Source organism: Kocuria sp. WRN011, from assembly GCF_002295155.1.
Taxonomy (GTDB): domain Bacteria; phylum Actinomycetota; class Actinomycetes; order Actinomycetales; family Micrococcaceae; genus Kocuria; species Kocuria carniphila.
In genome coordinates, this window is record NZ_NSGI01000002.1 from 288,357 (window position 1) to 346,027 (window position 57,671).

The 57,671-nt window shown below is 64.8% G+C and carries 42 protein-coding genes, 2 pseudogenes and 1 riboswitch (1 of these 45 only partly in view); of the genes and pseudogenes, 16 read left to right on the forward strand and 28 right to left on the reverse strand.

Annotated elements, in window-relative coordinates:
- Positions 1-1,307: the final stretch of an HAD-IC family P-type ATPase gene (locus tag CKW39_RS04065; RefSeq protein ID WP_254049267.1), read on the forward strand. It extends 1,420 nt beyond the left edge of the window; 1,307 of the gene's 2,727 nt are visible here — the last part of the coding sequence; its start codon lies off the left edge, out of view; it ends in the stop codon at positions 1,305-1,307.
- A 130-nt stretch (positions 1,308-1,437) separates the two neighbouring features.
- Here CKW39_RS04065 and CKW39_RS04070 read toward each other — a convergent pair whose 3' ends face one another.
- The 6 genes from CKW39_RS04070 to CKW39_RS04095 all read right to left on the reverse strand — a co-directional run bounded on the left by CKW39_RS04070 (position 1,438) and on the right by CKW39_RS04095 (position 8,140).
- A complete protein-coding gene (locus CKW39_RS04070; protein WP_095796869.1) occupies positions 1,438-1,992 on the reverse strand; it encodes a DUF501 domain-containing protein in 555 nt (184 codons plus the stop codon).
- 86 nt (positions 1,993-2,078) lie between these two features.
- Positions 2,079-2,669 (reverse strand): septum formation initiator family protein, encoded by a 591-nt coding sequence (locus CKW39_RS04075; RefSeq protein WP_095796870.1) that lies wholly within the window; start codon positions 2,667-2,669, stop codon positions 2,079-2,081.
- Positions 2,670-2,857: 188 nt separating this feature from the next.
- The gene (gene eno / locus CKW39_RS04080) at positions 2,858-4,141 is read right to left on the reverse strand and encodes a phosphopyruvate hydratase (protein WP_095796871.1); all 1,284 of its coding nucleotides are present in this window, start codon (positions 4,139-4,141) and stop codon (positions 2,858-2,860) included.
- A 76-nt stretch (positions 4,142-4,217) separates the two neighbouring features.
- Complete coding sequence (locus CKW39_RS04085; protein ID WP_095796872.1) at positions 4,218-4,988, reverse strand: MazG nucleotide pyrophosphohydrolase domain-containing protein; 771 nt, start codon at positions 4,986-4,988, stop codon at positions 4,218-4,220.
- Positions 4,985-6,124 (reverse strand): adenosine deaminase, encoded by a 1,140-nt coding sequence (locus CKW39_RS04090; RefSeq protein WP_095796873.1) that lies wholly within the window; start codon positions 6,122-6,124, stop codon positions 4,985-4,987. Before CKW39_RS04090 ends, CKW39_RS04085 begins: the two co-directional genes overlap by 4 nt.
- Before the next feature lie 3 nt (positions 6,125-6,127).
- A complete protein-coding gene (locus CKW39_RS04095) occupies positions 6,128-8,140 on the reverse strand; it encodes a hypothetical protein (RefSeq protein WP_095796874.1) in 2,013 nt (670 codons plus the stop codon).
- Positions 8,141-8,616: 476 nt separating this feature from the next.
- Here CKW39_RS04095 and CKW39_RS04100 point away from each other — a divergent pair, with 476 nt between their 5' ends.
- Positions 8,617-10,425 (forward strand): cholesterol oxidase substrate-binding domain-containing protein, encoded by a 1,809-nt coding sequence (locus CKW39_RS04100; RefSeq protein WP_095796875.1) that lies wholly within the window; start codon positions 8,617-8,619, stop codon positions 10,423-10,425.
- Positions 10,426-10,613: 188 nt separating this feature from the next.
- On the opposite strand, the gene CKW39_RS04105 is transcribed toward CKW39_RS04100, so the two are convergent.
- The 7 genes from CKW39_RS04105 to CKW39_RS04135 form a co-directional block, all read right to left on the reverse strand.
- Positions 10,614-11,006 carry a cytidine deaminase gene (locus tag CKW39_RS04105; protein WP_095796876.1) on the reverse strand — a complete coding sequence of 131 codons (393 nt, stop codon included), beginning with the start codon at positions 11,004-11,006 and terminating at the stop codon, positions 10,614-10,616.
- 2 nt (positions 11,007-11,008) lie between these two features.
- Positions 11,009-12,319: an ABC transporter permease gene (locus CKW39_RS04110; RefSeq protein ID WP_173674274.1), complete on the reverse strand. Its 1,311-nt coding sequence runs from the start codon at positions 12,317-12,319 to the stop codon at positions 11,009-11,011.
- Positions 12,316-13,524 (reverse strand): ABC transporter permease, encoded by a 1,209-nt coding sequence (locus CKW39_RS04115; RefSeq protein ID WP_095796877.1) that lies wholly within the window; start codon positions 13,522-13,524, stop codon positions 12,316-12,318. Before CKW39_RS04115 ends, CKW39_RS04110 begins: the two co-directional genes overlap by 4 nt.
- Entirely contained in the window at positions 13,521-15,089 is a 1,569-nt protein-coding gene (locus CKW39_RS04120; protein WP_095796878.1) for an ABC transporter ATP-binding protein, read from the reverse strand. The genes CKW39_RS04115 and CKW39_RS04120 overlap by 4 nt, the downstream gene beginning before the upstream one ends.
- Before the next feature lie 31 nt (positions 15,090-15,120).
- The gene (locus tag CKW39_RS04125) at positions 15,121-16,212 is read right to left on the reverse strand and encodes a BMP family protein (protein ID WP_095796879.1); all 1,092 of its coding nucleotides are present in this window, start codon (positions 16,210-16,212) and stop codon (positions 15,121-15,123) included.
- A gap of 98 nt (positions 16,213-16,310) precedes the next feature.
- Positions 16,311-17,564 (reverse strand): amidohydrolase, encoded by a 1,254-nt coding sequence (locus CKW39_RS04130; RefSeq protein WP_095796880.1) that lies wholly within the window; start codon positions 17,562-17,564, stop codon positions 16,311-16,313.
- A gap of 64 nt (positions 17,565-17,628) precedes the next feature.
- Entirely contained in the window at positions 17,629-18,744 is a 1,116-nt protein-coding gene (locus tag CKW39_RS04135) for a mannose-1-phosphate guanylyltransferase (protein ID WP_095796881.1), read from the reverse strand.
- Positions 18,745-19,073: 329 nt separating this feature from the next.
- Here CKW39_RS04135 and sdhC point away from each other — a divergent pair, with 329 nt between their 5' ends.
- From sdhC to CKW39_RS04155, 4 genes are all read left to right on the forward strand, one after another.
- On the forward strand, positions 19,074-19,451 hold the full coding sequence (gene sdhC / locus CKW39_RS04140; protein ID WP_016996138.1) for a succinate dehydrogenase, cytochrome b556 subunit: 378 nt from the start codon (positions 19,074-19,076) through the stop codon (positions 19,449-19,451).
- Between the two features lie 4 nt (positions 19,452-19,455).
- Positions 19,456-19,941: a succinate dehydrogenase hydrophobic membrane anchor subunit gene (locus tag CKW39_RS04145; protein WP_095796882.1), complete on the forward strand. Its 486-nt coding sequence runs from the start codon at positions 19,456-19,458 to the stop codon at positions 19,939-19,941.
- Positions 19,942-20,045: 104 nt separating this feature from the next.
- Positions 20,046-21,797, forward strand: a complete 1,752-nt coding sequence (gene sdhA / locus CKW39_RS04150) for a succinate dehydrogenase flavoprotein subunit (RefSeq protein WP_095796883.1) — start codon at positions 20,046-20,048, stop codon at positions 21,795-21,797.
- Positions 21,797-22,573, forward strand: coding sequence for a succinate dehydrogenase iron-sulfur subunit (locus CKW39_RS04155; protein ID WP_095796884.1), 777 nt, complete (start codon positions 21,797-21,799; stop codon positions 22,571-22,573). Before sdhA ends, CKW39_RS04155 begins: the two co-directional genes overlap by 1 nt.
- 202 nt (positions 22,574-22,775) lie before the next feature.
- On the opposite strand, the gene CKW39_RS04160 is transcribed toward CKW39_RS04155, so the two are convergent.
- From CKW39_RS04160 to CKW39_RS04180, 5 genes are all read right to left on the reverse strand, one after another.
- Complete coding sequence (locus tag CKW39_RS04160; protein WP_238663091.1) at positions 22,776-23,951, reverse strand: YihY/virulence factor BrkB family protein; 1,176 nt, start codon at positions 23,949-23,951, stop codon at positions 22,776-22,778.
- Positions 23,952-23,967: 16 nt separating this feature from the next.
- Positions 23,968-24,525, reverse strand: a complete 558-nt coding sequence (locus CKW39_RS04165) for a 2'-5' RNA ligase family protein (protein WP_095796886.1) — start codon at positions 24,523-24,525, stop codon at positions 23,968-23,970.
- Between the two features lie 51 nt (positions 24,526-24,576).
- On the reverse strand, positions 24,577-25,605 hold the full coding sequence (trpS, locus tag CKW39_RS04170; RefSeq protein ID WP_095797001.1) for a tryptophan--tRNA ligase: 1,029 nt from the start codon (positions 25,603-25,605) through the stop codon (positions 24,577-24,579).
- A gap of 111 nt (positions 25,606-25,716) precedes the next feature.
- Positions 25,717-26,556: an exodeoxyribonuclease III gene (locus CKW39_RS04175; protein WP_095796887.1), complete on the reverse strand. Its 840-nt coding sequence runs from the start codon at positions 26,554-26,556 to the stop codon at positions 25,717-25,719.
- 72 nt (positions 26,557-26,628) lie between these two features.
- Complete coding sequence (locus tag CKW39_RS04180; RefSeq protein WP_254049268.1) at positions 26,629-27,162, reverse strand: hypothetical protein; 534 nt, start codon at positions 27,160-27,162, stop codon at positions 26,629-26,631.
- A gap of 205 nt (positions 27,163-27,367) precedes the next feature.
- Here CKW39_RS04180 and CKW39_RS04185 point away from each other — a divergent pair.
- Positions 27,368-28,741 (forward strand): annotated as a pseudogene (locus tag CKW39_RS04185) (MFS transporter).
- A 108-nt stretch (positions 28,742-28,849) separates the two neighbouring features.
- On the opposite strand, the gene CKW39_RS04190 reads toward CKW39_RS04185, so the two are convergent.
- Both CKW39_RS04190 and glyA read right to left on the reverse strand, forming a co-directional pair.
- Positions 28,850-29,740 carry a bifunctional methylenetetrahydrofolate dehydrogenase/methenyltetrahydrofolate cyclohydrolase gene (locus CKW39_RS04190; protein WP_095796889.1) on the reverse strand — a complete coding sequence of 297 codons (891 nt, stop codon included), beginning with the start codon at positions 29,738-29,740 and terminating at the stop codon, positions 28,850-28,852.
- A 2-nt stretch (positions 29,741-29,742) separates the two neighbouring features.
- Entirely contained in the window at positions 29,743-31,029 is a 1,287-nt protein-coding gene (gene glyA, locus CKW39_RS04195; protein WP_095796890.1) for a serine hydroxymethyltransferase, read from the reverse strand.
- A gap of 282 nt (positions 31,030-31,311) precedes the next feature.
- Here glyA and CKW39_RS04200 point away from each other — a divergent pair, with 282 nt between their 5' ends.
- Both CKW39_RS04200 and CKW39_RS04205 read left to right on the forward strand, forming a co-directional pair.
- Entirely contained in the window at positions 31,312-34,665 is a 3,354-nt protein-coding gene (locus CKW39_RS04200; RefSeq protein WP_095796891.1) for a beta-phosphoglucomutase family hydrolase, read from the forward strand.
- 40 nt (positions 34,666-34,705) lie between these two features.
- A complete protein-coding gene (locus CKW39_RS04205) occupies positions 34,706-35,257 on the forward strand; it encodes a gamma carbonic anhydrase family protein (protein ID WP_095796892.1) in 552 nt (183 codons plus the stop codon).
- Positions 35,258-35,351: 94 nt separating this feature from the next.
- Here the strand turns inward: CKW39_RS04205 and CKW39_RS04210 are convergent, their stop codons facing one another.
- Positions 35,352-35,729, reverse strand: a complete 378-nt coding sequence (locus tag CKW39_RS04210; protein ID WP_095796893.1) for a hypothetical protein — start codon at positions 35,727-35,729, stop codon at positions 35,352-35,354.
- Positions 35,730-35,979: 250 nt separating this feature from the next.
- Here CKW39_RS04210 and CKW39_RS04215 point away from each other — a divergent pair, with 250 nt between their 5' ends.
- Positions 35,980-37,203, forward strand: a complete 1,224-nt coding sequence (locus CKW39_RS04215) for a substrate-binding domain-containing protein (RefSeq protein ID WP_158222904.1) — start codon at positions 35,980-35,982, stop codon at positions 37,201-37,203.
- Positions 37,204-37,221: 18 nt separating this feature from the next.
- On the forward strand, positions 37,222-37,626 hold the full coding sequence (locus CKW39_RS04220; RefSeq protein WP_095796895.1) for a VWA domain-containing protein: 405 nt from the start codon (positions 37,222-37,224) through the stop codon (positions 37,624-37,626).
- Between the two features lie 99 nt (positions 37,627-37,725).
- Here the strand turns inward: CKW39_RS04220 and purH are convergent, their stop codons facing one another.
- From purH to CKW39_RS04240, 3 genes are all read right to left on the reverse strand, one after another.
- Positions 37,726-39,336 (reverse strand): bifunctional phosphoribosylaminoimidazolecarboxamide formyltransferase/IMP cyclohydrolase, encoded by a 1,611-nt coding sequence (purH, locus tag CKW39_RS04225; protein WP_095796896.1) that lies wholly within the window; start codon positions 39,334-39,336, stop codon positions 37,726-37,728.
- A 54-nt stretch (positions 39,337-39,390) separates the two neighbouring features.
- Entirely contained in the window at positions 39,391-39,984 is a 594-nt protein-coding gene (purN, locus tag CKW39_RS04230) for a phosphoribosylglycinamide formyltransferase (protein ID WP_095797002.1), read from the reverse strand.
- Positions 39,985-40,428: 444 nt separating this feature from the next.
- Entirely contained in the window at positions 40,429-42,408 is a 1,980-nt protein-coding gene (locus CKW39_RS04240; protein ID WP_216823145.1) for a DUF6350 family protein, read from the reverse strand.
- 102 nt (positions 42,409-42,510) lie between these two features.
- Between CKW39_RS04240 and CKW39_RS04245 the strand changes: the two genes are divergently transcribed.
- Both CKW39_RS04245 and CKW39_RS04250 read left to right on the forward strand, forming a co-directional pair.
- On the forward strand, positions 42,511-43,665 hold the full coding sequence (locus CKW39_RS04245) for a glycosyltransferase family 1 protein (RefSeq protein ID WP_095796898.1): 1,155 nt from the start codon (positions 42,511-42,513) through the stop codon (positions 43,663-43,665).
- Between the two features lie 96 nt (positions 43,666-43,761).
- Positions 43,762-43,903, forward strand: a riboswitch (SAM riboswitch).
- Between the two features lie 20 nt (positions 43,904-43,923).
- Positions 43,924-44,220, forward strand: a complete 297-nt coding sequence (locus CKW39_RS04250) for a hypothetical protein (protein ID WP_095796899.1) — start codon at positions 43,924-43,926, stop codon at positions 44,218-44,220.
- A gap of 60 nt (positions 44,221-44,280) precedes the next feature.
- On the opposite strand, the gene CKW39_RS04255 is transcribed toward CKW39_RS04250, so the two are convergent.
- The 4 genes from CKW39_RS04255 to CKW39_RS04270 all read right to left on the reverse strand — a co-directional run bounded on the left by CKW39_RS04255 (position 44,281) and on the right by CKW39_RS04270 (position 52,886).
- Positions 44,281-45,882: a GMC family oxidoreductase gene (locus tag CKW39_RS04255; protein WP_095796900.1), complete on the reverse strand. Its 1,602-nt coding sequence runs from the start codon at positions 45,880-45,882 to the stop codon at positions 44,281-44,283.
- 40 nt (positions 45,883-45,922) lie between these two features.
- Entirely contained in the window at positions 45,923-47,416 is a 1,494-nt protein-coding gene (locus CKW39_RS04260; RefSeq protein WP_095796901.1) for an aldehyde dehydrogenase family protein, read from the reverse strand.
- Positions 47,413-49,575, reverse strand: a complete 2,163-nt coding sequence (betT, locus tag CKW39_RS04265; RefSeq protein ID WP_095796902.1) for a choline BCCT transporter BetT — start codon at positions 49,573-49,575, stop codon at positions 47,413-47,415. The genes CKW39_RS04260 and betT overlap by 4 nt, the downstream gene beginning before the upstream one ends.
- 173 nt (positions 49,576-49,748) lie before the next feature.
- Positions 49,749-52,886: a hypothetical protein gene (locus tag CKW39_RS04270; RefSeq protein ID WP_095796903.1), complete on the reverse strand. Its 3,138-nt coding sequence runs from the start codon at positions 52,884-52,886 to the stop codon at positions 49,749-49,751.
- A 151-nt stretch (positions 52,887-53,037) separates the two neighbouring features.
- Between CKW39_RS04270 and CKW39_RS04275 the strand changes: the two genes are divergently transcribed.
- The 3 genes and pseudogenes from CKW39_RS04275 to CKW39_RS15685 all read left to right on the forward strand — a co-directional run.
- Complete coding sequence (locus tag CKW39_RS04275) at positions 53,038-56,031, forward strand: DEAD/DEAH box helicase (protein WP_095796904.1); 2,994 nt, start codon at positions 53,038-53,040, stop codon at positions 56,029-56,031.
- A 156-nt stretch (positions 56,032-56,187) separates the two neighbouring features.
- Complete coding sequence (locus CKW39_RS04280) at positions 56,188-56,733, forward strand: hypothetical protein (RefSeq protein ID WP_129700378.1); 546 nt, start codon at positions 56,188-56,190, stop codon at positions 56,731-56,733.
- A gap of 189 nt (positions 56,734-56,922) precedes the next feature.
- Positions 56,923-57,660 (forward strand): annotated as a pseudogene (locus CKW39_RS15685) (benzoate/H(+) symporter BenE family transporter); the annotation flags it as partial.
- Positions 57,661-57,671: the final 11 nt, after the last annotated feature.

Here is a 57,671-nt window from a genome sequence, read left to right on the forward strand (position 1 = left end):
GCTCAACCCAGTTGCCGGACGCGCACGGCGCCACGGACTTCGACCCGGACGAGTGGGAACGCGCCAACACGGATCTGGCGTCCCAGGGGCTGCGAGTGCTGGCTGCCGCGCGCAAGACCATGGCCGCGGGCACCGCCACCCTGTCTCACGAGGACCTCGACGAGGGGCTCGAATTCGTTGGGCTCGTGGGGCTGGTCGACCCGCCGCGTGAAGAAGCCATCACGGCCGTGGCGTCGTGTCACGGGGCCGGGATCAACGTGAAGATGATCACCGGTGACCACGCGGAAACCGCCCGTGCCATCAGCCGCGAACTGGGCCTGTCCACCAATGACGACCCCGTGGTGGTGACCGGCGCCGAGGTCGAGGCCATGACCAAGGAGGAACTGGTCGAGCGCGTCACGGACGTGGATGTCTTTGCGCGCACGAGCCCCGAGCACAAGATCCGCATTGTGGACGCCCTGCAGGCCCGCCGCGAGGTCGTGGCGATGACCGGCGACGGCGTCAACGATGCCCCCGCCCTCACCCGTGCCAACGTGGGTATCGCCATGGGCATCAAGGGCACCGAGGCCACCAAGGAAGCCGCGGACATCGTGCTCGCGGACGACAACTTCGCCACGATCGAAGGTGCGGTCCACGAAGGCCGACGGATCTACGACAACATCCGCAAATCCGTGGTGTTCCTGCTCCCCACGAGCATCGGCATGGGCCTGGTGGTCCTGGCCTCCGTACTCCTGGGCGCAGAACCGCCGTTGCGGCCCACGCAGATCTTGTGGGTCAACCTGGTCACCGCGATCACGTTGTCCATCACCTTGGCCTACGAGCCTGCCGAGCCGGGCATCATGCAACGCCGTCCCCGCGACCGGGATGCCAATCTGCTGCCCGTGTCCTTGTGGCTACGTGTGGTGTGGGTGGCATTCTTCATCGGCGCGGCCGCGCTGCTGTCCTACCGGGTCATGAGCGAATCGGGCGCCTCGGACGCCGTGGCCAGCACCACGGCGGTGTCCGTGCTGGTCCTTGGCCAGATCTTCGTGCTGTTCAACTCGCGCTTCCTGCACCTGTCCAGCTTGCACCCGCGCGCCATCACCGGGAACAAGGCCACGTGGATCTCCACGGGCATCCTGCTGGCGGTGCAGCTGGTCTTCACCTACGCGCCGTTCATGAACGCGTGGTTCGGTTCTGCGCCGCTGGGCTGGGTGGAATGGGGCTTCGCGCTGCTCAACGGCGTGGTGATCTTCTTGCTGGTCGAGCTGATCAAGGCCGTGCAGAACCGCGGCGGTCGTGGTGCACCCAGGTCGGTGCAGCGCTAGCGGTCCGGTTTCGGCGGCCCTGCGATAGCCAGTCTTGACAGTACGACGCCCGCCTCACGGATGATCCGTGAGGCGGGCGTCGTTGTCTGCGTCATCTGCGGTGCACGCAGGACGTGTGCGGTTGGCGCAATCAGTCCGCGGTGCGCCACTCCGGGTCGCATGCGCAACGGTCCGTGGTCCAGGTGTCCGCGATGAGTCCCAGGGTCTCGTCGCCCAGCGGGTTCACGCCCGGGCCGGCGGCCAGGCTGTGACCCACCAGGACGTGCAGGCACTTCACGCGGGTGGGCATGCCGCCTGCGGAGATGCCTTCGATCTCGGACACCTCACCGATTCCGGCCTTCTCGCCAATCCGACGCCGCTCCCCCAGGTAATGCTCGTGGGCCGCCTGGTACTGCTCCGCCAGCTCGGTGTCCTCCTTGATCCGGTCCGACATGCCGTACATGCTGCCCTCGGCCTCGAGCCGGGACACCGCAGAGGTGATGACGGGGTGCGTCAGGTAGAACACCGTGGGGAACGGAGTGCCGTTGGCCAACCGGGGTGCGGTGGCAACAACCAGCGGGTTACCGCACACACAACGCACGGCGATTTCCACCACGTCACGCGCCGGACGGCCGAGCTGGTGTCCCACCACCGTGAGATCCTGCTGGGTCACGGAGGGGTCATGGGTCGGCTGAGCTTCAGTCACTTGCGTACTACTTTCCGGCGCGCTGCTGGGCCAGTTCGTCGAGGGAGACGGATTCAATCGGAACACGATCCGTCAGGAGAGAAAGGTTACTGCTCGGGCTCCACAGGGGCGATTTCCGGCTCGCTGCGGGGGAACGCCGAATCCACCACGGACTGCCACAGGCCATCAGCCCAGGCAGGTTTACCCGCTTCGACCTGTTCCGCGGAGGACTCCGCGGCCTGACGTCCCGTTTGTTCCGCTCCGAGCACCAGGTAGGCCCGTTCACCGGGCATCACGTAGAACATGCGCTCACGGGCCTGCTGCTCCACGTACGCGTCGTCACCCCAGCGCTCCTCTTGCAGCTTGAGCTGTTGCTGCTCCTGCTCCTTGACCGCAATGGATTCTTCGAGAGCGGCGATCTGGGCCCGCTGGTCGAAGAAGATCTTGGCGGTGGGAGCGGCCAGGAACAAAATCAGGGTGGCCACCACGATCAAGGCAATGAGTCGACCGTTGAACGAGTGCGCGGGTGTGGGTGCGGTGACCGTGGACGATCCGCCGCCCGAGTGACCGGGGCGCCCTGCTCCTTGGGTGCCGGTTCGCGGGCTTGAGGTGGCTCGGCCCTCGGACGCCGAAGGCTTCCCGTCCGTGCCCTTCTTCTTCCCGGAGAACCGAGGAATCCTGGGCCTGGGGCCAACCATGCACACCTCCCGCGCTCCACGGTGGTCTCGGCATGAGACGCACCCTCATCAATCCTGCGGATCATTCTAGCGACCCGAACGTGGTCGTTTCCCGCACGCAACCTGGTGCGCGTCCCCACACGCCACCGCCCGGTCCCCCGCAAGGGGAACCGGGCGGTTCGTTCACCCAACTGCGTGGGCGGTGTGTCTTACTTGGCCGAGAAGCGCGGGAACGCGGAAGCGCCGGCGTAGCGAGCGGCGTCGCCGAGTTCTTCCTCGATGCGCAGCAACTGGTTGTACTTGGCCACGCGCTCGGAGCGAGCCGGAGCACCGGTCTTGATCTGGCCGGCGTTCACCGCCACGGAGATGTCCGCGATGGTGGTGTCCTCGGTTTCACCGGAGCGGTGCGAGACCATGCAGCGGTAGCCGTTGCGCTGTGCGAGCTCCATGGCGTCGAAGGTCTCGGTGAGGGAACCGATCTGGTTGACCTTCACGAGCAGCGCGTTGGCCACGCCGCCCTCGATGCCGCGAGCCAGACGCTCCGGGTTGGTCACGAACAGGTCGTCACCGACCAGCTGCACCTTGTCGCCGATGGCGCGGGTCAGGGTGGTCCAGCCTTCCCAGTCGTCCTCGTCCAACGGATCCTCGATGGAGACCAGCGGGTACTTCTTGACCAGGTCCGCGTAGTAGTCGGACATGTCCTTGGCGGAACGCTTCTTGCCCTCGAAGGAGTACTTGCCCTTCTCGAAGAACTCGGAGGAGGCCACGTCCAGCGCGAGAGCGATGTCCGAACCGGCCTTGTAACCGGCCTTCTTGATGGCCTCGAGGATCAGGTCCAGTGCCTCGGCGTTGGACTTGAGGTTCGGTGCGAAACCGCCCTCGTCACCCAGGCCGGTGGACAGGCCGCGCTCCTTGAGCACGGACTTGAGCGAGTGGTACACCTCAACGCCCCAGCGCAGGGCTTCTGCGAAGGCGGGAGCGCCGATCGGAGCGATCATGAACTCCTGGATGTCCACGTTGGAGTCAGCGTGGGAGCCGCCGTTGAGGATGTTCATCATGGGTACCGGCAGCACGTGCGCGTTGGGGCCGCCCAGGTACTTGTAGAGCGGCAGGTCCGCGGAGCTGGCGGCGGCGCGGGCCACGGCCATGGATGCGCCCAGGATGGCGTTGGCGCCGAGCTTGGACTTGTTGTCGGTGCCATCCAGGTCGAGCATTGCCTGGTCCACAGCGCGCTGGTCGGAGGCGTCCAGGCCCACGATGGCCTGTTCCAGGTCCTCGTCCACGGCGTTGACGGCGTCCAGAACGCCCTTGCCCAGGTAGACCTTCTTGTCTCCGTCACGGCGTTCGGCTGCTTCGAATTCACCCGTGGATGCTCCCGAGGGAACTGCCGCGCGGCCAAAGCTGCCGTCCTCGAGCAGTGCCTCGACCTCAACCGTGGGGTTGCCACGCGAGTCCAGAATCTGACGGGCTTGCAAAGCAATGATCATTGCCATGGATAATCTCCTTGCTGGTCGTTGACCTATCGGGCGGTGCCCTGTCTTCAGCCTACCGATCTCGGTCGGTTCCGGGCTAAATGGGCCGGTTATTCGTGTGGATGTAACGTCGCACGGCCCCGCGCAGGGCGCGTTCCGCGTCCAGTCCCTCCGCCGACGCCGCTCGCACCTGTTCCAGCAGGCGATCACCGAATTCGGCTTCGGCGCGTTCCAGGTCCGCGGTGTCCTTGGTCTCCGACGGTTCCGGCTTATTTTCGACGCCGTGCCTGCGAGCCTTCGACAAGGCCTTCTCCGCGAGCGCAAGCGCCGGGAGTGCGGGCGGAATACCGTCGAACACGTTGGTGCGGTGTGGCTTCTCGGAGCGTTTGACGGCGTCCCAGCGGGCGGACAGTTCCTCGTTGCTGGCGCCGGACTGACCGTCCGCGGTGGAAGCCGCCGAGTCAGCCCCGTCCTGGTCGCCGAATACCAACGGGTGCCTGCGCACGAGCTTGTCGGTCACGGATGCGATGATGTCGGTGACGTCGAAGGCCTCGTCACCGGAATGTTCCTGGCCGATGCGCGCGTGGAAGACGACCTGCAACAGGATGTCACCGAGTTCCTCGACGAGTTCTGCCCGGGCGGCCGCGGTGCTGTCCGTCGTAGCGTTCGCCGAGGTGTTCGGGGACTCGACCGCTTCGACCACCTCGTACGCTTCCTCCACCAGGTAGCGCAGCAGGGACTCGTGGGTCTGGGCGCCGTCCCACTCGCAACCGCCCGGGGACCGCAAACGGTTCATTACGCTCACGAGTTCTTCGAACCGCTCCCCCGTTCCTGTCGGGACGGCTTGCGCGATGTCTCGGGAACTCACGCGGAGGCCTCCTCGATCCGCTCGGCCAACCAGTCCTGGTAGGCGCGGGGCACGAACGCCGCGCGCGCCGCGTTGAGCTGGATGTCCGCCAGATCCTGGTTGGACCAACCGGCCTCCGAGAGCAACAGGGACATCTCGTGGGACACGGAGGTGGCACTCATCAACCGGTTGTCCGGGGACAGCGTGACCGTGAACCCCGACCGGTGCAGCTGGGTGATCGGGTGATCCTTGATGGACTCACCCCAGTGGCTGATCGCACCGGTCTGCAGGTTGGAGCACGGGCACACCTCGAGGGCAATGTGGCGGTCGCGCACCCACCGGGACAGCGGTCCGGTGGCTTCCGGGTCGTCCTCGAGCAGGCGGACACCGTGGCCGATGCGCAGGGCGCGCCCGGAAACCAGCGCATCCCGGATGGACTCCGCGCCGTCCGCCTCACCGGCGTGCAGCGTGACGGGCACCAAGTTCTCGGTCAGCAGGTGCAGTGCTTGCCGGTGATCCGAGGCGGGAAAGCCCTTCTCGGGACCGGCCAGGTCGAACGCGACCACCGATCCGGGTGCGGGTTCACCGGGGACGTCACCGGGCGACGTCGTACCGGCCGCCGCACGCACTCGATCGACCACCAACTGCGCAATCTCACCGGACTTGTCCAGGTGACGCATTGCGCACAGGATCTGCACGGCGGATATATGACCGCCCGAGGCTTTGACCTCGGCCACGCCACGCGCCAGACCGTCTTGGACGGCGTCCACGGCCTGCTCGAGCGTGAGGCCACCGACCAGATGCTGCTCGGGTGCCCAGCGGACCTCGGTGTGGATGAGACCGTCGGCCGCGCAGTCGAGTACGTACTCCTCGGCCACGCGCGCCAGGGCCTCTGCCGTCTGCATGACCGCAGTGGTGTGCTCGAACGTGGTCAGGTAGCGCTCCAGGCTGCCGGAATTCGCGCTGTCCTCGAACCACCGGCCGAGAGCCACGGGATCCGTCTCCGGCAGTTCATGGTTGATCTCTCGTGCGAGCTCCACGATGGTGGCCGGACGCAGGGCGCCGTCCAAGTGGTCGTGGAGACACACTGCTGGGATAGGCCCGAGGGCCCCGTCCATAGCGCGGACGGAGCCCTCGGTGGAGGTTGACTGCCTCATGAATCAGTAGTTCCAATCCTGCAGAGCGTCGTTCATGTGCTGGGGAATGTTGGAGCCGGTGCGCGGGAACATGCGCAGCTCCTCCAGGTAGTTCTGACCTGGCAGGCGCTGCTCGTAGCGCACAAAGGCTTCCTCGTCCGAGTAGTCGAAGGAGACCTCCGGGGGAACGCCCGGGCGGAAGCGGAACATCATGGCCAGCGGAGCGCCGGAGCCCTCCACATAGGAATCGTCCTTGAGCTCCTGAACCTTCAGGAGGTTCTCGGGAACCAGATCAAAGGTGCCGCGCTGATCCCAGAAACCGTTCAACCGAACGTGGGTCAGGGCGTCGTAGTAGGTGCCCAGGGCACGAACACGAATGAGCACGGTCGAGACGTCGCGAGCCGTACCACCCTCGCCGAACAGGTGGCGCTGCGCCTCGTTCAAGCGCGACTGCACATCCGACAGGGTCAACACCAGGTTGCCGGTAGCCGGCGAATCACCGCTGGGCTGCTCGCTGGGTGCGGTGTAGGACGGCGCCACGTCCGTGCTCTGCGCCATCTGCGGAGCGTCCGAGGGATCGGCGTCCGCAGCCAGTGCCGCGGCGCCCGCACCGGTCGGAGCCACCGGGGACTCGGGCTCGCTGAAGCCACCGAACTCGGACTCATCCACGTGCTCGGGCAGGTCGCCGCGGTCATTACGGTCATCACGATCATCGCGCAGCGAATCGCGCTGATCATCCGCGTGGGTCTCGGCTTCGCGGCCGTCGAGCACCGAATCCCGGGCATCGCGATCTGCCGACTCGCCGTAGGCGGCGTCCGAATCAGCCCGCTGGGAATCCTCGGCCAGCAGGGTGTCGTTGCGCTCACCGTTCTGCGCGGCGGCTGCCCGGAAGGAATCCTCGGGGTGGGACTGGTCGCGATCTGACTGGTCGTCCGCTGTAATCACGATGGGATCGGGATCGCCCTTGGTCACGATCTGGCCGTTCGCCACCGGAGAAGCATCGGTGCCATCGACCACGCGCACGGACTCGATATCCGTTTCGGAACGGTCCTGGATTCCGTCGCGATCCGAGACGGAGGCCTCCGTGTAACGCTCGTCTGAGACCTCGGTGCTGCCAACGTTGTCGGTATCGCGAGCGTCGGTTCCGGTGCGCACATCGTCTGCGCGATCGGAGTCCGCGGTCCGCCGGTCGTTGTCATCGCGGTTCAAGCCCGAAGCCACACCGGCTCCGGCAGCCGCACCCAAACCCGCGCCGGCAAGGCCAGCGCCCGCCGACGACGTCGAATCGCCATGCGTGCGTCCCTCATCGGCGCGTACGTCGGTGGTGCGCGCGTCACCGGTGCGCACGTCGTCTGCGCGGTCGGTGCCGTGGCCGGACAGCGCGCGGCCCTGCACGTAGCTCTCCTTGCGGGACTGGCCGCTCGGGAATGCGTAATCAACGGTGACCATACGCTGGCCGTTCTGCTCCGGAGTCACGGTCAGGTCCAACTGACGCCACGGGCCAACGGGGGTGTTCATGGCCTGGGTGTACAGGTCCGCAACATCGTCGAACAGGGGGGATCCCTGATCCACGGTGCCGTTCTCCACCTCGTCCTGGGCCTCGCCGTGAGCCTGGCGGGTCTGGTGAGTCATCACGTTGCCGGACTGCACCAAGGTCAGGCGAGCGCGATCCGCGCCACGGGACAGCAGGATGTCGACCAGATTGCGCAGCGGCCCGGACTCCGGCAACTGCTGCGTGTCGGTTCCGTGCGCCTCGGTGCCCTGCGGGGTGTTCGCGCCCCGAGCGGCGTCGTTGCCGTGCACTTCATGATCGACGGCGCGAGCGTTCGAACCCTCGCCCACGTTGCGGTCGTTCACCTGGCTCTGTTGCGAGGCGTTGGCTTCGACAGCTCCGCGACCCGGCTCGTCTGCATTCTGGGTGCCCTGCGCGCGGAGATCACTATCCTTGGCGCGCGGATCATTAGCGGGGGCCCCGGGTGATGGCTGCGGGGTGCTGGGGGTGCTGCTTTTACTGCGGAACAAGTCTCTCAAACCCACGTGTAATTTCCTTCCGGACCGTCGCTTACTCTTCTGCCAAAGTATAGGGCCGCGTGCCGAGCGCCCGGTGGGAATTCAGCTCCCGGGTGTTCATGAGAAGTCATTTCCCCGGTGCACATCCTGTGGGCCAAACCGCCCACAGGTATTAGCGTTCGTCCCCTAAAGTTCCCACCTGTCTGACCGATAGCCTACTGACCCGCCTTGGCAAAATAAGAGACATACCGGATAACCGGTCATTGAGTAGCACTGGGGAACAAGGGGTCGCGGGGCGATGGCGGGCTGCCGTCGCACAGCGTTGATCGGGCTGGATCGACGCGACGCGTGTTCGCCGGTGCCCAATTTGCTCGCGCTCGGGGGCTCTCATGCGGTCTTTGCGCGCGTAGGAGTTCACCATGCCCGCACACAGACTGTCCACGTCACAAGGAATTTCGCGATCTGCACGGTCGCTATGGCGTTTCTTCACTCCTCGATCAACCATGGCAACCACCGGGGACCGTGCGCCGCTGGGGACTCCGCGTCACCGCGCATCCACATCCGAGGGCACCATCGTGGAGCACGAGGGCATCAACCGACGCACCGCCCTCGCGGCCGCCGCGATCGCTGGCAGCGGGTGGACCCTGTCGGCCATGCTGAGCCCCGCGGAAGCCGCCGTGCGCGTCCCCGGCAGCCCTGCTCCGGTTCTGCCCGCGGGGATGACGCCCTGGCTCGAGGTGTTCGTCAATTGGTCCGGAGAAACTCGCACCTCACCCTTGTGGACCGTTGCACCCACATCTGCAGACCAGGTCGCTGAACTGGCACGATGGGCCTCCTCCAATGACTGGAGGTTGCGGGCCCGCGGATACCAGCACAACTGGTCTCCGTTGAGTGTCGAGTCGGGTAGTACGCAGGAGTCCCGTGTCCTCATGGTCGACACCGTCAAGCATCTGACTGCGATCACGGTCGATCCCACCGCGATGACCGTGACCGCTCAGGGCGGAGCCTCGCTCGAGGCGGTCCTCAACGCCGCCAACAACCGCGGTTTGAGCATCATGCACCACCCCGCTCCCGGTGACGTCACCATCGGCGGCGCGTTGGCCATCGCGGGGCACGGAACCGCGGTGCCCGCTTCAGGCGAAACACGCCCCGCCGGAGCAACCTTCGGATCTTTGTCCAATCTGGTGGTGTCCATGGACGCGGTCGTCTGGGACGAAACCAGCGGTGACTACGCCGTGAAACGGTTCGAACGCACCGACCCGGACATCGGCCCTTTGCTGACCAACCTGGGACGCACCATCGTGACCTCGGTTCAGTTGCGCGTGGCCAAACTGAGCAACATGCGTTGCCGCAGTTACATCACCATTCCCACCTGGGAATTGTTCGCCAAGCCGGGATCGTGGGGACGGTCGGTGGACTCGTACCTTCGCTCGTGCGGCCGGGTGGAAGTCATCCTGTTCCCGTTCACCTCGTTCCCGTGGGTGAAGACCTGGGAGTTCAGTCGCTACAAGCCGCTGCTGTCCCGAGGGACTTCATCCCCTTACAACTACGTATTCTCGGACAACATCCCGCAGCAGATCTCGGATCTCTTCAAGAAGATTCAGACCGGCACTCCGGCAATCGCCACTCAACTGGGGCCTGCTCAGCAGAAGATCACGGCGACCTCACTCACCACGTCATTCGTTTCCGACCTGTGGGGCGCGCCCAAGAACCTGCAGTTGTACGTTCGGCCCAACACCCCCAAGGTGACCGCCAACGGGTACGCGATCCACTGCCGCCGGGCGGATGTTCAGCGGGTGCTGTACGAGTTCCACAACTACTACAAGGCCAGCGTGAACGAATACGCCAAGCGCTGGCGCTACCCCGTCAACGGCCCGCTGGAAATTCGCGTCACGGGCGTGGACAATCCCGCTGACGTGGAGATCCCGGGGGCCATCACGCCCACGCTCTCCCCCTCCCGGCAATTCGCTGATCACCCGGAATGGGACACCGTGGTGTGGCTGGACATCCTCACCTTCCCGGGCACCCCGTACTCCCTGCAGTTCTTCCAGGAGTGCGAACAGTGGGTCATCAACAACTACGCTTCCTACGCCGGTGTGCGGATGGAATGGTCCAAGGGCTGGGGCTACTCGGCAGACGGCGCGTGGCAGAACCAGGACATCCTGCAGAACCAGGTGCCCCACTCGTACAGCCAGGGGCAGCCAGCGGACCAGGGATGGGACTCCGCGGTGCGCATTCTGGAGAAATTGGATCCGTCCCGGATCTACGCCGCTCCCCTGCACGACCGCCTCATGCCGCCGAACGGCGGCTAAGCGAAGACCTCCCGCTGTCCGATTGCCCCGGGAAACCGGCCCCGCCGGACCGCCCGAACAACATCCAGTACAGCCGGCCCACAAACGGCCTGAACGACACCAAAAACAAGAGTGTCCTTTGAACAACGAACGACCCCCGGATCATCAGTGATGATCCGGGGGTCGTTCGTCATGAGAAGTTGGAAACCTTACTCCAGGTGCTGCGGCCCGAACGCGTCCGGGAGGACCTGGTCCATGCTGCGGACACCGCTCACGGTCAGCAGCTCCATTCCGGGTGCGCGGTGTTCGTAGAGCAGCTGACGGCATCGACCGCACGGCATGAGAACGTCACCCTGAGCATCCACGCACACGAACGCCGCGAGCTTTCCGCCACCGGACATGTACAGGGCGGAGACCAGCGAGCACTCGGCACACAGCGTGACGCCGTACGAGGCGTTCTCGATGTTCGCGCCGGTAACCACCCGGCCGTCGTCCACGAGAGCCGCGGCACCCACCGGAAAGTTCGAGTAGGGCGAGTACGAGTGTTGGAGCGCATCGGTGGCGGCTTGTTGCAGGCTGCGCCAGGCGGCGTCGTCAATCATGGTTACTCCTTCACGTAAGGTTCGCCGGACGCGGCGGGACCGCGGGAGGCCCCCACCAGGCCGGCGACGGCCAGGATGGTCACGATGTAGGGCAGCATGGCCAGGAACTGGCTGGGAACGGACGTACCCAGGAACGACAGGATCGATTCCAAGTTGGACGCGAAGCCGAACAGCAGCGACGCGAGCAGCGCACCCACGGGGTTCCAACGGCCGAAGATCAGGGCAGCCAGTGCGATATAGCCCGCGCCCGAGGTCATGTCGCGGGTGAATGCCGAGACCGACACGAGCGTGTAGAACGCACCGCCCAAGCCGGCCACGGCACCACCCATGAGCACGTTGCGCACGCGCAGTGCATTGACGGACACGCCCAGGGTGTCGGCGGCCTTGGGGTGCTCACCCACGGCGCGGGTGCGCAGACCCCAGCGGGTGCGGTACAGCGCGTACCAGACGATCGCCACGGTCACGTACATGATGTAGCCGATGATCGACTGGTCGAAGAAGACCGGGCCGATCACGGGAATTTCGGACAGCACGGGGATGGTGATGTGCGGGAGACGTGCCGGGGAGTTGAAGTCCGCCGCGTTGGGTTGCAACACGGTGGCAAAGATGAAGCCCGTGAGACCCGAGACCAGAACGTTGAGCACCACGCCCACGATGACCTGGTTCACGCGGTACTTGATCGAGAAGATCGCCAACACCAAGGACACCAGCATGGAGCCGATCACGGCAGCCAGCAGACCCACCCACACGTTGTTGGCCACCGTTGCGGCCACTGCGGCGGAGAACGCGCCGAACAGCAGCTGCGCCTCGATCGCGATGTTCACCACGCCGGAGCGCTCGCACAACAGGCCGCCCAGGGAACCGAAAATCAGCGGTGTGGCCAGGGCCACCGAACCGGCGAGCAATGCGGTCACCGAGATGCTCGGGGTCTGCGCGGTACCCACGATCCACACCAGGAAACCCGTGACGAAGAAGAAGCCGGCCAGGATCAACGCCCAGCGCGGCAAGCTGCGCGCCCGGACCGCGGCGAACACTGCGAGCGCGGCGAGCGCAACGGTGACCACCCAGCCGTAGGCCGTGACCGGTACGGACAGATTGGGCAGCTGGATGGCGTCCCCGGAGTCGGAGAGTCGGAACTCCACGGACCCGTCGGCGGCGTTGAGGGCAAAGAGGATCAGGGCCACCAGCGCCAGGATCGCCAACCCGATGGCCGGCCGGAAGGTGCGAACACCCACCGTCCGGTTCGCGGCGGCGGTGGACAGTTCCTCCTGGGGCGCGTTCGAGGACTCGGGGGCCGGGGTCGTGGTGCTCACGCTGCCACCTCCTTGCGACGGGACTTGAGTTTCAGCAGCGGGGGGAGTGCTACGAACAGCACGATCAGGGACTGCACGACCAGAACGATGTCAATGTTGGTGCCGGTGGCCGTCTGCATGGTCACGCCACCGGCGCGGAAGGCTCCGTAGAGAATGCCCGCGAAGAACGTGCCCCACGGCTTGGATCGACCCAGCAGGGCCACGGTGATGGCGTCGAAACCGAAGGACGCCGCGATACCCACTGTGAGCGAGTGTTCGGTTCCGGCGATCTGCGCGGTACCGGCCAAGCCCGCCAGCATTCCAGCAATTAGCATGACCACCACGAACCCCTTGGTCACGGAGATGCCCGCGGTGCGTGCGGCGCGCGGATTGGCGCCCACGGCGCGCAGTTCGAAACCGATGGTCGAGCGGTTCAGCAGCCACGCGACGGCCACGGTCGCCACGACCGCCACCACAAAGCCCCAGTGCAACCGGAAGCTGTCCCCGAGAAGTTTCGGGAACATCGCCGTCTCGGCAATGGGCGGGCTGATGGGGTTGGACGAACCCTCGCGCTGGAAGGTCGACAGGGTCAGCAACCAGGACACCAGGTTGATCGCGATGTAGTTGAGCATGATGGTCAGGATGACCTCGTGCGCGCCGGTTCGTGCCTTGATCAGGCCGACGACGCCGCCCCAAATAGCACCTCCCAGCGCACCGGCCACGATGACCACCAGTAGGTGCAGGCCCACGGGCAACTGCCACGCGAAGCCCACGTAACCGGCCAGAGTGGCGCCGATCAGGATCTGACCCTGCGCACCGATGTTGAACAGGCCGGTGCGGAAGGCCAATGCGACACCCAGACCCGCGAGGATCAGCGGGGTCGCCACGGTCAGCGTCTCGGTCAGCGGATACAACTTGCCGGTCAGGCCGCTGCCATCGGGGTTGTACACCGCGCCGTGGAACATGGCGACGTACGCGCTGGAGGCGGCGTCCCACATGGCGGTCAGGGTATCCCCCGGACGAGCGAAGAAGTACCCGGCGGATTCGCGCACCGTTTCATCGGTAGCTGCGATCAGCAGGCCTCCCAGAAGAAGTGCGGCCAGAACTGCCAGTACCGACTGCAGCGTGGAGCCCAGCAGGGAACGGCGGAAGTCATCCGGATTCAGTTCGACCGGAGAAGGTGCTGAGACCTGGTTCGATTCCGGAGAGGTGGTCGTGGCGCTCATGCCGTGTGCGTCCCCTCGTGTTGTTGCTGGTCATGGCTGTCGTCCCAGGGTGCGGGCGGCAGAACCTCGTCTGCCGTCTCACCGGCCATCATGCGGCCCAAGGTTTCCCTCGGAGTGTCCGCGGGCACGATACCCATGAGCCTGCCGTGGAAGAACACGGCGATCCGGTCCGCGAGCGCGTACACCTCGTCCAGTTCTGTGGACACGATGATCACGGGGACGCCCTTGTCGCGTTCGGCCACGATGCGTTTGTGAATGAATTCAATGGAACCCACGTCCACGCCGCGCGTGGGCTGGGAGGCGACGAACAGCTTGAGGGGGCGCGACAGCTCCCGGGCGATGACGACTTTCTGTTGGTTACCGCCGGACAGCGTGGACACCGGGGCGTCCACGGATCCGGTGCGGATGTCGTAGCTGTCCACGGCCTGCTGCGCGTTCTCACGCATCGCGCCGAGTTTCAGGGACGGGCCCGACGCGAATTCACGGTCTTTGTAGCGGTCCAGGACGAGGTTCTCGGACACCGAGAACGGGGCCACGAGACCCTCGGTCGAGCGGTCCTCGGGAACGAACCCGACGCCGGCCGACAGCACCTCGCGTACGCCCCGCCCGGCCAGTTCCTGTCCCTCGAGCTTGATGGAACCGGACACATGGTCGGCCAGCCCCACGAGGGCCTCGGTCAATTCCGTCTGACCGTTGCCCTGCACACCCGCGACAGCCAGGATCTCTCCCGGTGCTACGGCGAAGGAGACGTTGTCGACCAACACCACGCCGTTCTCCCCCACCACCGTGAGGTCGGTGACCTCGAGAGCGGAGCCGATCGCGTTCGAGGGTTCCTTGTCCACGGTCAGTGAGACGTCACGACCCACCATGAGTGCGGCGAGTTCATCGGTGGATGTATCCGGGCCGACCTGACCCTCGACCTTGCCACGGCGGATCACGGTGATCACATCCGAGACGGCCTTGACCTCGCGCAACTTGTGGGAAATGAACACGATGGACGTGCCGTTGTCGCGCAGCTGCCGCATGATGTTGAGAAGTTCATCGGTTTCCTTGGGCGTGAGCACCGCGGTGGGCTCATCGAGAATGAGCACTTCCGCCTCGCGTACCAGGGCCTTGATGATTTCCACGCGCTGCTGAACTCCCACGGGAAGATCCTCGACGATCGCGTCCGGGTCCACCTGGAACCCGTACCGATCGGAAATCTCGCGGATCCTGTTTCGGGTGGTGTTCAGGTCCAAGCCGACGCCCTTGGTGGCCTCGTTACCGAGTGCCACGTTCTCGGCCACGGTGAACACCGGGACCAACATGAAGTGCTGGTGCACCATGCCGATCCCGGCGGCCATGGCCTCACCGGGCCCGGAGAACGTCACGGGCTCACCGTCGATCTCGATGCTGCCCGAGGTGGGTTCGTACAACCCGTACAGCACGTTCATGAGGGTGGACTTGCCCGCGCCGTTCTCCCCGAGCAGGCAGTGGATCTGATGCGGCTCAACCGTCAGATTCACGTTCTGGTTGGCCGTGAAACCGCCGAATTTCTTGGTGATGTCACGTAGCTCTAACTTCACAGATTCACTCCTGCCCGGGGGCGGTGACTACTTACGCCTGGGGCGCGTTCTCGGATTCGACCTTGACCTTGCCGTCAATGATGTCCTGCTTCAGCTGCTGAACTTCCTTGTCGAGTTCTTCGCTCACGGAGTCATGCTGATCGTGGTACGGGGCAAGGCCCACACCTTCATTCGCCAGCGTGCCCACGTACAGGCTGTTGTCGAAGTTACCGTCGACCGCCTGGGTCACCACGTCCTCCACCGAGGTGGACATTTCCTTGAGCACGGAGGTCAGGACGTATTCCTTGCCGGTGTCCAGGGTCTCGTAGCCGTCGGTATCGGGCCAGATCAGACGCACGTTGTCGCCACCGTTGTTCGCCTCGCTCACGGCGTCCAATGTGCCCTGGGCTGCCTGGCCGGCCACGGGCAGAACCACATCTGCGCCGTCACCGATGAGGTTCTGGGTGATGGTCTTGGCGCGCGATGAATCCTGGAACGACGTCAGGAACGTGCCGTTCTGGGACTCCTTGTTCCACCCCAGCACCTCCACGTTCTCGTCCTTCTGCTCGTTGTAGTAGTTCACGCCGTCAGCAAAGCCGTCCATGAACACGGTGACGGTGGGAATGTCCATGCCGCCGTAGGTCGCGACCTTTCCGGTCTCGGAAGCACCCGCGGCCAGGTAACCGGCGAGGAACGCGGCCTCAGCCGTGTTGTACACGATGGGCTTGACGTTGTCGGCCTCGATGGACTGGTCGTCGACGATCGCGAAGTTCTTGTCCGGGTTCGCCTCCGCAACCTTCTTGGTGGTGTCAGCGAGCAAGAAGCCCACGGACACGGTCAGGTCGCAGCCCTCCTGGGCCATGGAAGTCAGGTTCGGCTCGAATTCGGTCTCGGACTGGGACTCGGCTTGGTTCATGTCGATTTCCAGCTTGTCCTTGACGGCCTGCAAGCCCTCGAAGGATGCCTGGTTGAACGAGCGGTCCTGGAAGCCACCGTCGTCGGAGACGATGCAGCCCTTGAAATCCTTGGCTTGCGAGTTGCCGCCGTTGGATTCTTCGGGTGCCTGGCCGCAACCGGCGAGAACCAGGCCGGCCGCGCCGGTCAGTGCAATGGCGCTCAACGCGCGCGAGTAACGAGGGGTCATCGTTGTCCTCCGGTGATACGAGAGAAGAGACTCTCTGGGTGGGGAGGCTACTTAGTTACTCCCCAGAAACTTTAGAGAGTCTCAGTGTAGCCACGGGATTACTCGACGAGTGCCGAGTCCGTTGTGTCGTGGAGTTCTCGCACGCGCAGGCGAATGGCTCGCAGCGCAGTGGAGGCCATCACTTGAACTCCGCAGCTGATGGCTTCTTCCTGCGGAGCGTAGTCGGATTGATGCAGGTCGTAGGTGGGACCGCCGCGAGCACGGGTTCCCAGACGCATCATGGCCCCGGGGACGTGCTGCAGGAACCAGGCGAAGTCTTCACCGCCCATGGACTGTTCCACGAGCATCACGCTGTCCTCACCGAGTTCCGCGCGCGCTGCGATCTCCAACAGCGTGGTTTCAGTTTCACCGTTGACCACCGGAGGTACACCGCGGATGTGCTCGAGCTCCACCGTGACTCCGTACGGGGCGGCCACCTGCTCGACCACCTCGTCCAGCAAGCCGCCCGCTTGGTGCCAGGCCTCTGCGTCGAGGCAGCGCATGGTCCCGGCCATGAAACCGGAGACGGGAATGGCATTCGGCGCCACGCCGGCATGGAACTGACCCCACACCACGGCCACGCCGGAGCGCACGTCGATCCGGCGCGAGAGCACGGCCGGCACATTCACGGCGATCTGACTCATCGCGTAGACGAGGTCTTCGGTCAGGTGCGGACGTGACGTGTGGCCACCGCGGCCGGACAGTTCGATCCGCACGGTGTCCGAGGCAGAGGTGATGGCCCCGATGCGCGTTCCCACGTGGCCGACGTCCACCTTGGGCTCGCAGTGCAGCGCGAACATGCGCGGCACCCCTTCCAGCACGTTCTGATCGATGATGGTCAACGCACCGCCGGGAAGCTTTTCCTCAGCGGGTTGGAACACCACGCGCACGGTTCCGGCGAACGGTGAGGATCGGTGCAGGTCAGAGAGCACCTGGGCCACGCCCACCATGATGGTCGTGTGGACATCGTGACCGCACGCGTGCATCACGCCGTCATTCACGGAGGCGTACGGAAGGCCGGTGTTCTCCTGGATGGGGAGTGCGTCGATGTCCGCGCGCAGGCCCACCATGACGGGACCGCGCCCCACATCCACGTAGCAACCGGTTGCGGAGAAGCGCACGGGGTTCAACCCGACCGCCTCGAGCGCGGTGACAATGCGATCGGTGGTCCGGTACTCCTCGTACGAGAGCTCCGGATGCTTGTGGATGTCGCGCCGGAACGCAATCAGCCCGGGAAGGTAATGGGACAGCAATGGCCCGATGGCCGGGGGGAGGCCGATGTCATCGGCGGACGGCAGCGGAAGATCCAACATGGGTTTCAGCGTACCGCCGTGAGACCCGATCTGGGCTGAGCAGCGCCGTCGACTGTGTCATGGACTACAGGACGTCCGTGTCGCCGTTCTTCTTCAGGGAGTTCACGGCGTCCTTGACGCGCTGGGCGTGTTCGGCCGTGGTGACCAGAAGTGCGTCCGGGGTGTCCACCACCACGATGTCCTGCACACCGATCAGGGCGATCAGTCGGCCGGTGTCCGAGACCACGATGCCCGAGGACTCATCAGAGAGCACACGATTGTTCTTGCCCAGGATCGCAACGTCCGAGTCCCCGCTGGGGTCCACCTGGTTCAAGCGGTTGATCGCGGCGAAGTCTCCCACGTCTTCCCACGTGAAATCGCCGGGCACCATGGCGACGTCGCCGGCGGCCGCTGCGGGTTCAGCCACGGCGTAGTCGATGGCCGTCTTGGTCAGGGTGGGCCACACTTCGTCCACCACCGCATCGCGGCGGTCGGTGTCCCACGCATCCGCAATGACGTTCAGCCCGTCCGCGAGCTCCGGTTCGCTCTGTCGCAGGTACTGCAGCATGAGCCCCACCGGCGCCACGAACATCCCCGCGTTCCACGTGTAGTTGCCGCTGGCCACGTACTCACGCGCCGTGTCCTTGTCCGGCTTCTCCACGAAATGTTCCACGGTGAGTGCATGCGGTGCCTGCTCGAGGCCCAGCGACTCCCCCGCCTTGATGTATCCGAAGCCGGTGGCCGGAGAGGACGGCGTGATGCCAATCGTCACAATGCGACCGGTGGCTGCTGCTTCCACCGCCTCTTTAACGACCGCTTGGAACGTCTCGGCCGGCTCAACCACGTGGTCGGCCGCGAACGAACCGATGATGGCGTCCGGGTCGCGGCGGGCGATCAGCGTGCACGCGAGACCGATGGCCGCGGCGGAATCCTTGGGAGATGGCTCGAGCACCAGGTCATCACCGGTCAACTCTGGCAGTTGCTCCTGGACTGCCCCGGCGTGGCTTCGCCCGGTCACGACCATCACCGGTCCTGCGGACAGTCCCGCGAGTCGGTCGTAGGTTGCGCGCAATAAAGAGGAGCCGGATCCGGTGAGGTCCAGCAGGAACTTGGGAGCATCCGCTCGCGAGAGCGGCCACAACCGCGAACCCACACCACCGGCGGGGATGAACGGATGGAATCGTTGTAATGGCGAAGTCACGAGCGCCAGTTTACGGCCCGCCCGGCGCGCTCAGGGACATCCCCCGTGATCACACACGTGGCCTGTGTTGTGGACGGTCTGATTTCAACCCCGCACTGACGGTTAATTCGAGCACACAAACGTGCCGTAATTGTGCGGGATTACGCCCCGGTGCGGTTAGCGACACGTTGTCAGGAACTCACCCGCAGGCTGGTATCTTTGGATCGAAATAGCGCATCATCCATGACAGAGCCAGCCAGGGCTCCGCTTAAGCCGTGTAGCAGCGCGAATCCCGTTTTTTTAGTTCAAACCAGTGCGCACGACGACGAGCGACACAGGGAGGTTATTCCGTGGCGAACTCATCCAGGGGCACCCTTTACCGCGGCCAGTACGGCATGTGGTCTTGGGTTGCCCACCGTATTACAGGCGTGGCCATCTTCTTCTTCTTGTTGGTCCACGTCCTTGACACCGCGTTGGTCCGGGTATCGCCCGAGGCCTACAACGCGGTGATGGCAACCTACAAGAACCCCATCATGGGCCTTGGCGAGGCGGGGCTCGTAGCAGCCATCGTCTACCACGCCTTCAACGGCCTGCGGATCATCCTGATCGACTTCTGGAAGGGCGGCACCAAGAATCAAAAGGGCCTGCTCTGGGGCGTCATCGCTCTGTGGGTCATCGTCATGATTCCGTTCCTCATCCGCCACCTGTCGATCGTATTCGGAGGCTGATTCCGTGAGCACACCTCTCAAGACCAAAATCCAGGTCCCCCGTAGCCGGGACCTCGAGGTGAACGGCGTCAAGTACAACCGTTCCGGTGCCTCCCGCAGCAACTTCGAGATGCTCGCGTGGTTGTTCATGCGCTTGTCCGGCATTGTGCTGGTCGTCCTGGTGTTCGGTCACCTGTTCGTAAACCTGATGGTCGGCGAAGGCGTTCACGCCATCGACTTCGGTTTCGTGGGTGGCAAGTGGGCCAATCCGTTCTGGCAGGTCTGGGACCTGGTCATGCTTTGGCTGGCCATGCTCCACGGCACCAACGGCGTGCGCACCATCATCGACGACTACGCCGAGCGTAACGTCACCCGTTTCTGGCTGAAGGTCCTGCTGTTCTTGGCATCGGGCTTCGTCATCCTGCTGGGCACCCTGGTGATCTTCACCTTCGATCCCTGCCCCGCCGGTGCCGATCCGGAGCTGCTCGCTTCCTTCTGCCACACCGTGTGATAACTCGGGCGGCGGAGCCTCAGGGCTTCGCCGCTTGATCTATTGATCACCCGGAACGGGCACGTTCACTTCACTTACTCATCCACATAGAAAGAGCATCTGGTATGCAGGTTCACAAGTACGATGTGGTTATCGTCGGCGCCGGTGGCGCCGGCATGCGCGCCGCCATTGAATCCGGCCAGCGCGCCCGCACTGCCGTACTGACCAAGCTCTACCCCACCCGGTCACACACCGGCGCAGCCCAGGGTGGCATGTGCGCGGCTCTGGCCAATGTCGAAGAAGACAACTGGGAATGGCACACGTTCGACACCGTTAAGGGTGGCGACTACCTCGTCGATCAGGACGCAGCCGAGGTCATGGCCAAGGAGGCCATTGACGCGGTTCTCGACCTCGAAAAAATGGGCTTGCCGTTCAACCGCACGCCCGAGGGCAAGATCGACCAGCGTCGCTTCGGCGGTCACACCCGCGACCACGGCAAGAACCCCGTTCGCCGTGCGTGCTACGCCGCTGACCGTACCGGTCACATGATTTTGCAGACGCTCTACCAGAACTGCATCAAGCACAACGTGGAGTTCTACAACGAGTACTACGTGCTCGACCTGATCATGGTGGACACCCCGGAGGGTCGTCGCCCCGCAGGCGTGGTCTCCTACGACCTCGCCACCGGCGAACTGCACGTGTTCCAGGCCAAGTCCGTGATCTTCGCTTCCGGCGGCGCGGGCAAGGTCTTCAAGACCACATCCAACGCCCACACCCTGACCGGTGACGGCATGGCCATCGCGTTCCGCGCGGGCCTTCCCCTGGAGGACATGGAGTTCGTCCAGTTCCACCCGACCGGCCTGGCGGGTCTCGGCATTCTGGTGTCCGAGGCAGCCCGTGGTGAGGGTGGCATTCTGCGTAACTCTGATGGTGAGCGCTTCATGGAGCGTTACGCGCCCACCATTAAGGACCTCGCACCCCGTGACATCGTGGCCCGTTCCATGGCCAACGAGGTCCGCGAGGGTCGCGGTTGCGGTCCGCACAAGGACTACGTCCTGTTGGACCTCACCCACCTGGAGCCGGCTCACATCGACGCCAAGCTTCCGGACATCACCGAGTTCGCTCGCACGTACCTGGGTGTGGAGCCCTACACCGAGCCCGTTCCCGTGTTCCCCACCGCGCACTACTGCATGGGTGGCATCCCCACGGACATCAAGGGCGAGGTTTTCCAGGACTCCGAGACCACCATTCCCGGCCTGTACGCCGCCGGTGAGGTGGCATGCGTGTCCGTTCACGGCTCCAACCGCTTGGGCACCAACTCGCTGCTGGACATCAACGTGTTCGGTAAGCGCGCCGGTATCTACGCCGCCGAGTACGCTCGCGACGCAGAGTTCCTGCCGATCCCGGACAACGCCGCCGAGCGCACCGAAGCACTGCTCGACAACGCACGCAGTGGCCACGGCAGCGAGAAGGTCGGCGCCATCCGCAAGGATCTGCAGGACACGATGGACCTGAACATGCAGGTGTTCCGTACCGCGGAAACCATTGAGCAGTGCCTTGCTGACATTGCTGCCTTGGAAGAGCGTTACGCCAATATCTCCATCCAGGACCAGGGCAAGCGTTTCAACCTGGACCTGCTCGAAGCCGTTGAGCTGGGCTTCCTGTTGCAGTTGGCCAAGGTCATGTCCGTGGCCGCCCTGCACCGCGAGGAATCGCGCGGCGGTCACTTCCGCGAGGACTTCCCCGACCGTGATGACGAGAAGTTCATGCTTCACTCCATGGTCTACGAAGATCCCTCCTCGCCCACGGCCGGTATCCGCCAGGAGACCAAGCCCGTGATCTTTACCCGTTACGAGCCGATGGAGCGTAAGTACTAATGTCCACTGCAGTAACTGAGAACGAGAACCAGGACGTTCAGCAGGAATCATCCTCTGAAGCGATCCCCACCTATGACGTCACCCTGAAGGTGCGTCGCTACGATCCCGAGTTCAGCGAGGACGCCCACTGGGACGAGTGGCAGCTGACCATGTACGGCACCGACCGCGTGTTGGATGCCTTGCACAAGGTCAAGTGGGAGTTGGACGGCTCGCTGTCCTTCCGCCGCTCGTGCGCTCACGGCGTGTGCGGTTCCGATGCCATGCGCATCAACGGCCGCAACCGTCTCGCGTGCAAGACCCTGCTGAAGGACCTGGATCTCGACAAGCCGATCATGGTGGAGCCCATCAAGGGTCTTCCGTGCGAGAAGGACCTCATCGTGGACATGGAGCCCTTCTTCCAGTCCTACCGTGAGATCATGCCGTTCCTGGTGAACGACGACCACGAGCCCACGTACGAGCGTTACCAGTCCCAAGAGGACCGCGAGCGCTTCGATGACACCACCAAGTGCATCTTGTGCGCGGCGTGCACCTCGTCCTGCCCGATCTTCTGGACCGACGGCCAGTACTTCGGCCCCGCAGCGATCGTGAACGCACACCGCTTCATCTTCGACTCGCGTGACCAGGCCGGCGACATGCGTCTGGAGATCCTCAACGACAAGGAAGGCGTGTGGCGTTGCCGCACCACCTTCAACTGCACCGAAGCGTGCCCCCGTGGCATTCAGGTGACCAAGGCCATTGCCGAGGTCAAGAAGGCGGTCTTCGCCAGCGCACTGTAAGCAACGGTCAGTGAAGTGGCCCGGATCCATTCGGATCCGGGCCACTTTGCTCTGTGCACTATCCCTGGGTCCAATCGTGCCCTTCTCCCCTGGGCCAGGTCACAGTTCCAGTGCGCTACACCGAACGGGTTCGGCTTCTGCGGTAAACGCGCGCCGGGACGACGGAGCGCCCGAGACCGGAGCATTCGGGTGGGGGGAATACCTACGAGTTCGAGCGGAACGCGCTGCTGCCCTCGCGCCCCGCGAGGCTCTCGGCGGCGTCGTCGGCAGTGTCTCCGCCCGGCGTCGTGCCGTACGGCTCCAGGCCCCGCGAGGCGGTCGGCAGGGACGACGCCGCCACGACGGTCACCGCGCGTGTCTCCCGTTCGGGTTGTGCTCGCGCGCCGCGAATGTCGGCCTGCACCACGGCCCCCGCGGCCGCCGCGAGCAGCAGGATCTGCCCGTACAGGTTGAACCACAGCAGCACACCGACCAGCACCGCGAAGGAGAAGAGATAGGGGTTGTTGGTGGTGCGCGCGATGATCTCGCCGCCGGCAAAGCGCAACAGTTGCGAACCGATTGCGCCCACCAGAACCGTCACCAGCAGCGCCTTGCGGTGCAGTTTGAGCTGCGAGACCCCTCGGACCAGGGTGAAGCTCATGAGCAGGTCGACCAGGAATCCCAAGGCGATGGCGATCACGACGTTGAGGCCGCTGTCCAGCCACTCCTGCGGTTCGATCCACCCCGTACTTTCCAGCCATCGCATCACGGACTCCACGGCGCCGGAGGCGAACACGCTGATGGCGGCCGACGACAACAGCAGAACGCCGATCACGGCCAACCACGCCAGATCGCGCGGCACGGCGGCTATGGGAATCCCCGGAGCCGGGGGTAGTTCGAACATGCGACGGGTGGCCAGGCGGATTCCCGCGATCCACCGCCACGCGGTGAACACCAGGACACCGGCCGCAATGCCCGAGGCCACGGTGAACGGCGCCGTGTTCTGCAGGAGACTCAGGGGTATCACTCCCCCTTGACCGTCACCCACGTCCAGCAGACCGGGAACCGCCTGACCAATGCTCTGCACGAGTGACTGTTGCAGGGCGGAGTCCCTACCCAGGAACATCCCGAGCAGCGAGAACCCGATGACCAGCAAGGCCGTGGACGCGAAGAGCAGCTGATAGGCCAACCCTGCCGCCATGAGCGGGCCACCGTGAAACATGTAATGCGTGATGATCCGAGCGGGGAAAAGTGACATGAGCCGCGCGAAGGCCCAGCCCACCAGGGCGCCCAGTCGCTGACCCAGCGGCGCGCCGTCGTCCGCGAGTTGCTGCCGTACCCGGGCAAGTCTCCGGTGTTCTGCGGTGAGACCCCGCCGGTCGGTGATCGGGGGGACCACCGGCGGCGGAGCGTTGTCAGGCGCGGCCATCGCCGGCGAACGCAATGCGTTCGCGCACGTGCCATTGGCCGTTCTCGTCGCCCTCGTAGAGGTCGATGTGGTCCACCAGGAACGAGGCCCGATAGGTGCGCAGCATCTGCTGGGCTCGGTCCAGGTGCTCGTCAGGAACGGCCTGGGCCAGTGTGACGTGCGGGTGGAACTCGAAGGGCGAGGCGGATACCAGTTCGGCATCGTTGAGACGGTTGTGCAGCGCCACGCAGTCGTCATAGCCCTTGTCGATGCGCAGGAACACCACGGGAGTGACGGGCCGGAAGGTGCCGGTCCCGTTGATTTCGACGTGGAAGGGCTTCCAACCGCTCACCACGGTGCGCACGTGATCCACCAGTTCTTCCCAACGGTCCTCACGCGCGGCGATCATGAGCGTGATGTGCGCGGGAACGCTACCGGCCACGGGGTCGCCGAAGGAGGCACGCCAGTCCTGGAGCTCCTTGCCCATGGGCTCGGGCAACTCGATGACCACACCCGCGTAAACCTGCCCCGGCTTGACCGTGGGTGAACTGTGTTGGTTTTGCACTGGGCCTCCTCGTCTCACGCGAGTTTCAGCCTAGTCGAGGCCATCATGGGATCACACACCCGGCAGGAAGCCCATGCGGTCGTAGACCGTCTTGATGGTTTCCGAGGTCATCTCCCGTGCCTTGTGCGCACCGCGGGCGAGGAGTCGGTCCAACTCGGCCGGGTCGTCCAGCAGTTGCTGGGCACGCTGCTGAATGGGGTCGAGGGTCTCGGTGACTACCTCGGCCAGTCCGACCTTCAAGTGGCCGTACATCTTGCCTTCGTACTGCGCCACGATGGACTCGATCGGTTCTCCGGTGAGCGAGGAGTAGATGGTCAGCAGGTTCGCAATACCCGGCTGCGCCTCACGGTCGAAACGGATCACGTTGCCGTCATCGGTCACGGCCGACTTGATCTTCTTGGCGTTCTTCTTGGCCGGGTCCAACAGGCGCACCAGGCCGTTCTCGGAGGCTGCGGACTTGGACATCTTGGCCATGGGGTTCTGTAGGTCGTAGACCTTGGCCGAGTTGGTCAGGATCTTGGCGTCCGGCACCACGAAGGTCTCGCCGAAGCGCGCGTTGAAGCGCTGGGCCAGGTTGCGTGTGAGTTCCAGGTGCTGGCGCTGGTCCTCCCCCACCGGCACCTGATTGGCCTGATAAATCAGGATGTCCGCGGCCATCAGCACCGGGTAGGTGAACAGCCCCACGGTGGTGTTGTCCGCGCCCTGCTTGAGAGACTTGTCCTTGAACTGGGTCATCCGAGCAGCCTCGCCGTAACCGGTGATGCAGTTGAGTACCCACGACAACTGGGTGTGCTCGGGCACCTGCGACTGGATGAGCAGCGTGGAACGCTCCGGGTCGATGCCGGCCGCAATGTACTGCGCAGCGGTCACGCGGGTGCGCTCGGCCATGGTGGCCGGGTCCTGCCCCGCGGTGATCGAGTGCAGATCCGCCACGAAGAACACGCAGTCGTTCTCGTCCTGCATGGACACCCAGTTACGCAGCGCCCCCACATAGTTACCCAGGTGCAGGGAATCCGCCGAGGGCTGCACGCCGGACACCACGCGGGGCTTGGTCGATACGGGGGTGGTCTGCTCGTTCACGAGTGCTTCTTTCACCTAGTGCGAATCATTGCTGGTCACGGGCGACGACGCCGCTCGGTCGGCTGCGCGGCCAAGGTCACCGAGCGGCGTCGTCGCCGAAAAAATACTGAATCAGTCGAAGCTGTAGTCGACCACGAGCGGTGCGTGGTCTGAGAACCGCACGTCGTAGCTCGCGGCGCGATCCACCACGGCCGACTGAGCCCGGGACGCGAGCGCTGGAGTGGCCATGTGGTAGTCGATGCGCCAACCGGCGTCCGTGTCGAAGGCCTTGCCGCGGTAGGACCACCACGTGTACGGGCCGGGCACCTCGCCGGCCAGGGATCGGGCCACATCCACGTAGCCCAGGTCACCGAAGAAGCGGTCGAAGTACGCGCGCTCCTCGGGCAGGAAACCGGCGTTCTTGACGTTGCCCTTCCAGTTCTTGATGTCCAGCTCGGTGTGACCCACGTTGAGGTCACCCACGATCAACGCATGATCGCTGTGCTCGGCCAGCGCGGGGAGACGGTCGATCATCAGGTCCAGGAATTTGTACTTGTCGACCTGGCGAGGGGTGTCCACCTCGCCGGAGTGCACGTAGGCGGAGATCAACGTGAGGGTCTCGCCGTTGGGCAGGGTGATGTCGTTCTCGACCCAGCGGCCGGAATCCGCGAAGTATTCGTCGCCGATCCCACCGCGGGTGGCCACGGGTAACAGTGAACCATCAAAGGCGTCACGGCGCGTAGCGATGGCAACACCGGCGCGACCCTTGGCCGACGCCTCCGCGTGGTGAATGTGCCAGACGTCCTCGTCGAGCAATTCACGAGTGATCTTGTCGGGAGCCCGGACTTCCTGGAGGCACAGCAGGTCCACGTCGCGGCCCTGCAGCCAGTCGGCCATGCCGCGGCGGTAGGCGGCGCGAATGCCGTTGACGTTGACGGTGGCAATGCGAACCGTGGACGCGGAATCAGCCATGAAAGATCAGTACCTCGCTGTGGAAGAACTCGGGATGAGCAAACTCGTCGTGAGAAAAGTGGTGGGAGTGGTTCAGTCGACCACGGTACCGTCGACCGGCTTGGACGACTCCTTGAGGCTGTTGAGCCCGTTGGCCGCGGTCATGTCGATGGTCTCCAGTGCGCGCCGAACGGTCTCAGCGTCCGGGTTCGTCTCGGCAAGCTGTTCCTTGACCACCTTGGACTGCACCAGGATGACCTGCATGCCGTGCTCGAGCTTCTGATCACGCAGAGATTGTCCGGACCCGGCCTCGCCGCCGGCAACCGGTGCGCGGCCGTGCTGGGAGTCGAAGCGATCCTGGGCCTGCTTGACCTGATCACGTCCGTAGCGGGCGGCCTTGCGAACCATGGACAGGGCCCACACCGCGAGCATGAGCCACCCCAGTGCGATACCGGCCAGGATCCAGCCGAGCACGGAGTTGGTGTTGGCCGCCTGCAGCAGTGCCACGGTGAAAATGATCACCAGCACCGCGAGCCCGATGATCGTGCCCCAGAAAGCACCGCGAGTACGTTTGGCACTCTGCGGATCGACCGTGAACTGAGCTTGTGAAGATCCAATGGGCTGCATGGGCAACATTGTCTCAAAGTCCACCCCGGCGCACGAATCGACCCCTCAGACTTTGCCCGCCCGTCTCACCCATCGGCCCGGGCCTTAGTGTCCTGGGCGGTTATGGGGTATCAAGGATCGAGTGAGTAGCCCCATTTCCGCGCCGGAACCTTTGACCCCGCGCGAGCGCAGCAAGATCCTGTGGGTCCTTCTGGTCCCCCTCTTCATGGCGTTGGTCAGCGTGTCCATCGTGAACGTGGCACTTCCCGCGATCCAGGCGGACCTGCATGCCAGTTCCTCCGCACTGCAGTGGGTGCTCACCGGTTTCGCCCTGGCCTTCGGCGTATTGCTCGTGGCCAGCGGCCGGGCGGGCGACATCTTCGGTCGCCGCAAGCTCTTCATGGCAGGCATCATTTTGTTCGCGGTCGCGTCCCTGGTGTGAGGGTTGGCACCGAACACCACGGTGCTGAACATCGGGCGTGTGGCTCAGGGACTCGGCTCCGGTTTGATCAATCCGCAGAGCGTGGGCATGATCCAGCAGTACTTCCACGGTCCCGCCCGCGCCAAGGCCTTCGGGATGCTCGGTGCGGTGGTGGGTGTCGCCGTGGCCATCGGCCCCGCGTTCGGTGGCTTCCTGATCGGTGCCTTGGGTGACGGTGCCGGGTGGCGCGCCACGTTCCTCATCAATGTGCCCACCGCAGCGGTGGCCCTCCTGCTCGCGGCCCTGTGGCTGCCACGGCAGAAACGCAAGCCCGGCCGGGTGGACATGGACCCCGTTGGGGTCGTGCTGTTCGGTCTGGGGATCCTGGCGCTGTTGTTCCCGTTCGTGGAATCCCGCCTGGGACCGCTCGTGTGGCTATCCCTGCTGCTGGGCGCGCTGCTGCTCTTCGCATGGACCCGGTGGGAGGCGCGCTACAAGTCCCGCGGCCACGAACCCATGGTGGATCTGGACCTGTTCCGGATCGCCAGTTTCAGTTACGGCTCCGCCATGATCACCGTGTACTTCCTGGGCATGACCAGCGTGTGGGTCGTGCTGGCCATGTACGTGCAGCAGGGACTGGGTCGCACCGCACTCGAGGCCGGCATGTTGAGCCTGCCCGCGGCGCTGATGTCCGCGGTCGTGGCACCGCTGGCCGGACGCGGCGTACTGCGTTTCGGCCGCCGAGTCATCCTGGTCGGCATTGCCTGCGCGATGACCGGTCTGCTGACGACCATCGGCGTGATCTACGGCGTGGTGCACTTCGACTGGAACATCGCGTGGCTCTACCTCACCCTCGTCCTGGTGGGCGTGGGCCAGGGCTCCGTGATGCCGCCCAACCAGACCCTGAGCTTCTCGGAGGTGCCGCTCAAGTTCGCCGGTGCCGCGGGCGGGGTGATGCAGACCGGCCAGCGCGTGGGCACCGCCGTGGGCACGGCCGTGATCACCGCCGTGGCCTTCGGCGTGCTGGCTCGCTCCGACTGGGACACGGCCTTCACCGCCAGTTTCTTGGCCATCGTGGGGGTCCTGGTGATCGCGTTCGTGATCGCTCTGCTCGACCACCGGCGCCCCAAGCCGCCCGGCCCCGCCACCGGTCCGCTCCAGCAGATTCCCACCGAATAGGAACCGCACACACGCCGACGCCGCGCTACCCGTGGGCGGCGCGGCGTCGGCGTGCGTGTGGTGGGCTATGCGTGTGGTGGGCCGTGCGTTACGCGAGGCCGACCTCTTTTACTGCAGGATGCCCTCGGCGCGTTCGCAGGACTCGACCACGTTGACGAGCAACATGGCGCGGGTCATGGGCCCCACTCCCCCGGGGTTGGGGGAAAGCCACGAGGCCTTCTCCGCCGCGGCGGGATCTATGTCACCGGTGAGCTTCTTCTTGCCGGTCTCCGGGTCCTCGATGCGCGAGACGCCCACGTCCAGCAGTACCGCGCCGTCCTTGATCTGGTCGGCCTTGATCATGTGCGGTCGACCGGCAGCGGCCACCACCACATCAGCCTGAGCGAGCAACTCACCCAGATTCTGTGTGCCGGTGTGGGCCAGCGTGACGGTCGCGTTGATCTCGCGGCGGGTCAGGAGCAGCCCGATGGGGCGACCCACGGTGACACCGCGGCCAACCACCACCACGTGCTTGCCCTTGAGCTCCACGCCGTGCCGATCCAACAGCTCAACAATTCCGGCGGGCGTGCACGGCAGCGGCGAGGTCATGGGCTCATTGACGTTGAGCACCAAGCGCCCCAGGTTGGTGGGATGCAAACCGTCCGCGTCCTTGGCCGGATCAATCCGTTCCAGGATCGCATTCGTGTCGATCTGATCGGGAAGCGGCAACTGCACGATGTACCCGGTGCAGGCCGGGTCCTCGTTCAGCTCGTCGATGGCCTTCTCGAGGTCCTCCTGTGAGACGTCCGCGGGCAGTTCCTTGCGGATCGAGGAGATCCCCACCTGCTCGCAGTCACGGTGCTTGCCCGCTACGTAGGAGTGCGACGCCGGGTCGTCACCGACCAGCACGGTGGCCAGTCCCGGAACGCGACCCTTGTCGGCCAGCACCTTCACGCGTTCGGCGAGTTCGGACTTGATGGCGGCCGCGGTGGCCCTGCCGTCCAAAATCTGAGCGGTCATCCTCACCATTCCTCAAGGCCGGGGTACAGCGGGAACTGCTCGGTCAGGGCGTCAACGCGCTTGCGCAGGGCATCGACGTCCGCGCCGGGCTTGAGGGCTGCGGCGATGACGTCCGCGACCTCTTCGAATTCCTTGGCGCCGAAACCGCGAGTGGCCAGTGCGGGAGTGCCGATGCGCAGACCCGAAGTGGTCATGGGCGGGCGGGGATCCCACGGAACCGCGTTGCGGTTCACGGTGATGCCCGCCTGGTGCAGCAGGTCTTCGGCCTGCTTGCCGTCCAGCTCCGAGTTGCGCAGGTCCACGATCACCAGGTGCACGTCGGTGCCGCCGGTCAGCACGGACACGCCGTGCTCTGCGACATCCGGTGCGTTCAGGCGCTCGGCGAGGATCTGGGCACCTTCGATGGTGCGGCGCTGACGTTCGGCGAAGTCCTCGGACGCGGCGATCTTGAAGGCCACGGCCTTGCCTGCAATGGCGTGCATGAGCGGTCCGCCCTGCTGACCCGGGAACACTGCGGAATCGATCTTCTTCTTGAATTCTTCGGTGGACAGAATCACACCGGAACGCGGACCCGCCAGCGTCTTGTGCACGGTTGAGGTGGTCACGTGGGCGTGAGGCACCGGGTTGGGGTGCAGCCCTGCGGCCACCAGACCGGCGAAGTGGGCCATGTCGACCCACAGCTTTGCATCCACTTCGTCCGCGATGGAACGGAACGCCTCGAAGTCCAGCTGGCGTGAGTACGCGGACCAGCCGGCCACGATCACCTTGGGACGGGCTTCCAGTGCGGTCTCTCGCACCTTGTCCATGTCAATGCGGTAGCTGTCCGGATCAACCTCGTACGCGGCAATGTTGTAGAGCTTGCCGGACACGTTGATCTTCATGCCGTGGGTCAGGTGACCACCGTGAGCCAGGGACAAGCCCATCAAGGTGTCACCGGGCTGCATGAGAGCTGCCATCACGGCGGTGTTGGCCTGTGCACCCGAGTGGGGCTGCACGTTGGCGTGTTCGGCCCCGAACAACGCGGTCGCGCGGTCGCGGGCCAGGTTCTCCACGACGTCCACGTATTCGCAGCCGCCGTAATAGCGGCGGCCCGGGTAGCCCTCTGCATACTTGTTGGTGAGCACGGAGCCCTGCGCTTCGAGAACGGCGCGCGGCGCGAAATTCTCTGAAGCGATCATTTCCAACGTGGAGCGCTGACGCCCCAATTCTTGGTCAATGGCCCGTGATACGTCCGGGTCGACCTCGGACAGCGGCTGATTGGTGACTGACTGTCCCAGAGATTCCGTCATGCTCCACCTTCTATTGGCGCGGGAGGGGGTCGCGTCCAGCATAGCCCCGAGCCCGCTCGCAAGGATGTCGGTGCACAACTGTGTAAGAAACCACGCTCTACCCACTGGTACACGGGCAGGTATGCTCGTACACTTTTGAGGTTGCCTAGCACACCGACGTGAGGAACACACTGTTTGCGGGCTACTTTCCATTTCACCGTGACGAGTGTTTCCTTAACATGTTCCTGACCCCCGTTTCACCACCTCGGATCGAGTTCGATCCGTCCAAGGAGTTACTGCGCTGTGAACGTTCTGCCCACCGCCCCGTTCACCGCTTCCATGCCCCGGATCACGGAGGACCACGCTCCTTCGGCCCCGGTGGATGTGCTGCGGACCCGCTACTCAGCCGTCATCTTCGACATGGACGGCGTGGTCACGGACACCGCCAGCGTGCACGCCCGCGCGTGGCAACAGCTCTTTGACGCCATTCTGGTCGACGAGCGGCTGGAACCCGCCGAACCGGGTGGCCAAGTAGATCGTTCCCCCTTCGATCCCCTGGGTGAGTACCGCACCTACGTGGACGGACGACGTCGCGAGGACGGCGTCCGCGCGCTGCTCGCGGCCCGCGGTGCCATGCTGCCCGAAGCCCGCAACGACGAGGAGCCCAAGGCCGGAGACTGGACCGTTCAGGGACAGGCGGCCACCAAGGACGGCTTCTTCCACGCTGAACTCAAGGAACACGGCGTACGGGTGTTTCCCCGCACCGTGGCGCTCATCGAACGCCTGCAGGACGCGGGGGTCCCCGTGGGTCTGGTCACCGCCAGCCGCAACAGCGGCGTGGTCCTGGCGGCCGCCGGGCTGTCGGAGATCTTCGACGAAATCGTGGACGGCAACATGGCCGCCCAGCAGAACCTGCCCGGCAAACCAGCCCCGGACACCTTCTTGGAATGTGCGCGTCTGTTGAACGTTCCCGCCGAGAACTCGGTGGTCGTCGAGGACGCCGTGGCCGGCGTGCAGGCGGGTGTCGCCGGCGGTTTCGGCCTGGTCGTGGGCATCAACCGAGACAGCGCTCGCGATCGGCTCTACCGCGCGGGGGCAAACATTGTGCTCAACGACGTGGGAGAGCTGGATCTCGGCGCCCTGCGTGACGACCCGTGGACCCTCGCCTTCGAGGGGTTCGATCCCGCCAACGAATCGCGCCGCGAGACCATGCTGACCCTGGCCAACGGCTACATGGGCGTGCGCGGCGCGGCCAGTGAATTTCCCGCGAACGACGTTCACTACCCCGGCACCTACCTGGCCGGCGTGTTCAATCGGGTGCAGAGCAACATCAACGGCCGAGATGCCGAACACGAATCCATGGTCAACACCCCCAACTGGTTGCACCTGGACCTGCGCTTCGCCGAGGGCGAGTGGTGGTCCGAGGGCGGCCTGCGCCCCTCCAAGGAGCACGTGGCCTTGGATTTGCGCCGTGGTCTGCTGACCCGATCCCTGACCCTGAGCGATCCCGAACCCCGCCCGGACGGTTCCATCCGTAGCCTGGATGTGGTGCAGCGGCGTCTGGTGTCCCTGCGCTATCGCCACCTGGGCGCTCAGGAGACCACTCTGATCCCCCGCAACTACTCGGGCCGATTGCACGTCCGCACGGGTATTGATCCCACCGTGACCAACAGCGGCGTGGCGGAGTACAAGGAGTTGAACTCCCACCACCTCATGCTGCTCGAGTCGACCACCCTTCCGGACGAGCACGAAACCCTGCTCTCGCTGGTGCGCACGTCGCAGTCGAAGATCGAGATCGCCATGGCCCAGCGCACGCGGGTCGAGAGTGACGTGCCCAGTAGCGAACGCCGCGAGGTTCGCCCCGGCGGCATCGAGTTCCGACGCCACCTGCTACAGGTCACGACCGATCAACCCGTGGTTATCGACAGCACGACCGCGGTTGTCACCAGCCGCGACGCCGCCATTAGCTCCCCGCGGGAGGGCGCGCTGTCCGAGCTGGACCGCACTCCGTTTGGCGTCCGCAAGCTGCTCGCTTCGCACGAGATCGAATGGGCCCGCCTGTGGGACCGTTACGAGGTGACCCTCGATGCCGCCGAGGACTCCGCCGAATCCCGCAGTACCCAGCTGGCCATGCGCACCCACTTGTTCCACACTGCGCAGACGCTCGCGCCGCACCTCTCCCTGCGTGACGCCGGTGTTCCCGCGCGCGGCCTGCACGGTGAGGGTTACCGCGGCCACATCTTCTGGGACGAGCTGTTCATCCTGCCCGTGGTCAACATGCGCCACCCGCACGTGACCCGCTCACTGCTGTCCTACCGGTGGCGCCGCCTGGCCATGGCCCGGCACCGCGCTCAGGAGCTCGGACTCTACGGCACGGCCTTCCCGTGGCAGTCAGGCTCGGACGGCAGCGAGGAAACCCCGCCCGAACTGTACAACCACCATTCGCGCCGCTGGTTGCCGGACAATTCCTGGCGCCAGTTCCACGTGGGCCTGGCCATCGCCTACAACGCCTGGGTGTACTACGAATCCACCGGTGACATCGATTGGCTCTCCGGTCACGGTTCCGAGCTGATCATCGGCATCACCCGCTTGTTCGCATCGCTGGCCGAGTACGACTCCCATGACGGCAAATACCACATTGCCGGTGTCATGGGTCCGGACGAGTACCACGACGGCCCCGCGGGTCAGCACGGCGGAGGACTCAAGGACAACGCGTACACCAACATTCTGGCCTCGTGGTTGTTCCGGCACTCGGCGCACATCTTCAACGACATGGTCGAGCACCAGCGTGAAGAACTCGAATCCCGGTTCGAGATCTCCGGCCAGGAGGTGCAGACGTGGTTGAACATGGCCAAGCACATGTACGTTCCCTTCAACGCGGACGGCACCATTTCCCAATTCGAGGGCTACGACCAGTTGGCAGAGCTCGACTGGGACTTCTACCGCAGCAAGTACCACAACATCGGCCGGTTGGACCTGTTGTTGGAGAACGAGGGCGACCTCACCAACAACTACAAGCTGACCAAGCAGGCTGACACCATCATGCTGGTCTACCTGCTGGGTCCTGAGGGTCTGATCGAAGAGCTCGAGCGCATGGGCTACTCGATCGACCACGACACCGTGCAGCGCACCGTGGACCACTACATCGCGCGGTCCTCCAACGGCTCCTCGTTGTCCCGCGTGGTCAACGCCGCGGTTCTCGCGTGGTTGGACCCTGATCGCTCGTGGGGCTCCTTCCAGGACGCTCTCATGGTCGACCTGGACGACACACAGGGTGGAACAACCGGCGAGGGCATCCACCTGGGCGCCATGGCCGGATCCGTGGACGTGATCACCCGCGCGTACGCAGGATTGCGTGTGCGTGGCGACTGGCTGGAATTCCGACCCACCCTGCCGCGCGAGCTACAGGCCGTTGACTTCACGGTGCTGTACCGGGGACAGGTCATCGAGGTCTCCATCGACCAGGACATCCTGGAGTTGGAGGGCACCTCGTCCAAGGCGGGCCCCGTGACCATCCACGTCAACGGCGCCGAGTACGTGCTCAAGGGCGGACAGAAGATCTCCGTGTCCCTCAAGCACCGCGCGTCCCGCCGACCCGAGAAGGCCCTGGCCCGGCTCCGTCGGCAGTCCGTGTCGGACGGTAACGACGTACGGTAGGTCCCGGTAGCGCACGCCCCCGGTGGATAAACTGTGCGCCATGACACACAGTGAATCCACCGGTGCAGGACCGCACGTCCGCCTCCCCTACGGTAACCACGAACCAACGGTTGCCCAGACCGCTTTCATTGCCCCCAACGCCACCCTGATCGGTGATGTGGAGGTCAGGGATGGTGCGGGAGTCTTCTACGGCGCCGTGATGCGTGGTGATCGCTCCCCACTGAGGCTGGGTGCGAACTCGAATCTCCAGGACAACGTGTCGGTCCATTCCGACCCCGGCCACCCCTGCACCATTGGCGAGCGCGTGAGCGTGGGCCACGGCGCCGTGGTGCACGGTTGCACCCTGGAGGACGAGGTGCTCGTGGGAATGAACGCGACGGTGCTCAACGGTGCAGTGATCGGAACCGGAAGCTTGATTGCGGCCGGCGCCGTGGTGCTGGAAGGCACGCGGGTTCCGCCCGGCTCGTTGGTCGCGGGTGTGCCCGGAAAGGTCCGCCGCGAACTCACGGAGGACGAGCGAACAGCCGTCCGTCAGAACGCCGAACATTACATGGAACTCTCCCGCGAACACCGGAAGATCAACGGCCAGTAGCAGACCGTTAGCAGCAACGAACGGGACCCCGCTTGCGTGAGCAAGCGGGGTCCCGTTCGTCTGGAACGCTGAACGCGTTCGCATTGTTGAGGTATCAGCAGCTCGACTGAGCCGTGGCTTGGCCGTGGCCCACGAGGTCCAGGGTGGGGTACGCCAAGAAGTTGATGGGCTGCGTCACTGTGTACGCCACGCTCGTCAGGAAACCCTTGGGGCTGGAGAACGTGTTGGAGTAGATGTCGTTCGCCGTGGCGGAGAAGTTGTTCAAGTCGCCAATGTGGCTGTTGAAGTTCCGGTTGAAGAATGAACCGAACTCACCAGTGCCCTGGCAAGTGGGAATCGACCATTCCGAGTGCGAAGGGTAGGTGTAACCCGGACCGAACCACGAGAAGGCTTGGGCAGGTGCGGCCGCACCGAAGGTCAAACCAGCGGCGACGACAACGGCAGCGCCCGCGCGTGCAAAACGATTTTTCATGAGATCTTGCGCCCCCTAAAGCAGCAATATTGATACCGCGGCGAACGGTCCGCCCAAGACCACCCTCCCCGGCTGAACACCCCGCGGGTGCTCAGCTTCAAAGGTAGCCAACGCCCGAACACCATCCACTCGGAGAACTGTCCACACTTTGGTGGTCACTTGTTACCTAACTAGGACACAAAGCTTCCTGCATGACGCGCACAGGCAATAATCGATGGGGTTGTCGTATCAATGGGCCGAGGGGGACAGCATGAACGTCCAGAGCACTCGCCGTGCTCGGCGCGACGCCGAACGCACCCGTCGTAGTGGCCGCACCGCCGTGGCCGGTGGGTTGGCGATTCTGCTCCTGGGTGGCATGGGCCTGGGCTTCGTGGTCTTCGACACCGCTCAACAGTCCACGAGTCCCACCGTGCCGGTCGAATGCGACAGTACCCAGCGTGTACCGGTCGTCACGGACCAGAGCATGGCGCAGATCCTGCGGGACAAGCCCGTGGACCCGGAATCGTGCATCGTCCTGGACACCACTGAGCAGAGCGAGAATCCCGACAGCCACACCGAACCCCACCAGGACATGTCGGCTGGGTTATGGATCCCGTCCTCGAGTGCCCTTTTCCCCACCACCTCGGAAACCAATCGATTCACGGTCCACACCGAATCCTTGGCGACGTCTTCACCGGTCGTCGTGGCCCCCGAGCACACCAGGGACTTCACCACCTGGACGGACGTCATTGCCGACAACTCGGTCGTGATGGGCAATCCCTTGAATGACAGTGCGGCGCACGCGGCTACACGTTCCGCCGTGGCCGAGGTGCAGAACAATACGGTCTCCAAGCAGCAGTTGAACCGTGCCATGATCGCTCGCACCGTATCTGGTGAATCCGGCCACTCCACCTCGAACGAGATTGATCTGCTCGAGGCGTCCGTAAGCCAATCCCGTAACGTGGTGGTGTCCGAAAAGGGGTTCCTGGACTTCGTCGAGACACATCCACAGGGTGATCAGGTGCGAGCGCTGGTTCCCGACTCGGGTGCGTGGTTGCTCGACTACCCCCTACTGGTTCCTTCGGAAGCCGCGCGTCGCAATGAAACGATTGCCCAGGCGGCCCAGGAGATCGCCACGTACCTGGGCTCGGAGCGTGGGAGAGAGGTCTTGTCGGAGCACCACCTGCGCGGAGTCGACGGGCGCCGGCTACCGGACGCACGTTCGGCTGCGTCCTCCCATCGACTACAGGTGGAGGACGAGGTGCCGTGGCAGCGGTTGATGACCACGTGGTCCCGGCAGACGTCTCCCCACAACGCGTTGTACGTGCTGGATGCCTCGGAGAGCATGGGGCGCGAGAACCCGGACGCCGACCGTTCGTATTGGCGCACCGCGGTGGATTCCACGGTAATTCGAACGCGGTTCATCCCCACCCGGGATTCGGTCGGTTTGTGGACCTCCCCGGCCGCCGACGGCGCGGACAAGCCCTACCAGTAGCTGGTCCCGATCCGTCGCATGGACGAGTACGTGCACGGATCCCCGCAACGACAAATGATCCAGGACGCTCTGGCCGGCGCCGACTTCACGAAGGACTCCGACTCCGGGCTGTATCCCACCGCCCTGGCGGCGTTCCGGGAGGTGCAGAAGAACTTCCGCGACGGAGCGGTGAACACCGTGGTGCTCATCAGTGACGGTACGGACACGCGCGGGGATGCAGAGGACCTCAACGAGTTGGTCCGCACACTCAAACAGGAACAGGACCGGGAGAAGCCCGTCTACATCGTGACGCTGGCCATTACCGACGGTGAGCCTCCGCAGGACCTGAAGGAGATTTCGGAGGCCACGGGTGGCACATCCCATGCTGGTGGTTCGCTGCAGGACATTCAGGAACGGTATCTGCATACCCTCTCGGTCTTCTAGTCCCGAGGCCGATCGACGCCGAGGGCGCGGCACCCGGATCGGGTGCCGCGCCCTCGGTCCGTCAGAGCCCGTTCCTGGGCTCTACTACCGTGAATCGGCTCAGTGGAAGAAGTGCCGCGCTCCGGTGAAGTACATGGTCACACCGGCAGCCTGGGCGGCTGCGACCACCTCTTCGTCGCGGATCGAACCACCCGGCTGCACCACGGCACGCACACCGGCGTCCAACAACACCTGCAGCCCGTCCGCGAACGGGAAGAACGCGTCCGACGCCGCCACGGCACCTCGGGCGCGCTGGGCACCGTCCTCGGCGAGCGAGTCGGCGCGTTCCACGGCGAGCTTGCAGGAATCCACGCGGTTGACCTGGCCCATGCCGATCCCAACGGACGCGCCGTCATGGGCGAGCAGGATGGCGTTGGACTTCACCGCGCGCAGCGAGCGCCACGCGAATTCGAGGTCCGCCAGAGTCTCCTCGTCCGCCGCTTCTCCGGCGGCCAGGGTCCAGTTCGCTGGGTCGTCACCGGGTGCGTCCAGGCGGTCGGCCTGCTGGAACAGTGCCCCTCCGGACACGGCACGGTATTCAAGCGGATCGCGACCGAAACCTTCGGGAAGTTCGAGCAAACGAATGTTCTTCTTGGCCTGCAGGATCTCCAGCGCGGCCGGCTCGAAGCTCGGGGCCACAACGACTTCCGTGAAAATGCCCTTGAGGGTCTCGGCCATTGCGGCGCTCACGGGGCGGTTGGCAGCGACCACGCCGCCGTACGCGGACAGCGGGTCACACGCGTGCGCCTTGCGGTGGGCGTCAGCAATGGGATCCGTGGCCCCGGGGGACGCAACGGCCACGCCGCACGGGTTGTTGTGCTTGACCACGGCCACGGCGGGCTTGTCGTAGTCGTAGGCGGCGCGCAGGGCGGCGTCTGCGTCGACAAAGTTGTTGTAGGACATGGCCTTGCCGTGAAGCTGCTCGGCCTGTGCGATACCCGGCGAAGCGGCGTCGTCGACGTACAGTGCGGCCTTCTGGTGGGGGTTCTCGCCGTAGCGCAGGGACTCTGCGCGCTGGAACGCGAGACCGGCATAGGGCGGCCAGAAGTTCGCGGTGGAATCCGATTCGAACTGCTGGGCGGTCCAGGTGGCCACCGCGGTGTCGTAGGCGGCGGTGTGCGCGAACGCGGTGGCCGCGAGCTTCTGACGCGCGGCGAGGTCGTAGCCACCGCCCTGCGCCGCATTGATCACATCCGGGTAACTCGCGGGATCCACGACCACGGACACTGCGGCGTGGTTCTTGGCCGCCGCGCGCACCATGGAAGGACCACCGATGTCGATCTGCTCAACCACGTCGTCCTGGGCAGCGCCGGAACGCACGGTGTCCACGAACGGGTAGAGGTTCACGACCACCAGGTCGAAAGGCTCGATCTCGAGCTCCGACAACTGGTCGGTGTGCTCCTGCTTGCGGCGATCGGCAAGGATGCCGGCATGCACACGCGGGTGCAGGGTCTTGACGCGGCCGTCCAGGCATTCCTGGAAACCGGTGACCTCGGAAACCTCAGTGACGGGCACACCCGCCTGGGAAATCCGCTGGGCCGTGGAACCGGTCGAGACGATACTCACCCCGGCCTCGTGCAGGCCGCGCGCCAACTCCTCCAGACCGGTCTTGTCGTACACGGAGATCAATGCGCGTTTGAGGGGTACACGGTCCAGCTGAATCGAATTCACAAAAACTCCAGGAGAGGTTGGGGTGGGTGGATGGCGCCGACGCCACGAGAAAGTCTACGACTGCTCCTCGATGGGCAGATCAAAGTTAACTTCACGGCTCAGCGCCGCAAGGGCGTTGACGAGGAGTCCGCGTTCGGCGGACTTGATGCGTTCGTGCAGGCTCTCCTCGGTGTCCTCGGACTGCACCGGCACGGCCACCTGGGCCAGGATAGGACCGGCATCCACGTCCGCCACGACCTCGTGCACGGTGGCACCGGTGACTTTCACGCCGAAGTTCATGGCGTCCCGCACGGCATGGGCGCCCGGGAACGAAGGCAGCAACGAGGGGTGGGTGTTGATGATTCTGCCGGCAAAGCGCTCCACCAGTTGGGCGTCCACGATGCGCATGAATCCGGCGAACACCACACGGTCAGGGTTGTAGTTGGCGATGGCTCGTTCCAGGCTCCGATTCCACTGCTCGCGCTCCGGGTAATTCGCCAGCGGAACCAGGAACGTGTCGATCCCGGCGGCCTCCGCGCGCTCCAGGCCGACGCACGGTTTGTCCGCGCCGACCGCGACGATGTCCACGTCCACGTCGCCCTTGTGGAGCGCATCGATGATTGCCTGCAAATTTGTCCCGGAACCGGAAACCATGACCACGAGTCGCATACCGATCATGCTAACGATTTTCCGCGGTCCGCCCCGACCGGGTCGCTGCCTTACAGTGGAGATCATGCAGGATTCCGAAAGCCCAGACACAGCACACGCGTCCTCCCGTTTGAGGCTTTCCGGTCTGGCAGCGGCGCTCGCGTTGCTGTCCTCCGCACTCGTCACCGGCCACGTGTGGTCCACGGCCGTGGGAGTGATCATGGCACTGGCGGGCGTGGTGCTGGGCATCGTGGCCCTGAGTACGTCCCGCAAGGTCACCTCGCGGTTCTTCATCACGTTCCTGGCCATTCTGGCCATTGTGTGGGGCGCGTTCAATGCTTTCGGAGGAGGCGCGCGGCTCGCCGTGTGGCCGGCCTCGCAGGTGTACCAAGAGTGCGTGGATTCGGCCCTGACGCTCTCGTCAACGAGTCACTGTCAGCGACAACTCACGGACAATATCTGGAATCACCTTTCCGGATCGGAGTTGGAGACCGGTCCCGCGGAATCGTCGCCGGCCGCCACGCCGTCCGAGTCGCCGGCAACCACGGAGCCCCCCGCGCCGTCCGGATCACGGGAGTCCACCGACGCCCCGTCGAACACGGCCACGCCGTCACCGTCCGTCACGGCCGAGTCTGCGTCGCCCGCCTCCTGAGCGGTCACCGCGGTCGACCCGTTCGCGCCCCAGGGAGCAGTCTGGTTCCGATCGACGACGCCGCTCGGCCCGGTCGCTGGGTCCGTCCCGTCCGCCACGGGTCGTGACCGATGCTCCGCCCGCGATGCGGGCTGTGCACCTGCGTGGTGCTCAGCCGGTGATCGCACCGGATCCTGCGCCGACTGATCGTCCGCTCCGGGAACTGCCAGCCGGACGGCCTTGCGTTTCGCTGATTTCTTGGCAGCCCGCTTCTCCCGAGCTTCCGCCTTCTTGGCCTGCTTGGCCTGTGCCTTCGCGGCCCGTTTGGCGTCTCGTGCGGATCCCGTTGCTTCTCCGTCGAGGCCTTCCGGGCCCTCCGTTTCCGTATCGCTGGCGGATGAATCCTCCAGGGAACTGTTCCAGGGGTTCTTCCGGTAACCCTCGCGTTCGAGCCACGGCCCCAGGACGTACCCGATGGCACCACCGGCGGTGATCTCGGCGCCGGTCCACAAGAACACGTGCCAGGGATCGGGGCCGATGTCCGTGAGCCTTCCCAGGCCCAATGACCCGTGAGACAGCCACGCCAACATCGCCACAAGACCCGCGCCGATCGCCGCAATGAACGCCACCGTCAGCAGCGTGGACAGGATGAACGTGAACCATCGCATGGGCAAGCGGATGGCCATCCAGTCGTCCAGGTGGTTCTCACCTTCGCGCAGGAACCACCAACCCGCGAGCACACCGGCCAGGACCGGCAGCACCACCACGGCCGACGCGTAGCTCCACGGATCGCCCTCCGGTAGGGCTGCAAACGGCGGGAACTGCGGTAGCGCACCCAGTGAGTTCGCGAAGGGTGAGGTGAGTGTCCCCTCCCCCACGGAGAAACCCGCGCCGCTGGCCCACGCCGCAGCCCACACGACCATGTTCGGCAGGTACCCGAACTGCAGGGCGCTCAGAGCGGTATCCCCGGCCGCGCCCGTACCCAGTTCCTGATAGACGGCGATGATGCCGTCCCAGTTCCACACCAGCGCCAGCACGGTGAGCAACGCTCCGGCCGCTATGACAGCCACCGCGGACAGGAAACCGGCACGGACGACGGCCCACACGTAGGAACCGGCCCAGCGTGAATACTGGCTGGTGCGCTGGATCCATGATGCGGCGTCGGCGCCCAAGACGGCGGCCAAGGAACGCGAGACGCTCCACCCGCCCACCAGGGTGCCCAGACCGGCCGGGATCAACGGGAACAGCGCGCCCGCCAGCACGCTCGCGGAGACGTGTTCCGTGCTGCTCACCAGGGCCACCAACGCCCCGACGAGCGCGTACGTGATCATCCCGGCAAAGAATGGTTTGAGGAACTGCCCCCGCCAACACGCGCGCGCGATTCGGCGACCCGCAATGACCGCGAGCCCGAACGGAATCAGCGTGAGCCCCAAGGGCACCAAGGTGAGAGTGCCGCCGCCGGTGGACACGTCGATGCCCTGGATGGCCGCCATGGTCAACGGCGTGCAATGGGCCACCAACCACACCTGACCCGCGAGTTGAAGGCCGCCCAGGACGCCCAAGGAATCAAAACCACCAGCCAGCCAGACGGCTGCCATCAGCAACCCCGTGAGCAGCAAGCTGATGGCGGCCACCGCCAGGAGTTCAATGACTCCCTGCAGCCACAAGGGCATGGGGAACCCGTCCTCCGGGCCCCTCCGGTTGGAGTCGGCCGATGGCGATGTGGCGGGCGAGCTCTCGGGGTCACCGTGGCGGTTGCGTTGCAGCCGCTCGCGCGCCCCGGACAGGGTGTTGGAAAAGGTGGGGAAGTTCATCACCTCCATCTTTCCACGTCCCCACCGGAGTTGGCCCAGACTTCACCGACAGGTCACCCTGGCGTGAAGAACCGGTGACCCGCGACGGCCACAGTATTAATTGTGAGAATCGCAGTGGTTGCCGAACAGTTCCTCCCCCACATCAACGGCGTGACGCATTCCGTGGTTCGAGTCCTGGAGTACCTCCGGGCCCAGGGTCACGAAGCCATGGTCATCGCACCGACCTACGAAAAACTCGGAGCCCTGGGCTCCGTGGACTCCATGGACGGGATCAGAGTTCAACGCATCGCGTCCATCCCCCTCGCCGGGTACCCCGACGTCCGGGTCGCCAGCTGCACGGTGGCACGCATGCAGCGCATCCTGACCCGCTTCCAACCAGACGTCGTGCACGTGGCCTCCCCCTTCGTCCTGGGCTGGCAGGCCATCCAGGCCGCCAAGAATCTGGGCTTACCGTGCGTCTCCATTTACCAGACCGACGTTCCCGGATACGCGGCCCGCTACGGTGCCCCGGTCCTGGAGAACGTGCTGTGGAGCCACGTGCGAAACATGCACAACAGTTCGACTGTGACCTTGGCGCCGTCCACGGCGTCCATCTCGTCGCTGCATGAACACGGTGTGCAACGCGTGCGCATGTGGCGACGCGGCGTGGACACCCGCCGCTTCAACCCGGCTCGGCGCGATCACGAATGGCGCGAACGGGTGGGCGGCGGCCGGAAGCTCGTGGGTTACGTGGGGCGCTTGGCTCCCGAAAAGCAGGTGCAGGATCTCGTGGTCCTGGATTCGCTGCCCGATACCCGACCGGTGATCGTGGGCTCGGGGCCGGAGAAGGAGAAGCTCCGCATGCTGCTCCCCAATGCGTACTTCGTGGGTTTCCTGGACGGTGACGAATTGGCCACCGCCATGGCCTCCCTGGACGTGTTCGTGCACCCCGGTGAACACGAGACGTTCTGCCAGACAATCCAGGAAGCCATGGCCAGCGCCGTACCCGTCGTGGCCGTGGGCCGCGGTGGGCCCGTGGACCTGGTTGATTCGTCCCGCAACGGCTGGCTCTACAAGCCCGGTGACACCGAGATGCTCCGCGATCGCGTGCTGGATCTCGCGGGTGACAACGCCAAACGCGCCGCCTTCTCCCGCACCGCCTACACCACCGTGCAGACTCGCACGTGGAACGCCGTGTGTGACCAGCTCATGGAGCACTATGCACAAGCCCGCACCGTGGCATCTCGTGCGCGCAGGTTGTCCACAACCGCGCCGTGATCCGTGGTGCACGATCCATTCGTAGATTAACTTTTGGTGACGTTATGAGACACCCTCTGGTTTGTCATGCGCCCAACCCGCTACGCTCTAATCCAGCTTCACGAGATGCGCTCTGGAAATCGGGGTAAAACCCGAGATCCTGCTGGGCTCCAACCCGGCGCACGCCAACCCTTGGTTCAGGGGTGGTTTGGATGACGAAGCGGCTGTGGCGCAACCGCGGGCGCAGCAAGAACCTCACTGTACGAAAGCACAATACTGATGAAGAACATTCAACAACTACGCACAAAGACCGAGTCCCCTCGAGAACAATGGGTTGACGTCACCGTCGACATCGACCCCGACCACCACATGGTGCGTCTCATGGAGTCCAATGGGGACATCCACGAATACATGAGCAGCAACGTTCGCGCCCTGGCCCACGCAGCCGCCCACAACCGCGGCCGCGCCCAATGGTGCGAGAAGTACCAGCAGCTACTCGTTCCCGGAGCATCAAACGTCTCCGGTGGCATTCCGTTCTACAAACTGGAACCGAAACCGGTGGCGCTCAGCGCCTGATCAGGACCGCACGAATGAAGCCCGGCACTGGTGCCGGGCTTCATTCATGTCATGGTGCCGCTACTTGTCCGAGGGCGACTCCTGCTCCTGGGCAATCAGCTCAGCGGCGCGCTCACCAATCATGTAGACCGTGATGTTGGGGTTCACGGTGACCAGTTCCGGCATCACCGAAGCATCAGCCACGCGCAGGCCGCTCACGCCCTTGACCCGCAACTGCGGATCCAGCGGAGAATCCTGATCCTCGACCGGCCCCATGCGGCACGAACCCGCGGGGTGGTACACGGTGTTGTGGGTGCGCTTGATGTAGTCGGCGATCTCCTCGTCCGTCTGCACATCCTGACCCGGGAACAGCTCCTGACCGGCCCATTCCGAGAGCCCGGACTGCGAGACGATTTCACGGGCCTTGCGGATACCCGCGGTCATGATCCGTAGGTCGTAACCCTCCGGGTCGGTGAAGTACCGGGGATCCACGCGGGGCTTGTCCCGGTAGTCACGCGTGCGCAGCCGCACGGTGCCGCGGGAACGAGCGTGGGTCACGTTGGGGGTCAGGCAGAACGCGTTGTCCGCCGTGGCGTACCCGTGGCGGTAGGTGTGCATGTCGAAGTTCACGCTGCCGTAGTGCATCATCAGGTCCGGGCGGTCCAATCCGTCGTCCACCTGGGCGAACAGGCCGATCTCCCACCACTGGGTGGAGTCCTCGACCATGGGCTGCTTGGCCTCCCACTGGATCACGGCCTCCGGGTGATCCTGCAGGTGCGAGCCCACGCCCGGGGAGTCCACCAGCACGTCCACGCCCACCTCGGTGAGGTGCTCGGCCGGACCGATTCCCGAGAGCATGAGCAGCTTGGGCGTGTCGATCGCACCGGCGGAGACGACGACCTCGCGGTTGGCCGAGATCACGTGCGCACGACCGAAAGCGTTGTCCGTGACCTCCACGCCGGTGGCTCGCTGGTTCTCGTCGACCACGATTCGTTTGGCCTGGGTGCCGGTCAGGATCGTGAGGTTTTCACGGTCCCGGATCGGGTGCAGGTAGCTCACCGAGGACGAGGAGCGGGTTCCGTCCTCGCGCGCGTTGATCTGGAAGAAGTTCGCGCCCTGGGTCACCGTTTTGCCGGTGTTGAAGTCAGCGCGCGGAATCCCGGCCTGTTCGGCGGCGTCGAGAACCGCCACGCCGCAGGGATCCACGGCGGGGACCTGGCGCAGCCGCACGGGCCCGTCGTGGCCGTGGTGGGATCCGGGGTCCTCATTGTTCTCGAGTTTCTTGTACAACCGGAAGGCCGTCTCCGCGTTCCAGCCCTCGGCCCCGAACTTGGACTCCCATTCGTCCATGTCCTCGGCGGGTGCCCAGAAGGCGATGCACGAGTTGTGCGACGAGCAACCGCCCAGCACCTTGGCGCGGGCCAGGCGCATGTACGAGTTGCCGTTCTCCTGCGGTTCGATCTGGTAATCCCAGTCGTAGCCGGATTCGAGCAGTTCCATCCAGCGGTCGAGCGTCAGGACTTCCGGCACGTTCTCATCGTGGGCGCCGGCTTCGAGCAGGGCCACGCTCACGTTCGGGTTCTCGCTCAGGCGCGCCGCGATCACGGCGCCGGCGGAGCCCGCTCCGACAACAACGTAATCGTAGGTAGCCACGTTTTCAGTAGTGGTCACAGTTTCTCCCATCGGTCGTTCTTCGGTGCTCGGTGAGGTCCAGTCGGGCCGCTCAGTGCTCGGCGAACCAGCCGGTCACCGCGGGGCGGGTGTTCTGGTAGATGTGTTTGGTCTCCTGGTACTCGGCCAGTCCGTGGAAGCCCAGTTCGCGGCCCACACCGGACTGCTTCATGCCGCCCCACTCCGCCTGGGGCAGGTACGGACCGAAGTCGTTGATCCACACGGTTCCGTGGCGCAGTTTGCCGGCCACGCGCTGAGCGCGGCCCGCATCCTGGGTCCACACGGCTCCGGCCAGGCCGTAGTTGGTGTCGTTGGCGATCTCGATGGCTTCTTCCTCGGTACGGAAGGTTTCCACCGTCACGGTGGGGCCGAAGGCCTCGTCGTACACGCAGTCCATCTCGCTCGTGCACTGGTCGATCACGGTGGGCAGGTAGAACACGCCCTTGCCGAGGTCTAGCGATCCGTCCGCCGAAGGTCCTTCCGCGAACTGGCCACCGCAGCGCACCCGAGCGCCCTGCTCGCGGGCCCGCTCCACGTAGGCGTGCACCTTGTCACGGTGGGCCTCGGAGATCAGCGCGCCGGTCTCGGCCTTCTCGTCGAACGGCCCGCCCAGCTGAATCTGTTCGGCTCGGCGCACCAGATCGGTCACGAACTTCTCCGCGATAGATTCCTCAATCACCAGTCGCGCCCCGGCGGAGCACACCTGGCCGGAGTGGATGAACGCGCCGTTGAGCGCGTTGTCCAGCGCGGCGTCGTACTCGGCGTCCGCGAAGATCACGTTGGGGTTCTTGCCGCCCAGCTCCAGAGCCACCTTCTTGACCGTCGACGCCGCTTCGGCCGCGATCACGCGACCGGTCACCAGGCCGCCGGTGAAGGACACCAGATCCACGCGAGGATCGCTGGAGAGCGGAGCACCCGCCTGCGCGCCCGCGCCCAACACCAGGTTGCCCACGCCGGCGGGCAGCCCGAGGTCCTCGAGCACCTGCATCATGAGGATCGCGGTGTGCGGAGTCAGTTCGGCGGGCTTGAGCACAAAGGTGTTGCCGGCGGCCAGCGCCGGTGCGATCTTCCACGCGGCCTGCAGCAGCGGGTAGTTCCACGGGGTGATCATGCCGCACACACCCACGGGTTCGTGAACGATTCGGCTGACCACGTCGGGATCACCGGCATCGACGATGCGGCCGGCATCCGCCGCTGCAATCTTGCCGAAGTACTCGAAGCAGTTCGCGATGTCGGACATGTCCTGGCGGGACTCGTCGATTCGCTTGCCCGTGTCCTTGGACTCCGCCAGGGAGAACTCTTCGGAACGATCGCGCAGGGTGGCCGCCACCCGCAACAGGAAGCTTCCGCGTTCCGGAGCCGGCACGCTCGCCCAGCGCTCGTCGTCCGCGGCGGCCCGGGCCGCGGCAATCGCGCGCTCGGTGTCCTCACTCGTGGCCTCGGCGACCACGGCCACCTCGGTGCCGTCAGCGGGGCAGGTGATGGTGCGAGTGCCACCGTCGATCGCGGGGACCCACTGTCCGTCGATGTACAGGGTGTTGCTCATCGTGTTTCCTCCTTGGGTTCAGAGAAGTCTTCGCTCCAGGTAATGGTCTCACTAGTGGTCAGACCAATCTGGGTGCTTCCGGGGTGTTCATGGTTGAGCCGGATGAATTCGAGGTGGCGTTCGTAACCGTCCAGGGCGTCGTTGATGAGCTGCTCCGGGGTGTATCCCAGCACGTCGTAGCCCAGTGAACCGGTCGCGGTGAACACTTCCAGTCGGTAGTACAGGTCCGAATCGGGGTTGGTTCGGAAGCCGCCGAAGCCGGGCGTGGGGAACGCCACGGGATACACCTGGTACGTGAAATCACGCTCGGGTTCCAGATTCACGTGCATGCAGACTTGGTCGACCGAGGGATTGTCCGGGATCTGCGTGCATTCGACCGTGACCTCCGCGCCGGTCTCCCGGATTTCGGCGGCCAAGGTCTTCAAGGCGGGCGCCGCGACGTCGTGGATGTAGCGTTGCGCGGTGCGACCGCCCGGATAGTTGCCCAGCCTGGTGAGTCGCGAGCGCCAGTGCGTCTCGCGGCCGGTGCGACCAGCCACGGCGGATCGACTGGCCGCCGCGGACGACGCCGATCGGCTGGCTTCCACGCGCAAGGCCCGCCACAGTCCGATCATGATCAAATACATCACCACGGAGAACGGCAGCCCCATGATCAGGGTTGCGTTCTGCAACGTGGTGACGCCACCCACCAACAGCATGGCCAGGGTGAGCACGCCGGTGCCGACCGCCCAGAACACGCGCAGCCACTTGGGGCCGTCCTGGTTCGGGTCGTCGATCTTGGAGGTGAAATTACTCATGACCAGCGCGCCGGAGTCGGCGGAGGTCACGTAGAACAACAGACCGGTGAACGTCGCGATGGAGGCCGCGATCGTTGCGCCGGGGTACTCGGCAAGCAGCGAATAGAAGGCTCGCTCGGGGGTGCTCATGGCCACCTCACCGAATACGGCGTCGCCCCCGACCACCAGGTCCAGCGCGGAGTTACCGAAGATCGAGATCCACAGCAGGATGAACGCGAACGGGACCGTCATGGTGCCGACCACGAACTGGCGCAGGGTACGGCCGCGGGAGATGCGCGCCAGGAACAAACCGACGAACGGCGCCCACGCGATCCACCAGGCCCAGAAGAACAGGGTCCAACCGCTCAGCCATTCCTGGGGCGCCTCGAACGCGAAGGTGTTCAGTGTCATGTCCGGGAAGCGCGCCAAGAAGTCGCCGATGTTCATGACAATGGCGTCCAGCAGGAACGCCGTACGGCCCGCGATCAACACGTACAGCATGAGCCCGATGGCCAGGATGATGTTCAGCTCGGACAACCGGCGAATGCCCTTGTCCACGCCGGACACGCACGAGGCCACCGCCATGAGCACGCCCAAGGCGATCAGGGCTGCTTGCACCGCGAGGTTCTCGGGGACCCCGAACAGATACTGCAGGCCGAAGTTCAGCTGCACCACACCGATACCCAGGGAGGTGGCCACGCCGAAAATGGTGCCCAGCAGCGCGGCGGTGTCCACGGCGTCGCCGGCGAGACCGTGAATGCGTTTGCCGATCAGCGGGTATAGAGCCGAGCGGATGCTCAGCGGCATACCGAACCGGTAGGCGAAGTAGCCGAAAGCCATGCCCATCAGCGCGTACATGGCCCAACCGGTGATGCCGTAGTGGAACAGGGTCCACACCACGGCCTGCCGTGCGGCCTCCAGGTTCTGCCCGTCGCCCACAGGTGGGGCGTAGTACTGGCTGACCGGTTCGGACACGGAGAAGAACATGAGGTCCACGCCGATACCCGCCGCGAACAGCATGGCCGTCCACGTGAACATGTTGAACTGCGGTTTCGCGTGGTCAGGGCCCATCTTGATGTTGCCCTGTTTGCTCACGGCCACGATCACCACGAACACGATGACCAGGGTTGCGGTGAGGATGTAGAACCAGCCGAGGTATTTGGCCACCCACGCCACGACACCACCGATCACGGTGTCGGCCTGCTCGGGGGCCAGCATGGCCCACGCGGACAGCGCAATGATCAGCACGCCAGAGGCGATCAGGACGCGCCAGTTGACGGGAATCTTGTCTCGGTGGTGAGGAGGGGCACCAGGTGGAGTATCGGTGAGCTCGGTCGCGGAGGAGCCGGAATTTGCTGAGGGCATGGTCGAGGAATCACTCATAGTTATGTTCGCAAGTGTGGGCCGGACGTGGAACGACCCGGATCGAGGCGTCTTGTTACTACTCAGTATCAGGTGACAGCTGCCACTACTCTAAGCGAATTCGAAACGGAAAGCGCCGCCCGGACGGGCATTTCTACCCGGCCGAGCGGCGCAATCATCCTCCGTGGTTTGGGCTAGGCCAGCAGCTTGGCCACCAGGGCGCTCGCGAATTCGTCGGAGATGTCCCCGTAGTTCAGGGAGAAGTCCTCGTCCACCTTGGTCGGCAGCAAACCCGAGCACAGCACCGCAGCGCGGGCGTAGAGTCCGGGCAGTTCGGCGCCAATCGGCACCGACAGCAACTGCAGCTCGGAGTCGTGGCTGACCAAAGGTGTCCCGCAATCACGCGCGGCCAGGTGCTTACCCAGAGCCGACGAGACCGGACGCGCGTGGCCCGAAGCGACGTCGGCCTCGGTGCGGTAGGCGTAGCGGGTGCGGTGGTGGTGATTGATGCGGAACAATCCCGCCTGGTTGCGGTCCTCCGTGGCCTGCCACGTGGCATCCTCGGGCACGAAGTGCTCTGCCACGCCGTTGTACTGCATCTCGATCAGCGGCAGGGAATCCACCACCGAGGACAGCGGGGGCAGGGTGTCGAGCATGATGGGTCCGGCCTCGTAGACCACGTCGCACATACCCTCGGGGAGGTTGTCCCGCAGGGCATCCAGGTCCACGTCCTGCAGCAGCGTGGTCGCGTGGTCCTCCGGCGAGAGCACCACGACCTCGGCACCGAGGGCCTCAGCCGCCACAGTAACGGTTTCTTCCTGCTCTGCGCGCCACCCGCCGGTGAGCAGAACGGAGCCGTCCACCAACTGGGTCAGCGCGGGCGAACACACCTGCCAACGGCGCACCGTCCAGTTGCCGTCGCGGATGACCTCCAGGAATCCCAGGGCCTGCAGGTGGCCCACGAACCATTCCTCGAACCGCTCGGAATCCTCGGACTGACGGGCGATGATCGACAGACTGCCCCGCTTGCCACCACCCAAGAACGTCAGGGCGTCCTTGAGAGGCGCCCACGACTCGGGATAGTCGCTGTAATCGGGGCCGATGAACTGCAGCGATTCCACCGAACCGGTCTGACCCACGGCGGAGAGCTTGGTGAGTCGACCGGGATAGCGCTTGGTCAACCCGCAGTGGCGGCAGCGGCCGAAAATCCACGGTGCCTTTGCCTTGGGGTCCATGGGCGGCAGAATCACCTTGTGCTTGCCGGTGATCAGACAGGACGCGCCCTCCGGGGCGGGCAGCTCGTTACTGCGCTCGGGGAACATGAGTCCCTCGGCAGAATGCCAACCCGCAACCTCCGGGACCTCGACGTTCAGCGACTCGGGATCCAGTTCAACGGAGTCCATGTTGTCGAAAGAACCCTGCACGTACTCGTCCGGCAGTTCGTCCAACGTGGTGGACGTGACGGGCCACAAGGGCTCCTGCGCCACGTGCACCATTTCGCCCTCGTAACCTAGTGAGCGCTGGGTGATGTAGAAGGAGCTGTCACGGACCCGGAATTCCAGTCGCTGTTTCACCGTGCGACCGGCCTTGAGAACCAGCGTGTAATCGTTGGGCTTAAGCGTCTTGTTGTCCCGCATCAGGTCCGAGCCCTCCAGGCTCACCTGGAACGGTGGCACCCTGGGCGCGGAGAGCTTGGTGGACATCAGCTTGAACGAGTGGGGGTTGCGCCATTCGCATTCCAACGACAACGGGTCGTCCGAATCTGAGGTCACCGTGATCTGCGGCGGGCGCAGCGCCGAGAACCGGTCCACGTCACCCGGGATTCGCAGGCCACCGGACAGTGTTACGGCCGGCACCAGTCGGGGGACGAGCCCCGAGAAGTTGTCGTTGACCGTGAGCATGGGATCACCGGCGCGCAGCACCTGAACGTCGTCGAACAGGACCCAGTCCTCCGGCAGACCGTTCTCGCCGGGACCGACGATGCGGTAATCCGGGGACGCCGAGTCGTCCAGGATCGCCTTGATCTGCTCAACCCACTCGGGCTTGTTCTGCACCATGATGCGGCTGGGCCACGCCGCGGGAATGTGGTCCACCGAGATGAACGTGTCCGAATAAGCGTCTTTGGCGAACACCACGACCGGCCGCGGGTTACGGGTGATGGCGGTATCCCCGTTGCTGAGCTCAAGCTCACCGGAGAGCAGTGTTTCGCTGGACATCCGCGAGTTGTACGCGGAAATCCCCAGGTAGGCGTCCCCGATGTAGGACAGGAACATGGTGCGGGGTCCGGCCTCGGTGGCCAGCTCGACCTCACGCCCGGAGATCAGACGCTTGGGCACCACGAATCCGAGTTCGAAGATCGGGTTGCCAACGTAGTCCGTGCCGTCCGTCATCGACAGGCTGACGCTACGTGGGCCCAGGTGACGAGACGCTCGCCGTTCGGTGGCAACCGCGATGGTGGCGTCGTCGTCGCGGGAAGATTCCCACGCACCCAACTGGGCGAGCGCGACCTGCAGGCCTGCGTCGCGGGTGAGCGGGTTGGACCAGATCCGGCGCATCCCCTTGGACACGTCCGTGTCCGCGATGTCGAGCCAAAAGTCTACGTAGATGCCCAGCTCCTGCGCGCTCATTCCCTGCGCCGTGGTCAGTTCGAGGTCCTCGAACATGCGGTGCAGCTGACGCAGCTCGGCCTCGCCGAACATCGTCTGCGACAGTGCGAGACCCACCGGGCGGTGGTTCACGGCGTACGCGGAGGGCAGACCGACCTGACCGTCGAACAGTTCCAGCCAGTAACGCAGGGCGTCCCAGTACATCTCGGAATCCTTGCGGACGGCCGTTTCGAGTGCCTTCGCGTTGTCCTGACCGGCCTGCAAAAGCACGGCCAACGGTAGGTAGAACGCCGACACCGACTTGTTTCCCGTGCGCGCGGCCAGCGCGGACATGTGTCGTCCGGCCAGCGAGAACAGGGCCAGCAGGGCCACCACGGGCGGCGGGCCGATCCTGTTGAGATCGTTGAGCTGACGCCGCGATGCGCGGTACCAGGCTTCCGTTAGCTTGTTGAACGCGTCGAACATGGAACGGCGAGATCCGTCGGCCACCAGCAATGGTGTGACGGAATCGGCCATCGCCCGCAATGCGGAGGGCCCGTCCAAGCCGAATTCCGCGCCGATCTTCTCGAGGGTTTTGTCGTCCAGGTCCAAGTGGACCAGTTCACCGGATGCCTGTGTGCCAAAGAAAGCCCTGGCCACAGCGTCGTTCCAGCGTAGATACTCAACTTCTTGGGGTCCCGATGCAATGGCGTGGTCTCCCGTGTGGAGCCCGGCGGCGTCTGCCACAAATCCTCCGTCTGCGCCCTACGGCGCCGTGAAAATAAATCAGGTTCGTCTTGATTATAGGTTTCCGACGCCGCTGCGGGACGCCCGTGTGACAGTCGCCCTCACCACACGTGGACTTTGCGTGTCGCCCGAGGGCGGTACGGTAATTGGCATGGATGGTGACGTACATTTCGCGAGCGCTCGGCCCACTGGGCTCACAACCGACTGGCGTAGCGAACTGTCCCGCATTGTCCCCGGCTCCGACCACGATCGCGTGGTGACGGACCCGGAGAACGGCCCCTCGGTCGCGCTGGAACTGAACCTGTCCCGTGTCCAACACCGCGGCCCTCGGGCCTGGCAGCAGGACCAGAACGCCGTGCCGGTCACCCTGACCGCCCGGCCGGTGCTGCGCGGCCAACGCTCCGGATGGATCCACACCGGCATCGACTGGGGGAATCTGGCCAACCACGCCAGGTCGGGGCGGCTCAGCGAGGACCAGCTCGACTGGTTCGAGGAACTGCGAGCGCTCTCCGAATCCCACCGGGGTTCCTATGCCGTGGACCGCCATCAGTTGCACATGGAGCGCTACACCTCTCCCCTGCTGTGGCCCATTCTGAATCGGGCCGAGTCACTCGGCATTCCTCTCGTGTCCCAGGGCACCGGCCAACCGGTCCAGGTTGGCCCCGCCGGGCGGTTCGAGGTCAGCGTCAGCTCGGACGAGAACGGCGCCCTCAAGCTGTATCCGCACCTGGTCATGGGCGATAGCGAGGTCCCGTTGCACTGGACCCGGATCATCGGACAACCGGGGCACGGTTTGTTCTTCCCCGAGGCCCAGCCCCCCGAACTCGAGCTGGCGGACGACCTCAACCAGTTCCCGTTGCACATGGTCCCGCTGGCCACGCGCTTGAATCAACAGCAACGATCGTTCCTGGACCGCGCGGAAGAACTGACTATTCCACGGGACGGGGTGGACGAGTTCTTCGAACGGTACTTCCCGCGATTGCACCAGAGCATGGACGTCACCGCCAAGGACGGTTCCCTCGAATTACCCCAGGTGGCCGACCCGGAAATGGTGTTGACCGTCCACCACGACGACCTCACCGAGCGTGTGGAGTGGGAGTGGGAGTATCAGAAGGGGCGCGAACGGATCCGGTTGCCGTTCCGACCGCTGAATCCGCTCGCTGACGAACCCGTGAACCGCGAGTCCCGCTGGGAGTCCTCGGTGGTGCAAGCCGTGCATAGGAGGATCCCGGACCTGGACTTCAAGCGCAGCTCCTACGCCGCTGCGGATGCACTGCGCTTCATCCGGGTGTGGCTCCCCCTGCTGCGTAAGGTCCCGGACCTGCGCATCGAGGAGAGTGGCGGGCTTCCCGCGTACCAGGAAGTGACCCGCGCGCCGGAAATCACCGTGTCCACCGCACCCACGGAACACCGTGACTGGTTCGGACTGGGCGTCACCATCAAGGTGGGCGAACACTACGTACCGTTTTCGGACATCTTCCAGGCCCTGGACGTGGGCCAAGACGTCATGCTCATGCCTGACGGTTCCTACTTCCCGCTGGACCGCCCCGAATTCTTGCGACTCAAACAGCTCATCGCCGAGGCCCGCTCGCTCCAGGAGGACAAGAACGCGCCGTTGTCGCTGAACCGGTACCAGGCCGGGTTGTGGGAACAGTTCGAGGACATCGCCACCGACACTCAGCAGGCCGAACAGTGGCGCAACGGCGTGCGAGCACTGGCGAACCTGCAGGAGATCCCCGCGCCCGCGAAGCCCGAGTCTCTGCAGGCCAACCTTCGTCCGTACCAGTACGAGGGTTACCGCTGGCTGAGTTTCCTGTGGGATCACTCCCTGGGCGGCATCCTGGCGGACGACATGGGCCTGGGTAAGACCGTCCAGACGATTGCCGCGATCCTCCGAGCTCACGAGCTGGACCCCGAGCTACCACCTTTCCTCGTGGTGGCGCCCACGTCCGTGGTGGCCAACTGGACGTCCGAGCTGAAGCGATTCGCGCCGTCTTTGACCATCGAGACCATGAACTCCACGCGCCAGCACTTGCCCGAGACGGCCAGCGGCGCTCACGTTGTGCTTACCTCCTACACTCTGCTCCGGCTGGAGGCCGATCTCTACCAGTCCCTCCCCTGGGCCGGCGTGATCATGGATGAGGCCCAGTTCGTCAAGAATCCGCGCACCAAGGCCTACCGGGCGGTCAAAGATCTCTCCGCCCGGTTCAAACTGGCCATCACCGGCACCCCCATGGAGAACAACCTCTCCGAGTTGTGGTCCCTGTTCTCCCTGACGGCTCCGGGCCTGTTCCCGTCCAAGAAGAAGTTCACGGAGCACTATCAGACGCCCATTGAACGCGCACAGGACCCCGATGTTCTGTCACGGCTGCGCTCGAGAATTCGACCGTTCATGCTCCGCCGCACCAAGGACGACGTCGACCTGCAGCTTCCCCCCAAGCTCGAGCACACCCAGCACGTGGGTCTGAATCAAGCTCACCGCACCGCCTACGACCGGCGCCTGCAGCGGGAGCGGGCCAAGATTCTGGGTCTGCTGCAGAACTTCGACCGGAACCGGTTCACGATCTTCCAGTCGCTGACCACGCTGCGCATGCTCGCGCTGGACCCCGCCCTCGTGGATCCGGAGTCCACGGCGTCCTCATCCAAACTCGACGCACTGTTCGAACAGCTACCCCAGATCGTGGCCGAGGGCCACCGCCCGCTGGTGTTCAGCCAGTTCACGAGCTTCCTGAAACTGGTTGCCGCGCGATTGGACGAGGCCAAGATCCCGTACAGCTACCTGGACGGTTCCACGCGGGATCGCGCGGGAGCACTCGACAAGTTCCGCAGTGGCCGAGCGCCCGTGTTCCTGGTGAGCCTGAAGGCCGGTGGCTTCGGTATCAACCTAACCGAGGCCGACTATTGCTACCTGTTGGATCCGTGGTGGAACCCCGCCACGGAGAACCAGGCCGTGGACCGAACGCACCGCATCGGACAGTCCAAGAAGGTCATGGTGTACCGGATGGTGGCTGAGAACACCATTGAGGAAAAGGTCATGGAACTCAAGCAGCGCAAGGCCGATCTGTTCGCCGCGGTGCTCGACGACGACCGCGCGTTCTCCTCCGCCATCACCGCCAACGACATTCGTTCTCTCCTGTCACCCTGATTCGTGCGCGGGCAGTGGAGTCATAATCGCGCGGGGTATCGACCGGGCACACGTGGATAGTTACCGTAAGCATCAGCGGCACACCTTGCTGCGAATGATCCTCAAGGATTGTTCTCCCTGATCGGCCGCCGTTTTCTTGCGTTCGGAGTGAAATTCATGTGCCCCACCGTCAACCCGGAGACGCCAGTCCCCGGGGGCCGTCACAGACTCGAGCGGGCCGGCATCGGTGTGGTTGACATCACGGAACCATGCCATTCGGCCGCCGAGTGGGAGAAACTCCAGGCGCTGTTCGCCGGAGCCATTGTCGACCTCCTGTGGAACGATTTCCTCGTCCTCGAATACGACGGCGCCCCCGCTGGTTCTGACACGCCGGCCGCCTGGGTCCGCACCGGCCCAGGCGGCGCCGAATGCGCCGTCAGCTCGGCGCACCAGCTACCGCCGGAGGAGTGGCCCCACCGCACCGAATACTTCGAGAACGCCGGCTGGAACCTTCCGTTGGCCCCGGATCAGCCGTGGACTTCTGGACCGCACGAACCCGAAGAGGCCGCCCACCGCGTATTGACCGCGCTGCGCGACGGTCGCTCGTGCGACGATCCGTACGCCTTCCACTGGGGTACGGGCAGCTTCCCCGTCCCCGAGGGGCGCACCGGCACGTTGACCGTGATCGATCCTGAGCAGTGCCCCACCGACACTGATATGTAATTCAGATTAAGTCACGCAGCATTCATATTTCCCTCACTGTGATTTTCCCCATATGGTGAGCTGAGCCCAGCACACCACCTCACCAGCGGGAGAACCGTGAGCACCTCAACCCGGCCGTCGCAGAACGCCCCGAAGTATTCGCTCGGGAAGGACTGGTCCCTGTCAGCGACCCTCGCTGGGTTCGTGGCTGTGGTCGTCTCCTACGCGGGTCCGCTCCTCGTGGTGCTGGAGGCCGCTCGAGCGGCGGGACTGAACTCCGAACAAACTGCCTCGTGGGTGTGGGCGATTTCCGTGGGGTCGGGAATTACCTGCGTGCTGTGCAGCTGGTGGTTCAGACAACCGGTCATGGTCGCATGGTCGATCCCGGGTGCCGCTCTACTGATCACATCGCTGGGCAACTTCTCGTTCTCGGACGCCATCGGCGCCTACATCGTCACCGCCGTGTTGGGCCTGATTCTGGGCGTCACCGGGTGGTTCAGCAAGATTCTGGACGCGATTCCCAAGCCCATCACGGCCGCCGTGCTCGCCGGCGTGCTTCTGCCTTTCTCCATTCAGGTGGCACCGTCCGTCGTCGAGAACCCCGCCCCCGCAGGCGCACTGGTCATCGGCTACCTGCTGGGCAAGCGCTTCATTCCCCGCTACGCCGTGTTCGTCGCGATGGGGTTGGGTGTCCTGGTGGCCTGGCTGACCGGAGCCATCAACGCCGTCTCCCCCGACTTCGGATTGACGGTGCCGGAGTTCACCATGCCCACGTTCTCGTGGGCCGCGATCGCCGGAATTTCCATCCCTCTGCTCATCGTGACCGCGGCCGGCCAGAACGCTCCGGGCCTGGCCATGATGAAGACCGCGGATTTCCCGCCCAACGACCGTGCGCTCCTGGGCGCGAGTGGGATCGCCTCCATCCTGTTCGCGCCGTTCGGATCGCACGCGCTGAACCT

Excerpts from the sequence above, each read along its gene's own strand:
- CKW39_RS04115 (WP_095796877.1), bottom strand. The coding sequence starts at position 13,524 with ATGAGCGCCACGACCACCTCTCCGGAATCGAACCAGGTCTCAGCACCT.
- CKW39_RS04240 (WP_216823145.1), bottom strand. The coding sequence starts at position 42,408 with ATGAACTTCCCCACCTTTTCCAACACCCTGTCCGGGGCGCGCGAGCGG.
- CKW39_RS04105 (WP_095796876.1), bottom strand. The coding sequence starts at position 11,006 with ATGATTGACGACGCCGCCTGGCGCAGCCTGCAACAAGCCGCCACCGAT.
- CKW39_RS04280 (WP_129700378.1), top strand. The coding sequence starts at position 56,188 with ATGTGCCCCACCGTCAACCCGGAGACGCCAGTCCCCGGGGGCCGTCAC.
- CKW39_RS04175 (WP_095796887.1), bottom strand. The coding sequence starts at position 26,556 with ATGGCTGATTCCGCGTCCACGGTTCGCATTGCCACCGTCAACGTCAAC.
- purN (WP_095797002.1), bottom strand. The coding sequence starts at position 39,984 with ATGCGACTCGTGGTCATGGTTTCCGGTTCCGGGACAAATTTGCAGGCA.
- CKW39_RS04180 (WP_254049268.1), bottom strand. The coding sequence starts at position 27,162 with ATGCAGCCCATTGGATCTTCACAAGCTCAGTTCACGGTCGATCCGCAG.
- sdhA (WP_095796883.1), top strand. The coding sequence starts at position 20,046 with ATGCAGGTTCACAAGTACGATGTGGTTATCGTCGGCGCCGGTGGCGCC.
- CKW39_RS04190 (WP_095796889.1), bottom strand. The coding sequence starts at position 29,740 with ATGACCGCTCAGATTTTGGACGGCAGGGCCACCGCGGCCGCCATCAAG.
- CKW39_RS04210 (WP_095796893.1), bottom strand. The coding sequence starts at position 35,729 with ATGAAAAATCGTTTTGCACGCGCGGGCGCTGCCGTTGTCGTCGCCGCT.
- CKW39_RS04220 (WP_095796895.1), top strand. The coding sequence starts at position 37,222 with ATGGACGAGTACGTGCACGGATCCCCGCAACGACAAATGATCCAGGAC.
- CKW39_RS04275 (WP_095796904.1), top strand. The coding sequence starts at position 53,038 with ATGGATGGTGACGTACATTTCGCGAGCGCTCGGCCCACTGGGCTCACA.
- CKW39_RS04250 (WP_095796899.1), top strand. The coding sequence starts at position 43,924 with ATGAAGAACATTCAACAACTACGCACAAAGACCGAGTCCCCTCGAGAA.
- CKW39_RS04260 (WP_095796901.1), bottom strand. The coding sequence starts at position 47,416 with ATGAGCAACACCCTGTACATCGACGGACAGTGGGTCCCCGCGATCGAC.
- CKW39_RS04075 (WP_095796870.1), bottom strand. The coding sequence starts at position 2,669 with ATGGTTGGCCCCAGGCCCAGGATTCCTCGGTTCTCCGGGAAGAAGAAG.
- CKW39_RS04205 (WP_095796892.1), top strand. The coding sequence starts at position 34,706 with ATGACACACAGTGAATCCACCGGTGCAGGACCGCACGTCCGCCTCCCC.
- glyA (WP_095796890.1), bottom strand. The coding sequence starts at position 31,029 with ATGACGGAATCTCTGGGACAGTCAGTCACCAATCAGCCGCTGTCCGAG.
- CKW39_RS04125 (WP_095796879.1), bottom strand. The coding sequence starts at position 16,212 with ATGACCCCTCGTTACTCGCGCGCGTTGAGCGCCATTGCACTGACCGGC.
- betT (WP_095796902.1), bottom strand. The coding sequence starts at position 49,575 with ATGAGTGATTCCTCGACCATGCCCTCAGCAAATTCCGGCTCCTCCGCG.
- CKW39_RS04090 (WP_095796873.1), bottom strand. The coding sequence starts at position 6,124 with ATGAGGCAGTCAACCTCCACCGAGGGCTCCGTCCGCGCTATGGACGGG.
- CKW39_RS04255 (WP_095796900.1), bottom strand. The coding sequence starts at position 45,882 with ATGGGAGAAACTGTGACCACTACTGAAAACGTGGCTACCTACGATTAC.
- CKW39_RS04100 (WP_095796875.1), top strand. The coding sequence starts at position 8,617 with ATGGCAACCACCGGGGACCGTGCGCCGCTGGGGACTCCGCGTCACCGC.
- CKW39_RS04130 (WP_095796880.1), bottom strand. The coding sequence starts at position 17,564 with ATGTTGGATCTTCCGCTGCCGTCCGCCGATGACATCGGCCTCCCCCCG.
- CKW39_RS04215 (WP_158222904.1), top strand. The coding sequence starts at position 35,980 with ATGAACGTCCAGAGCACTCGCCGTGCTCGGCGCGACGCCGAACGCACC.
- eno (WP_095796871.1), bottom strand. The coding sequence starts at position 4,141 with ATGGCAATGATCATTGCTTTGCAAGCCCGTCAGATTCTGGACTCGCGT.
- CKW39_RS04155 (WP_095796884.1), top strand. The coding sequence starts at position 21,797 with ATGTCCACTGCAGTAACTGAGAACGAGAACCAGGACGTTCAGCAGGAA.